Raw genomic sequence first — 57,671 nt, forward strand, 5'->3', positions numbered from 1 at the left:
TCATTGTTCAAGCCAGTGCCGGCGCCCGTAGTTATGCAGGTTCTGCGTTTTTACGTCATCTGATTATTGCTGCGATTGAAGAGTGGCCGCATATTCCTGTAGTAATGCATCAAGATCATGGTATGTCACCTGCTATTTGCCAGCGCTCAATTCAGCAGGGCTTTTCATCAGTGATGATGGATGGCTCGCTTGGTGAAGATGGCAAAACGCCAATGGACTATGACTACAATGCTAGCGTAACCCGCGAAGTGGTCAAAATGGCACACGCGTGCGGTGTCTCTGTAGAAGGTGAAATTGGTTGCTTAGGTAGCCTTGAGACAGGAATGGCAGGCGAAGAAGACGGCTCAGGCGCAGAAGGCGTATTGGATCATGAGCAGCTATTGACCAGCGCTGATGAAGCTGAACAGTTTGTTAAAGATACCAATGTGGATGCGCTAGCGATTGCTATCGGTACCAGTCATGGTGCGTATAAATTCACCCGTCCACCCACAGGCGATATCTTATCCATTGAGCGCGTAAAAGAGATTCATGCTCGTATTCCGCACACCCATTTGGTTATGCATGGCTCGTCGTCAGTGCCGCAAGAGTGGCTAAAAGTTATCAATGAAAATGGCGGTAACATCGGTGAGACTTATGGTGTACCGGTTGAGCAAATCGTTGAAGCGATTAAGCATGGTGTACGTAAGGTAAATATCGATACTGATTTGCGTTTGGCATCAACGGGTGCAATCCGTAAATTCCTTGCAGAAAACCCAAGCGAATTTGATCCACGTAAATACTTTAAAGCTTCTATGGTTGCGATGTCAGATATCTGTACCAATCGCTTTGAAGCTTTTGGTTCTGCTGGTCAAGCACATAAGATTCGTCCAATCAGCCTTGAAGGTATGGTCGATTTTTATAAATAAGCGTTGCCAACAAGATATGCTCATTTAATCATAGCAGCGTGGCTTATTTTTAGCGCAGCTTCTATATTTAAGCTTTGTACTTATGTACTGTACGTCGGTTCTATAAAAGGTGATGAATGATGATTGGATTGGTTAGCGGACAGGTGCAGTATTTGATGGCGCCGACTGCCTGTGTCATGACCACCTCTGGCGTAGGCTACGATATAGAGCTGCCGCTACCGTCGTTTTGCCAGTTGCGTCTTAATGAGCAGGCGAGCATTTGGACGCATTTTCATGTGCGCGAAGATGCGCAGCTGCTTTATGGCTTTATCGATCGTAAAGAGCGCGATGTCTTTCGTCAATTGATTAAAATCAATGGTGTTGGGGCAAAAATGGCATTGGCTATGCTGTCTGCGATGTCAGCTGCTGAGCTAAAAATGCATGTCGAGCAAGAGTCGGAGGCGGCATTGACGCGGATTCCTGGTATCGGTAAAAAGACAGCGCAGCGTTTATTGATTGAGCTAAAAGACAAGCTAAAAAATATTGAGGTTGATAACAGTAATTTAGAGTTTGCGATTCAGCCTGTGCCCATTTCTGCTGAAGGCAGTATCATCGCTGAGGTGGAAGGCGCGTTAATTAGTTTGGGTTATAAAGAAAGAGAAGCGCAGCAAGCGATTAAAGCCGCTAAGAGTAATGGCGCTACCTTTGCAGATACGCAAAGCTTGCTAAAAGCCACCTTGCAACAGCTATCTGGCTTTTAAGTAATGTGAGCGCGTTATTCTATAGTATAAATAAGTCTTCAAAAGATAAGCGACATTCATTGTCGCTTATTTTCGTTTTAGGCTGTGTTTTTTTGACTCGCTGCTTTATGATGTTTTGCATGACTTATACGTAGCGTTTGGTTATGCTGTTTATTACCTAGTCTTTTAAAAATAATTATTTTAATAAAATGATAAAACCTATGATGCAAGATCGTTTGATTAATCCGTTAGAAGGGGCAGGTGATGCGCCTGACTCTAATATTCGACCAGCATTATTGGCTGAATATATCGGTCAGCCGGTGGTGCGTGAGCAGATGGAAGTGTTCATTAGCGCTGCCAGAGGCCGTAACGAGCCGTTGGATCATACCCTTATCTTTGGTCCACCGGGCTTAGGGAAGACAACCCTTGCCAATATCATTGCTCGTGAGATGGGGGGCAATCTGCGCTCAACGTCAGGGCCAGTGCTTGAGCGTCCAGGTGATTTAGCCGCCATGCTGACCAATTTAGAAGAAGGTGATGTACTCTTTATCGATGAAATCCATCGCTTGAGCTCTGTTATTGAAGAAATCCTTTATCCAGCGATGGAAGATTTCCAGCTCGATATCATGATTGGTGAAGGGCCGGCAGCGCGTTCTATCAAGCTTGATTTACCGCCGTTTACCTTAGTTGCGGCAACCACACGAGCAGGGCTGTTAACCTCGCCATTACGTGATCGTTTTGGGATTGTGCAGCGCTTAGAGTTTTATAATATTGCTGATTTGACGACGATTGTTAGCCGTGCCGCGCGTTTGATGCGGGTACCGATGAGTGAAGATGGTGCGGTAGAAATTGCTCGCCGTGCGCGTGGTACGCCAAGGATTGCCAATCGATTATTACGCCGTGTGCGTGATTATGCGCAAGTGAGAGGCGACGGTAGTATCAATGGCGCGATAGCGGGCAGTGCGCTCGATATGCTGGCCGTAGATAGACGTGGGCTTGATCATTTAGACAGACGTTATATCGAAATATTGCAAGAGCGTTTTGATGGTGGTCCAGCAGGGGTTGAAGCAGTAGCAGCAGCCATGGCTGAGGATCGCGGTACGCTTGAAGATGTGATTGAGCCGTATTTGATTCAGCAAGGCTATGTACTGCGTACCGCTCGTGGTCGGGTATTGACGCAAATGGCGATTGATCAGATGTTATAGAATAGTCAATTCAAAACGCACGAGGTATATCTTTAATAGCATTGTGCAGGTATAAATTTTTCTCGCTTGCTGTGTGCTTTGCACTCCAGAGGCTTTGAAAAATTCATATCTGCAGCCTCGCATTTGCTTCAAAATAAATGAACCATATTAAAACCAAAAATGCGTCTGCGTCTAATTTTTTAATTAAACACAGACGCATTTTTTTTGCTTTGATTTTAATAAGCTTATTAAATAGTGGGTAAAGCTTCAGGCCATATTTTACCGGGATTTAAAATGTTTTTGGGGTCAAGCGCTGACTTAATTGCTTGCATCAACACTAAGGCATTACCGTGCTCTTGTTGCATATATTTCTGCTTACCTTGTCCAATACCGTGCTCACCGGTACAGGTGCCATCCATCTCAATAGCACGGCTGGCAAGGCGGCTGATGATACCATCGGCGGTGGCGACTTCTTCAGGGTTGTTGGTATCGACCAATAATAAAACATGAAAATTACCATCGCCCACGTGACCGACGATAGGTCCAATCATGCCAGACGCTTCGATATCTTTTGCTGTCTCACTGACGCATTCTGCCAAGCGTGAAATGGGCACGCAGGCGTCAGTCGATAAGGCGCTTGCCTCAGGTCGTAGTGCACAGCTAGCATGATAGGCGTTATGCCGTGCTTGCCACAGACGTTTACGTTCGGCTTCGTTGGTATCCCAAGCAAAGTCCGTACCGCCGAATTCTTCGATGATATCGGTAAAGATTTGCGCTTGTTCAGCGACGCTGGCTTCTGTGCCATGGAACTCTACAAATAGCGTAGGTGTCTCAGTTAAATCAAGATTAGCGTATTGATTACAGGCTTTTATTTGCATCGCATCGAGCAGCTCAATACGGGCAATGGGCAAGCACATTTGAATGGTCAACATCACCGCCTGACAAGCATCTTCAATCGTTGGGAAGTGGCAGATACCACTGCCAATACATTCGCTAATACCAAATAACTTGAGCGTGACTTCGGTGACGATACCAAGCGTACCTTCTGAACCGATCATCAATCGCGTCAAATCATAACCAGCAGCAGACTTTTTAGCACGGGTGCCAGTGCGGACAATATCTCCACTTGCGGTAACGACTTCAAGGGCGAGTACCACATCTTTCATGGTGCCATAGCGGACAGCATTAGTGCCTGAGGCGCGAGTAGCGACCATACCGCCAATACTGGCATTGGCACCGGGGTCTATCGGAAAGAACAAGCCGGTATCACGTAAATAATGGTTAAGTTGCTCACGTGTGACGCCAGGTTGTACGGTAACGGTCAGGTCTTCATTATTAACCTGTAATATCGTATCCATCGCATGCATATCAATACATAGCCCGCCATAAGGCGCATTTAATTGACCTTCTAAGGATGAGCCAATACCAAAGGCAATCACTGGCATCTGATACTGATTGCAAATCTCAACCGCAGCAGCAACCTCGTGTTTATCTTGTACCGTCAATACCGCGTCGGGTGGCTGATTGGCAAGCCACGTCATGGTATGACCATGCTGCTCACGTATTGTGGTATTGGTGCTCAGTTGTTTGCCAAAGCGTGTTTGCAAAGCGGCAATAGCATCACTATGATTTGGTTTGACTGAATCATGAGACTGAGAAGGTGATGTAGATGATATGGTCGACATAGGTAAATTCTCCATATAAGACGTATTTTAACTGACAAAACAAGCTGTCAGATAAGATAAAAAGTTAAGCTCTAATTCATTTTGATTGCCGTTAAAGGACAATGAAAAGGAATTAGAGCTTATTAGATTAAAATTTAACTTTTATAACTATTAACGGGTCTTTTTTGTCGTTAAAAAATCAGCAATCTAAGCTAGAACCCGCCAAATAACGACAATCATAGCCAATAAATAAAAGATAGGCGCAAACCAACCGATTTGTGTGGCGATGGCAATAAACACGGCAAAACCTGACAACGCTAGCCAATCACGGCGACGATCATTAAGCATATCAGCGCGAATTTGTTGTATCTCTCGTAGCTGGCTGTCTTGTCTTGACCCTTGTGAGGCAAGGCTTTGTAGTCCTTGGTCTAGCAACTTAGGAATGTCAGTCGTTGATAATAGAATCTCGGGCAACTGCTGACGCAGATGTTGCAGATTACGCATCGGATCGAGCTGCTCTTTAATCCAGCCGCTTAAAATGGGCTTAGCAAGTGACCAGATATCAAGATCAGGATATAAATCACGACCAAGTCCTTCGACATGCACCAAAGTTTTGAGTAGCAGCATCAATTGCGGCGGAATACTCATATGATGGCGACGCGCGATATCTAAAATCTGCATCAACACACCAGCAAAGTCGATATCGTTAATAGATTTTTGTAGCATTGGACCGACAGTGCGTTTCATATCGCGCATCAAGGCATGCTTATCGGTATTGGGCGGTATCCACCCCGCTCGGCTGACGATATCAACCATCGCCGTAAAGTTGTTATTCATTACCGCCAAAAGCATGCGCGCGACAATAAGCTGGTCGTCTTTAGATAGCGTACCCATAATGGCGCAATCAAGGCCGATATAGCGCGGCTCATGACCCAAGTCAATCGCTGCCATATCTGCAGTGAGCGTTTTAACCGGCGGCGTTTCTACAAAGACATTACCCGGATGCATATCGGCATGAAAGAAATTATCGCGAAATACTTGGGTGAAAAATATCGTTAAGCCTTTTTCTGCCAGTGCTGCACGGTCATAACCAAGCTTATCAAACACCTCAACCTGCGAGATAGGAACGCCTTGGATACGCTCCATAACCATGACGTTTTTGGCCGCATCATAAACTTCAGGCACATACATCAGTGCTGAACCCAAGAAGTTATTACGCATCTGGGTGGTATTGTCTGCCTCTAAGGTCAAATCCAATTCATTAAGCATCACTTGGCGATAGTCTTCGACAATATCAACGATATGGATGGCACGCGCCGCTTCGATACGCGCCGATGCCCAATTGGCAAGCTCACGTAATAGTTCAAAGTCAGCAACGATAGTGGTGCGAATATCAGGGCGAACCACCTTTACCACTACCTCACGTCCATCGTGCAGAGCCGCCGTATGTACTTGGGCGATAGAGGCTGCTGCTAACGGCTTAACGTCAAAGCGGGCAAATAGTGTTGCGATAGATTGACCCAAACCATGTTTAGGGTCTTGGATTTGGGCAATGGCAACGTCCGAGTCGAAAGGCTTGACCTTATCTTGCAGCTGCACCAATTGCTCAATAATCTCAGGCGGCACCAAATCGCGGCGCGTCGAGAGCAATTGTCCCAGTTTCAAAAATAACGTACCCATATCTTCAAGCGCATACTTTATGGCATTGGGCTGATGTTTTTTACCCCAAGCAGCTGGATGCAAGCGAATTAAACGCGCTAAAGGTTGCAGCTGCGGCGCTTCTTCGACAGACAGATGGGTATCAATGCGATAAGCGGCGGCAATACGCCAAAGTTCAAATAAACGGGCGCGATGGGATAGTAGCATGGGATATAGGTACTCTAAAAATTCGAAAATAGGCTAGATATTGTATTTTTCATAACAGTAGATGTTTATAGAGAGCATTTAAACAATCTTAGCATCTACGTATTATTATCTATTATTGCTTAAACGTGCTTGCTCATCTTTGATAGCAGCAAGCTTAGCTTCTTCTCGCTCAATATCAGCACGCAGCTTTAATAACTGCTGCTTTAAATCATTCACTTCGGCAGCTTCCATCGGGTCAGGAGCAACATTACCGGCTACATCATTTGCCCAGTCGCTGACATCATTAAAGGCGCGTTTGGCACTATGACGCCAGCTGCCTTTTAGCTGCGAGATGAGAAGATGCAGTTGGCTGGCCATCGGTTTACCAATAAAGGGCTCAAGCTGTCCTGCGACATCAGGGTCAAAACCTGCGACCAGTTGTTTAAGTTGCATCAGCACTTTGTAATCACCGGCGATAGGCAAGTTGCCCTCTGTGCCGCGCATCAGGTTGAGCAGCTGCGCAGGATTATCAACGGTAATGATGCAGTCTGGACGACTATGGCCAAGACGCGCACGCTCTAGACTGGCCTTTTGGCGCTCATTCATATTGCCGCTTGGCTCAAAGACACTCTCAGTCATGACCGGCTCAAAGCGCAAACGCTCATCGGTAAATAAGACGTCCAAATTCACTTCAGGCGTGCCCATATTTAGACGCAGCACTTTGCCCGCAAGCGGTGCCAGACCAGCTTTGGTAATCTCATCGCTGGCAATGGCGATATTAATCAGCTTTTCGGCACCCGCCAAAAGTAATACAGTCAGCATAAGGCTCTCGCATGTTTGGTTGAGCGCCATAAGCGTGGCGCATATTTCAAGATTGGCTGTTATGACGATCATTAAACGCCTGCCTAATAGCAGACGTTTTTACATTATGAATAAGCTTGTATAGCCAGCTTTTATCACTAGATATTAAGCATAAATAACGTGTTTATGCTTTAAAGCCGCGATGGACCGCGACGATACCAGCAGTCAAGTTATGATAATCGCAATTTTCAAAGCCTGCTTGTTGCATCATCTGCTTAAGTGTCTGCTGATCAGGATGCATACGAATCGATTCTGCCAAGTATTGATAGCTTTCAGCATCATTGGCAATCAGCTTGCCCATAATTGGCAAAGCAGTAAATGAATACAAATCATAAGCTTTTGACAAAGGCTCAAAGACAGGTTTTGAGAATTCTAAAATCAATAAGCGACCGCCTGGCTTTAGCACGCGGTACATAGATTTTAGGGCAGCATCTTTATCTGTGACATTACGCAGACCAAAGCTAATCGTGATTAAATCAAAGCTTTCATCATCGAATGGTGCCAATGTTTCAGCGTTTGCTAAGACAAAATCAACATTATTACAGCCGGCATTAATCAAGCGCTCACGACCGACTTCTAGCATCGCCGCATTGATGTCTGATAACACCACATGACCATTGCGACCGACTTCACGACTGAATACTTTAGCCAAATCGCCCGTACCGCCAGCGATATCAAGCACATGCTGACCGGCACGTACACCTGATAAGCTAATCGCATAACGCTTCCATAAACGATGAATACCAAATGACATTAAGTCATTCATAATGTCGTATTTTTTGGCAACTGAGGTGAATACATCAGCAACGCGCGCTTGCTTTTCAGCTTTATTGACCGTTTTATAACCAAAATGCGTTTGCTCATTACCATCAGTATCAGGCGTATGTGGGTTATTTATATCATCACGCTGGTTAAATAGGGTTTGTTTGGCAGTTTGTGCTTGCGCAGAAGTAGGGTTTGCGCTGTTGTTTAATGTGGCGTTAACGTTAGCGTTGGTGGTATGGTTTGGCATAGTCGTTTGTTGACCTTGTGGGGTTCCGGTTGGTAAGTCTTGCACTTGGGTGAAGTCATTATTATTGTTGTTATCGACTGCGGCATTTTCATTAAGCGTCGTATTAGAAACATGGTTTTGACGCGCTTTTACTTGCGCGGTGATATTTTGATTGTTGGCGATACTGTCTTTGACCAATTTATCTTGCAGGTGACCATGAGAAGTCGCATCAGTTGCAGCACTGTTATTTGAGTTGTCAGTCATACGATTATCCTATTATTCGTTTTTATGATGGCGTATTTTAGCGCTGTTTAAGCCTCATTTGAGCATTGTTGACTCATTATCTAAGTATAGTTATAGTTAGATCAGTAACAGCGCCGTGAGCCACGTGCATTATTTGACCCTATCATACACCAAACGTTGCTGGCTTACCGCCATTATCCGTGTTGTGAACTTCGTCAATAATCTCAAGCTCACGCTCACAAAATGGTTCGATAAAGCTGCTAACACTTTTTAGCGGTTTCATGGCCTTAAAGCCTGCATCAATAAAGTCGTAAAGCGGTTGGAAGTTATAGCGATACGCGGCGCCTTTCGCCATTGCAAAGGCTTTTTTGAGCATAAAGGAGTTCAGATCTTTATCGGTACGATAGCAAACTTCTTTTAGGTTGTTAATTTGCACGCGGCGCTCATCTGCCTCATCAACAGCGCGGTAGGCGGCAAGCATATTCTCTTCATTAACCGCTAAATCTTGAGCAACCAACCACTCGGCCAAATGCAAATCAAGTTCAATCGCCAAGATAGACGCTTGAATGCCCATGCTACCGGCTTCTAAAGAAGACTCTTTGGCGAGGCGCTCAAGTTTTTTGGCTTTAGGAAGGATGCGTCCTAATTGCTCTGCCAATACTTTAAATTCATCACCACCGTACAGCTGGGTTAAGAAATAATCTGCCATTAATTGGTTTTTTGGTTGTTCAAATAGCGCGCTGTGCGTACGCTTAATACGCGCCTGTTGCCATGCTTGCACTTCTTTAAGTTTCGTGTTTAAGGCAGCATCTTCATGGTGTGGTAGCGCCCAAAAACGGTTTAAGTGCTGTTGTAAATTGGCTAAAGCAGTCATGGCAGGTAATCCTATAAAAAGTAAAAATAACAATCAATCAAGTTGATGGTAAAAGGGGTAGAAGGGGTAAGAGGGTACTAAATTTTATACTTATAGGCAGCTATTAAAGCATGCTCGCAAGATTTTGTTCACCTTAAAAGAAAATACCGCAGAATACAAATGCCAAACTGTTACATAGCAGGGTTATTTACTGAATTTACGCAATGCTATGATTAACTGTATAAATAAGACCTGTATAAAAAATTATCTAATAATAAAGCGAGCATGGGCATGAGCAAAAAAAATGATACGACTGAGGACCAAGCGCCACAAACTGTGAGTGACCAATTTAGTAAGCAAGTCATCGAGCAGCGCTTAACACCCAATCCGTTAAATCTCTTTTCTATGGACAAAGATACGCTGCGATTGGCATTGGTCACCGCACAGTTTGCTCTGCGTGCCACGCGGCAGCAAACACCGCCAACTATTAATAAACCAACAGGATTATTGGTATTGGTCAACGGTATGGAGCAAGCAGGCAAGGGCACAGCCGTCACCCAACTACGGCAATGGGTGGACCCGCGTTTACTGAAAGTCGAGGCAACCATTGGTGATTGTCCCTTAGAGCATCAGCCGATTTGGCAGGCGCATACTAAGGCGCTGCCGCGTCATGGCGATGTCATGGTTTATTTTGGCAACTGGTATGCTGATTTGCTCTATAACGTCATGCGTATGGCAACGCTAGATAATGAAGGTAAAGAACATAAAAAAAGTGATGAGAAGAATAATGAGCAGCTGAAAAATAAAGCCTTGCCTATTGGCCAATGGCAAGACTATTTAAAACAAGCGCTGACTAAGTTACAAGCCTTTGAACAAGACCTTGCTGCTAATCAAACCAAGCTGCTCAAATGCTGGTTTCATGTCGATATCGAAACCTTGCAGGCGCGGCTAAATGACGACAAGGCTGATCCAGAATTTTTATATCAAATTGATTGGAAAAACAAAAAGGTCGTCGAAACTTTTAATGAGGTGGCAACGGCGCTATTACGCCAGCAGGGAGATTGGATTATTATCGATGGTGATGACAAATCACAAGCAGCCATGCATTTTTGTCATCAAGTGTTGCAAGCGATGCAAACAGCGTTAGCAAGCAGTCGCATAGAGGAAAGCGAACATCTAGAAAATGTTAAAAAATTCGAGCCAGTAAAAATACCTAAAGCTTTGATAAATATCGATGATACCGAGATAGATAAGCCTGAGTATCATGAAGCGCTTGCCGATAAACAAGCGCGCCTTGCTGAGTTTCTACGTGCGCGTAAGGGTCGGCATGTGGTCTTTGCCTTTGAAGGTATGGATGCGGCTGGCAAGGGTGGCGCTATTAAAAGACTGGTTGCGCCGCTCGACCCACGCGAGTATCAGATTTATAATATTGGCGCGCCGATGCTGTATGAATTGCAGCACCCTTATCTATGGCGATTTTGGACCAAACTGCCCAATGAGCAGATCGATCGTATCAGCCGTATCGCTATCTTTGACCGTACATGGTATGGACGCGTATTGGTCGAGCGTATTGAGGGTTTTGCGACGGATGCAGAATGGCAGCGCGCTTATGATGAAATCAATCGCTTTGAGGCGGATTTGGTAGCGGCTGGCACGATAGTTATCAAATACTGGCTTGCCATCGATAAGAAAGAGCAGCTTAAGCGTTTTGAGGCGCGCGAAGAGATCCCACATAAGCAGTTTAAATTGACCGATGATGATTGGCGCAATCGTGATAACTGGGCAGATTATGTGCAATCGGCAGCTGATATGCTGGCACGTACCGACACAAAGGATGCCCCTTGGTGTGTTATCGCAACCAATGAAAAGCGGCAAGCGCGCCTAGATGTATTAGACCATGCCATTGAGCAGCTATTTTTAGCACTGTCTGATAACTGATTAAAAAGTTTGAGAATTGATTATATTTTGGCTCAGCCAAATTATAAAATATAACAACAATTTTTCACTAAATTGATAGGTTTTATCGCGCTTACATTCACAGTTACAAATCTCGCAATATCATCATGCATTCTGTGTCTATATTTAATATAATAGGCACATTATAAATTCTGCTTTCTACAAAATAGCTCAGCAGTCGGATACTGTATTTGTCATATAAATGCTTTAATCATTACTCATATATTTGTCATAACCAACGCTATCACTATAAAAACCTAAGCCGCAAGCTGCTGTAATCGGACGATTTGGCAATACTACTTGCGGCTTTATGGCATTTTGTGTGATGGTTTTTTTACCTGATATTTTTATCACAAGCAAACTAAGCTAGATATTAATGCTAGGTATGAGTAGAAAATAATGGTAAACAGACGAAATCGTCTGGGTAATGGATCAATAAGGTATTGCAGGCTAGTTGTTTAGACCAATTTTCAAAGCAGTGGTTTAAAAAGTACTTCAATAAACAAGTTCAAAAAACAGTATTTCAAAAACACGTTGCGTACACGCTATCATAATATTGGGTGGTGAAAACAACACCATTCATAGCGCCGCAATGTCATCAATCACATATAATTTCAATCAGCTTACGCAGGACGTATCAACGTATGGGTATTAGCAGCAGTTCTACAGGACCAACCAAAGCAGTCGGTTCTATGAGAATCAATCTATTTTTTGCCATTTTACTGATTGCGATGACCGCTTACTTTTTATGGTGGGGTCTAGATTACACTATGCATCAGCAGACGACGCTATTTATCGTAGCGACGGCTTTTGGTGTGTTTATGGCATTCAATATCGGTGGTAATGACGTCGCGAACTCCTTTGGTACCTCAGTGGGTGCGGGGACGTTGACCATTCCGCAAGCCTTGGGTATCGCAGCGATATTTGAGGTGTCGGGCGCGGTATTGGCAGGCGGTGAGGTGACGGATACCATCCGTAGCGGCATTGTCGACCTAGATGGTCTATCGGTCACGCCCAACCAGTTTATTTATGTCATGCTCTCAGCGCTTATCGCTGCTGCATTTTGGTTGTTATTTGCGACCAAAAAAGGTCTGCCAGTGTCAACCACTCACGCCATTATCGGCGGCGTGGTTGGTAGCTCCATTGTATTAGGTATCTCGTTAGGTGGCACCGAAATGGCGTTATCTACGGTAAATTGGGGCACGATTGGAACGATTGCTATCTCTTGGGTCATATCACCATTACTCGGCGGCGTCTTCTCCTACCTGTTATATGGCCAAATTAAGAAAAATATCATTGAGTATAATGATAGAACAGAAGCACACATTGCGACGCTAAAAGGCGATAAAAAGACCTTAAAGCAAAATCACAAAGAGTATCTGGATGGTCTGACCGAATCAGAACAACTGGCTTATACCTCAGCGATGTTACGTGATCAGGAAATCTATAAAGATGATGATTGCGACGTTGAAGATTTAGAAACCGATTATTACAAACAGCTTTATGAAATTGAAAACGAGCGCAGCAACCTCGATACGCTAAAAGCATTGAAGCAATGGGTACCTATTATTGCGGCTGCTGGCGGCGCGGTCATGGCCTCTTTGGTTATATTTAAAGGCTTAAAGAATGTCAATAATGGCATGACGACGCTGCAAGGCTTTTTAATCATGGGCATGATTGCAGCGCTGGTTTGGCTTGCGACCTATATCTATACCAAGAGTATCCGCGGTAAGCATAAGGAAGATTTGACCAAAGCGACATTTATTATGTTTAGCTGGATGCAAGTCTTTACCGCATCAGCCTTTGCCTTTAGTCACGGCTCAAACGATATCGCCAACGCCGTCGGTCCTTTTGCCGCGATTATGGACGTTATCCGTACCAATAGCATTGCTACTGAAGCGGCAGTACCACCTGCAGTTATGCTAACCTTTGGTGTGGCGCTAATCGTTGGTCTTTGGTTTATCGGTAAAGAAGTCATTCAAACCGTCGGTACCAATCTGGCAAAAATGCATCCCGCTTCTGGCTTCTCAGCGGAATTGGCTGCTGCTGCTGTGGTAATGGGCGCGTCGACCATGGGGCTACCGGTATCGAGTACGCATACCTTAGTTGGTGCGGTACTTGGCATCGGTATCGTCAATAGAGACACCAACTGGGCACTGATGAAGCCTATTGGTTTGGCATGGATAATTACCCTTCCTGCCGCCGCTTCAATGTCAGCTATCAGCTATATTTTCTTAAGTAATATTTTTTAAGACAAAGTTTTTTAAATGACACTTTTAAAGCCATATTTTTAAAGGCATGTTTTTAGAGTATTGTTCTTAAAGTAGCGTTATTAAGGTAGCTTTTTAAATTAAAGCCGTATGAGTTTTTAACAAGCTTTTAACGGTGAGACTTTACTACTTTATTTAACAGCATAAAAAACGCTTATCAGCATCATGCCGATAAGCGTTTTTTTATATTAAAATGAGAGTTAATTTAATAAAACTAAGTTCTATTCGGTGCCAAACTGTTTACGTTTTTTGGCAAAGAAGCGCTCTAAGCGATCCATGGCATCTTCTAAATCGTGCAGATTGGGCAAAAATACCAAGCGGAAATGGTCGGGTGCATCCCAGTTAAAGCCGGTACCTTGTACCAGTAAGACGTTTTCTTCCACCAATAAATCCATCATAAACGCCATATCATCTTCGATAGGGTAGACGGCAGGATCCATCTTTGGAAAGCAATAAAACGCCCCTTGCGGCATGGTGCAAGAAATCCCTTTAATGGCGTTTAAGCGTGAGACCGCCATTTCACGCTGCTTATAGAGACGGCCTTTTTTAGAGGTCAAATCCTTCATGCTTTGGTAACCGCCCATCGCGGTTTGAATGGCATATTGCCCTTGGACGTTTGAACATAGGCGCATAGACGCCAGCATATCCAAACCTTCAATAAAGTCAGCAGCGTGGTGTTTTTTACCAGAAACCATCATCCAACCAGCGCGGAAACCTGCGATACGATGCGACTTTGATAGACCGTTGTAAGACAGCACAAGCACATCATCGGTCAAGGTGCTCATCGGTGTATGTTCCATATCATCATAGAGAATACGGTCATAAATCTCATCGGCCATGATGATTAAATCGTGCTCTTTTGCGACCTCGATAATCTGCAGCAGCAATTCATCGCTATACAGTGCACCCGTTGGGTTATTGGGATTAATAACCACGATGCCTTTGGTTTTAGAAGTGATTTTAGATTTGATGTCCTCGATATCAGGATGCCAATTGTCGTCTTCATTACAGCGATAATGCACGGCTGTACCGCCTGCTAAGTTGGCGGCTGCCGTCCAAAGCGGGTAATCAGGCATTGGCACCAGGACTTCATCGCCATCATTCATGAGCGCTTGCATGGTCATAACAATCAGCTCAGAGACGCCATTACCCAAATACACATCACGCACATCGACAGCAGATAGCAGGCCTTTTGATTGATAATATTGCAAGACCGCTTTACGGGCCGCAAAAATCCCTTGTGAGTCTGAATATCCCGTCGCTTCTGGCAGATTCATCGCCACGTCACGCAAAATCTCATGCGGTGCTTCAAGCCCGAACGGGGCAGGGTTACCAATATTAAGCTTTAAAATACGCTTACCTTCGGCTTCCATTTTATTAGCCGTTTGCAGCAGAGGACCGCGAATATCGTAACAAACGTTTTGTAATTTATCGGATTTTTTTATTGTGTTCATAGAGTGACCACTCATAGGGTTGTTTTGTGAATGTGGTGCTGCTTGATTTGTCATTGGTTGAGCGTTGCTAACTTGCTTGCTAGAGGCTGCATTTTTATTATGAGCATTTATGCTTTGAGTTAAATCTGCGTTGCTAGTAATGTTGCTATCGATGTCTATATCGCTATTAGCTGCACTTTGCAGCTCACCACGCAATAGATAGCCTTCGCTACAGCCTAAGATACGCGCTAAGGTCGGCAGCTTCGATGATACGATGCCATTGGTGCCGCGCTCCCAGTTAGAAATAGCACCGCGACTGACCTTTGCGCCTGCTGCGGTCATCGCTTGCGCCAATTGCTCGGCAGTCATGCCTTTATCGCGGCGCAGTTGTACCAATCGTTCGGCTTGCGTGCCTTTGTTCGCCTGCAACTCTTTGCTATCAGCCATCGTTATTTACACCTTTTATTAACCAATCAATGCGTTTGTAATGGAATATGACAATAGAATACTTAGCCATAAACCAGTACTAATGCAAGATATTATTGCAAAGTAACTGCTAATGCAAGTATCAAGGTGAATATCCATAAAATTAATTTTAAAGTTATAAGGCAATGCAAGAATAACTTGCATTTAAGGTTGGATGATTAGCTTTTAGACTTTTTTAAACAAATTTGGTGCTAAATGGTGAGTGAAATAAGAAGTTATTAAACCAGTAATAATGAATTGAGAGTAAGTAAATAAGTAATCTGCTCATGCAATAAAATTACAACTTTACTCATTTAGGCGGCAAGATAATTTGTTATATTTTACTTCTCTATCTAAATAATTTTCCCAAGACCTTAAGCTCTCAGCTGGCAAGTTGCGCACCTTTATAATAACTACCTTGAATAGTCAGCTGGCAAGCAGCAGATAAAGGCTATCATTTTCATAAAAACGAACGATAACGTTTTGCGAGAAAATGACAAACAACAAACGAGATAGCCACTCATTTCATCCAAATATTCCATAAGGATAAACGATGCAAGACAATCAATTAAGCAAAGAAGAAATCAGCCAGTTGACCGAAGCGGACTGGAAAGAGCGCCTGAGTGCCGATGAGTATCATGTGATGCGTGAGAAGGGTACAGAGCGTCCATTTACTGGCGTTTATAACGACGTCAATGATAAAGGTATCTACCGCTGTAAAGGCTGCGGTGCAAGCTTGTTTGAGTCGGACAGTAAGTTTGATGCCGGTTGCGGCTGGCCAAGCTTCGATCAAGGTATCGATAATGGCGCCATTGATGAACACGTCGACGACTCGCTAGGCATGCGCCGTACGGAAGTCACGTGCAGCAATTGCGGCGCGCATTTGGGTCACGTATTCCCTGATGGACCTCGTGAGACCACTGGCATGCGCTATTGCATCAACTCGTTATCTATCGATTTGGATAAAACTGAAGAATAAATGTCAATATAGCTCGTAGTTTGGCTAAAATTAGTATTTTAGCCAAAGTTAGACTGATAAGAAGGAAGTACGTGGTGCTTCCTTTTTTCTTATAAGCCTGCAAATTTCTTATCAACCTGAAGACAATAAAACAATCAATTTAAGGATGAATGATGAGCACTATTTACGATTTTACCGCTGAACGTATGGACGGCACCTCGCAAGCCTTTACTGATTATAAAGGTAAGGTGCTATTAATCGTCAATACCGCCAGTAAATGTGGCTTTACCCCGCAATTTGAAGGGTTAGAGGCGTTGTATCAACAATATAAAAACCAAGGCTTGGTCGTGATTGGTTTCCCTTGTAACCAGTTCGGCGCTCAAGACCCCGGCACTAACGATGAGATTGGTGCGTTTTGCCAAAAGAACTATGGTGTCAGCTTTCCGATGATGGCTAAGGTTGATGTCAATGGCGATGAGGCCCATCCGATTTTTGCATGGCTAAAAAATCAAAAGGGCGGGCTGCTGACAGACGGTATCAAATGGAACTTTACTAAGTTCTTAATTGGTATAGATGGGCAAGTCATTGACCGTTATGCGCCAACCACCAAGCCTGAAGCGCTTAAGTCCGATATTGAGCAAGCGCTAGCAGGGAAATAGCCGATAAGCTGAAAAAATCATTGGTTTTGTATAAAATATAAAACCAATGAAAACAGAGGCTTGCCCGTAAAATTGATAAATTCAGCAAAAATAGTTAAGAAAAGGGCAAATACTGTTTGACAGCCATGTGTAAATCTATATAATACACACCCACAGCAAGGGGCTTTATTGATAAAGCAAGTTGCTGTCGGAAACGCTCATTAAGACGTTTCAAAATTAACCATAGCGTGACAACTATAGTTAATAAAAGCTTTAGAAAATCTTATTTAAATGATTTTCTTTTGCGAAGCTAAAAAGCACTGCTTTTTGATATGCTTCTCAGGGTGATTAGCTCAGTTGGTAGAGCGTCTGCCTTACACGCAGAATGTCGGCGGTTCGAATCCGTCATCACCCACCACTCTTTTAGCGAGTGCGTCCTATTGATAAGGACAAGATGCTAAAAACGACCTAAGCAGCGGTAGTTCAGTTGGTTAGAATACCGGCCTGTCACGCCGGGGGTCGCGGGTTCGAGTCCCGTCCGCTGCGCCATATTTAAAACTTAGTTTTAATACAAAAGTTTCAACCTCAAGTATTAGTTTGCTTGAGGTTTTTTTGTGTCTGATGATTTTTTATGTACTTTTCATTAAAAGCCCACTCATTATTTTGTTAATCCTGTTTATTATTGATGATTAATCGAATAAGAAATATCGCCTGTTTTCCATGTTAAGTTTTATACTGGCTTTAAGGTAGCAGACAGCACAGCTCACTCTGCTTTTGTGGCTGTGCCAATATGCAAATTTTAGATAAATAATATAATAGGGATAAAATAAAATATGGACTATAACCACCTACCTAGAGAGCCATTAGGCTTCTTCCCAACCCCGCTAATTGAGCTGAAACGACTAAGTAACGCCTTGGGCGGTCCTAAAATTTATATGAAAAGAGATGACAATACGGGACTGGCATTGGGTGGCAACAAAACCCGCAAGCTTGAATTTATCCTCGGTGATGCGCTTGCGAAAGGTGCTGATACGATTATCACCGCAGGCGCGATACAGTCAAACCATTGTCGTCAGACGGCAGCGGCGGCGGCAAGCTTAGGGCTGGAATGCCATTTAGTCTTGGGCGGCGAAGAGCCAGCGCTGGCAAGTGGCAATCTGTTGCTAGATAAGCTATTCGGTTGTCATATCCATTGGGCAGGCAATCATCGCAAAGGCGAAGATATTCCTCGCATCGTTGAGCAATTAACCAACCAAGGCAAAAACGTCTACGTGGTGCCGTACGGTGGCTCAAGTGAGCGAGGTGCGTTAGCCTTTGTAGAGGCGTTTAAAGAGCTAGAGTCGCAGCGTCAAAGCATGGGCATCTCCTTGACGCATATCGTGTTTGCGTCGAGCTCTGGCGGCACGCAGGCAGGTTTGATGCTTGGCAACAAAATCTTTAACTCACCTTATCGAATCGTGGGCATCAATATTGATAAAGGCGAAACCGATAAAGTCTCTTTCGATCAATATACACTGGCGCTTGCTAATAGCACGGCAAAATTAATCGGTGCGGACTGTGAATTTACCGCGTCAGATTTGATTCTTAACTCAGATTATGTTGGTGAAGGTTATGGCGTGGTGGGTGCATTAGAAAATGAAGCGATTGCCATGACTGCCCAAACGGAGGGAATATTGGTAGATCCTGTTTATACCGGTCGCGCGATGGGCGGGCTCATAGATATGATTCGTACGGGGAAAATCAAAGAAACCCATAGTGTTTTATTTTGGCATACTGGCGGTGCGCCAGCTTTATTTGCTTATGCAACCGAGTTGGATTTGGCGAAAAAGACCAGTAATGCAGAAGTTTGATTTTTGACATGAGAAATTTGATTCGTTATTAATTGATGAGTTGAGTTAATTGATTAATTAAATGGCTATGGGCGTTGATTAAGCCGGCTAACACTAGCAATCAGCGCCACCATAATAATACCCATAATGATAAGAATCCCCGACATCATGTGTGCCGCCTCATAATTTAGCGCTTCTACTTGCTCGTAGATAGCGATAGAGACAACCTTTGTCTCACCTGAGATGCTGCCGCCTATCATAAGCACGACGCCAAACTCGCCAATCGTATGAGCAAAGCTGATTAAACTGCCCAAAATAATTCCAATACGCGCCTGTGGTAGGGCGACCCTTATAAAACGTCTAAGACGGCTGGGTTCTAATAAATGCGCGACTTCCATGACGCTTGCTGGAATACGTAAAAACTGGGCGTAAACTGGCTGAATATAAAAGGGTAAGGAGTAGATAATGGAGCCGATAACCAGTCCTTCAAAGGTAAAAACCAAGGGGCTGATGTTGTGCTCGATAAGCCATTTACCAATACCAACGCTGGGGCTTAGCAGTAATAATAAATAAAAACCAATCACGGTAGGCGGTAAGACCAGTGGCATGGCAATGATGCCCATCAGTAAAACTTTAAGACGAGATACCGTTTGCCCACGGCTGGGTTTGGCAAGCCAATAGGCCACAGGAGTAGCGAACAGCAGTAAGCATAAGGTGGTGATAGCAGCAAGCTTGATACTTACCCAAACGGGGCTTAGCATGTCTACTATCAGAGATTGAGCAATCATAGCGTCACTTATCAACTGGCTTAGTCCATGCTAACCGTTTCATTTATCCTAACCGTCTACTTAATCACTTTATTTGCAAGTGTATCGATAAACGCATGTATTTAATTTATTAATCAATTCGTCAATCCACAAAGCCTTATCGGTCAACCACAAGATAGCCGGCTTTAGAAAAATACTGCTGTCCAGCAGGCGCGCGCAGATAGTTGGAAAAATCTGTCGCGGCAGTAGCATCACTAAGCACTATTCCATCTTGCAAAATAGCTGCGTAAGACTCTGGCGCTAACGTATAAAACTGCTCAGGCGTGGCTTTAATCGCCGTTAGCTGTGATTGGGCGACAAAGCCATAATCGACATTGCCAGTATGGGCATATTGAAATGCTTGCCCGATATTTTCAGCTTGTATAATACGATTTTGCTCAGTGAGCGTGTTAAAGATCTTTTGCGCTTGTAGATACGCTTGTGCTGACTGGCCATAAGGGGCAAGTTCTGGATTGGCAATGGTGATTTTGCTATCAGAACCCATCGTCAATAATTCGTTTAAGGTAGCAGTATTTAGCCCTTGTAAAGATTTAGTCGTGCTATACAGCGCCAGTTGACCTTGGGTATAGGTAAACGGCTGATAAGTTGTTTTGTCAGCAGACTTTAAATTATCTAATTTCTCTTTGGCAAGTTTGGCAGGGAATTCTTGATTGGCAGATAAAAATATATCGTACGGTGCGCCAGAAATAATTTGCGCATATAGCTTACCTGAAGAGGCGTAAGTCACCTCAATCTCTTGCGCAGGCAAGTTTTTATCCGTTTTATAGCCGGCGATAATCTCAGGCAATACATCAGATAAGTTGGCAGCAGCAGCGATACGCAGCGTTTGATTGTGCTCAGTGGTGTTGTCGGCATCTGATTGGATAGGCTGAGTGGTTTGCTCTTTGCTACAAGCAGTTAGCATTAATGCTAAGCAAGCTGAGGTTATGGTTATTATTTTAGTCATTATTATGGAACCTTCCTGTTATTGCTCGCCATTATTGCTCACTGTTATTGCTAAAGGTTAGCTATCGCCTTGAGCAGTTATTTGAAGCGCATTTTTAACCGTTATTGCTAAGCCACTTAGAGGAATCATCTTGGTAATATTCTTGCTTCCAAACTGGAATATCGGCTTTGATGGTATCCAATATCCAGCGGCAAGCATCAAAAGCAGGGTAGCGATGCGCTGAGACGACGCCAACCCAAACGGCGACATCACCAATCTCTAGCGCACCGATACGATGGATGGCAATCGCATGGGTAATCTCAAAGCGCTTTTTGGCCTCTTTAATAATGGCGCGACCTTGATTGATGGCGAGGTCTTCGTAGCCATAATAGGTCAAACGATTGACGCTACTGGCATTATTATGATTGCGAACGCGGCCCTCAAAGCATACAAACGCGCCGCAGCTGTCATCATCAAGTGTGCTTTTAAGCCGACTTTCATCAATATCGGTATCTAACAGCGCAAAACCATCACGTTCAGCGATGAGATACGCTTCATCGATGCTACGCTTGATGCTCATCGACTGCCCATGTACATTGTCTGTCATTTTTTCTGCCTATTATTTAACAATATTGTATAAGGAGATTTTTAACTTTGAAGCATCGCGTAAAGTCACGGCGCTCATAAAAAGTAGATTGATAAAGAAGGATAAGTGAGTAGGTTAATAAAAAGCTATTTTAAATTAACCACCAGCCACTGGGGTGATAAAAACCACGCTATCGCCGTCATAAATCTCATCGGTCCACTTAGCAAAGTAATCATTTACCGCCACGCGTAGCTCCGACTGCGGGCGACTAAAGCGATGCTTTTGGCGCAGCTGCTCATACAATTCGGTCAATGATGTTGACTGTGGCACCTTGATTTTTTCTTCATGGCAATTGGCTTCATCGGCTAAGCTAGCAAAATATAAGACGTTAATATTCATCAAGGCATCTATCTCTGAATTTGTATTGCTTTCTACTAAAGTGCTCATAGAAATCTCCATTATTTATTCGTTACTAAGCTTTTTGTAGATGGTATTCATAAAGCCAATTTAAGCATGTTGATAATCGGACTTACCGCCGGTTTTTTTCATGAGATGAATATTATCAATCACAATGTCATGCGAGATGGCTTTGGTCATATCATAAATGGTCAAGCAGGCGACGCTAACGGCGGTTAATGCTTCCATTTCTACCCCAGTTTTATGAGTAACTTTAACCGTGGCGGTCACGGCAATGCTATGATTTGCATCATCGTATGCAAAGCTTAAGCTGATTTTATCTAAGGGCAGAGGATGGCAAAGTGGAATCAGGTCATGGGTGCGTTTGGCTGCCATAATGCCAGCGATATGAGCAGTTTGGGTGATGCTGCCTTTTTTGGTCATACCGTCCGCGGCTTTGATTTGCGTATAAATGTCTGCAGGAAAAACCACTTGTCCGCTTGCATGTGCTTCTCTGGTGCTAGCCGTTTTACCACTCACATCAACCATGGTGATATCACCGTCGCTGTCTAAATGGGATAAGCCAGATTGCTTGCTTGCTTGCTTGCTTGGCTGCTTGGTTGCTTGATTACTGTTTTTTTGACTATCGCTATTCATTCTTTATTTCTCTTAAATGGCAGGTTTTTCTTAAAGTTGCTTTCTTTAACTAAACCTTTAACTAAACCTTTAAATAAACCTTTTTATAAGTTGTTTAAGGCTAAACAAGCACGGGAAAAATCTTTAGGCGTATTGAAATTGGTTAAATTCTGCCACTTTTTCACGAAAGCTACAGGCTGCACAATCGGCTTAATAAACTTCATTACTTGCCGCTGCTCATCGTCAATATAACGCTTTAAATCAGGCTCCATATCCAAGCGGTATAGACCTAACAATGGATATAAATGACTGTCATCGGTCAGGCAAATAACAGATTTGTCTGCAGCTTGCGTCATATAAGGTTGCAGTTTTTGCCATAAATCTGTGACAGGAATCAAGCTATCGCAGCTAATGACCAGCAGCCAAGATTGCTGCCAGCTTGCGTCTTTTGTTAATTGGTTTGAACTTGCCAAACTCTTTAATGATTGCAGTGCTGATTCAATCGCTACCAACGCGCCGCCGGTTTCAATCGATTTGTCATCTTTATTAAAAAGATTTTTGCCAGATATATTTTTGCTAGAAAAAGTGTTAGCAGATAGATAATCCCTAATATGAAAAATTGATGACTTCGAACTCTTAATCAAATTTGGATTGATGCTAAAGCCACGTCCATTATCGGCAATCATAATAGGTAGATTGCTCATCATCGCGGCACTTAATTCAAGCGCCTGTCTGACATGATAATCAAGCAAACGCTCACCTGTTGGTAAGATAAGCTCAGCTTTTGGCGACCCCATACGTTTGGATGCGCCGCCTGCCAAAATAACGATACCTGCTAAATGATTGTATTCATCTGCTTGGGTTAAGCTATCTGCAACATCGACCACGTATCAATCGTGACCTGGATTGGTACGCATAAAGTGCGGCACAAAATTACAAGGACGCGTACGGCTATCGAGCTGCTCTTGTAAGATACCTTCCCAAGCAGTGCGGCAAGCACCTGATGAACCGGGTAAGCAAAAAATACCCGTACCATTTGCCATGCCAGCTACGGCGCGAGATTGGATAGTCGACATACCGATATCATCTTTTGAGATTAAGCGGAACATTTCACCAAAACCATCGACCGATTTATCAAATAAGACGCCAACCGCCTCTGGCATACTGTCGCGAATATAAAAGCCGGTACCACCAGTGGTGATAATAGCGTGCACATTTGGGTCGGCAATCCAGTTACTGATGACGGCTCTAATTTTATAAATATCATCAATAATCAGCTGACGATCGGCAAGTTGGTGTCCTGCTGCGGTCAGTTGGTCAACCAAATATTGCCCTGAGGTATCTTCTGCAATAGTGCGACTGTCAGAAACCGTTAAAATAGCGATATTAAGCGGGGTAAAGGGGGCTTGCAGCTTACTCATGGATGTTCCTTAATAAATACGCTTGTTGTGAAAATAAAAGTTTTTATTATTAATAAATCAACCGCCAATCATCGACAAGTTATTCATCATGCCACTGTTTGATTCATGAAGATGATGATGCTCAGGTTTAATCGGCATAAAGCTATGCAGGGTATTAACCAGCCCTGCCACGTCATCTTTTTCGAGATACTGACGAATATCGTAGTTACCTTGGTCGAATAGACACAGATGTACCTTGCCTTGACTACTTACCCGCAAACGATTGCAGCTATCACAAAAATGGGCAGCATAAGGAGCAATTAGTCCGATACGCCCTTGATAATCTGGATGGCTATATTCTATCGCTGGACCGTCGTTGCTACCACGTATATGGGTTTGCCAGCCGTGTTTGCTTAAATAATTGGTAATGATATCGGACTGTGCATGCTGGGCAAAAAACAAATCGCTGTTGTCACTGGTCTGCATAAATTCAATAAAGCGATAAGTAACAGCTCTATCTTTGACATAGTCGATGGCATTCATCAGATTTTCAAAGGCAGTTTCTGCCATTAAAATACTGTTTATTTTTAGCTTAATATCTGTGGTTGCCAGTAAGGTATCCATATCAGCCAGCAATTGTGGCAACATATCAAAGCCAGTCATCTTATGGAAGGTCGCGGCATCAAAGCTGTCCATACTGATATTCAGCTGATTCAGTCCAGCCGCTTGCCAGCTAGCTAAGTGCTTACCAAGCTTATAACCATTACTGGTCATGGCAACCGTTTTAATGCCTTCGGTGTTTTTGATGGTTTTAATAATGTCGACCACGTCACGGCGTATAGAGGGTTCACCGCCAGTAATTCTGACTTTTTTAGTACCGACTTGGGCAAAGCCGCGGACTAAGGTAGCAATTTCAGTAACACTGAGCTCATTTTGTGGTGGTTTACCTTGATAGCCATCTGGCAGGCAGTATTCACAGCGGAAATTACAGAAATCAGTAATCGATAGACGCAAATAGGTGAGACGTCGTGCGAAACCATCGGTTAATGGTTGAGAGAGCGTGGCCGGAGAATACGTCGACGTGATAGCAGTTTTCGATGAGTCACCATCAAAAATAGCGGGTGCAGCGGCAGGCGAATACAATTGCGCATTACCTACGGTAGGGGCAAGATGGTTCATAGATGATTACCATTAATATTAAGTATAGTGTGTACTTTTAGGCGTTGCCTCAGGTTGTGAGTGGGAAAATCCATTTAAATACGATTATGACAGCTTGCTAGCAAATAACCATTCACCATAAGTGAGCTGAAAACTACCACCAAAGTAGTAGATGCTCATTGGTTATGATTTTTAAAATCAAGATACGCCCTAAGCAGTTTCTCATGATTCATGGCTAATCAACAGTATAAAGAGTTATTAACTGTGTAACTCTTTATACCGTTGATTAGCCATGCAACTTTTTAACTATACCGTTATTAATGATTCAATTATTTAGCTGTTGTTTAGCTATTATTCAGCTATGCAACCAAGGGAAGGGCTGCACTTTTACGGTTTCACCGGCAGCTATATTGCCAGAATCTTGCGCCAAGACAATAAAACAATTGGCGTGGCTAAGCTGTTTGATACGGTGCGATTGTTGCTTGCTAAAGCTCTCAACATGAAATTCGCCAACGTCATTCTGCGATACAATTCCTCTTTGGAAATCCATCCGTCCGGCTGATTTTTTAATATCATTTTTAAGCGTTGCGGTTAGGCTGAGCGGCATGGGGCGCTCTTGTGGCGCAGCGCCTGCCATCTGCCATAAGGCTGGAATGACAAATTGTAAGCTACCAACGACGGTTGATAGCGGATTGCCGGGTAAGCCAAAATATAATACCGGCTTGGCAAGATTTTGTGTCAGCTCGCCAAAGACAAACGGTTTACCGGGTTTCATGGCGACTTTATAATGATTAATTTGCCCTAGCTGCTCAATGACGGTGGTTAAAAAGTCATAATCGCCGACCGATACGCCAGCCGTAGAGATAAGGACGTCGCACTCTTGCATCGCTTGGGTTACAGCAGTGGTGGTTTTATCTAAATCATCAGCAATGATGCCATAATCACGAATAGTGACGGGCAAATCAGCGAGTAAGCTCTTCAAAGTAGGGGTGTTGGAGTTATAGATTTGCGCCAAACTGGTCAGCTCATTGCCAATTGCAACCAGTTCATCACCCGTTGCCAGTACCCCAACGATTAAAGGCTGATATACCTTCACTTTATCAAAACCTAAATTAGCCAGTAGGCTGATATCAGCAGGATTTAAGCGCTTACCTGTTAATAAAACCGCTTCGCCAGTTTCAATCTCTTCGCCTTGCTTGCGGATATTGTCATCAGGTTTAGCGTCTTGACTGAGGGTAATGGCATAAGGCTGTGATTTATCAATGCTGTCTTTTATGGCGGCAAAGTTGGTGTTTTCTTGCATAATGACCGTATCACAGCTATCAGGAACGACCGCACCAGTAAAAATGCGCACCCCTTGTCCTGCTGTGATGTCACCATTATAAGGGCTGCCCGCTTGTGATTCACCGACGATATCAATCGTGCCGTCTGCTGAGAGTATGCTGTCTTTAGCAATCGCATAACCATCCATCGCCGATAGATTTTGCCTTGGTATCGCAAAGGGCGAGACAATATCTTCTGCCAATATATGATTACGGCTGTCTAATAAATCGTAACTTGCGACGTCTCTTTTATGTAGCGGATAGTCGTTGGTATTATAAGTTTCTATGCGCTGCTGTATTTCAGAGATTAGCTCTGCAACCGTAATCATAAATATCTACTCATTTTATTAATATTGAACTGTGTTATTGATATTGAACGACACATAGCATAAGAGGTGGCTTATATCTTAAGAACCTTTATACCATAACAGCTATTTTATAACATAAGAATTAAGTGACCGACAGCGCATTGCTTAGCCGCGGAAGATATTCTCTTGCTCAAGCGTCATCTCGATACCTTCGATATCCGCCTCATTCGCTAAGGTAAACAAATAATCGCATAATGCTTGGTGAAAAGCTTGCTGGCTCAGCTTATTGTGGATAGCAGGGCTGACTTGCTCATAAGTCATCTGAATGCCAGATTCTTTATTTAGCACCTCAACGATATGAAAACCGTAACGGCTCTCGATAGGGCTTGGGGCAAGTCCTTTATCTAGCTTAAATAACGTGCTTTCAAATTCTGGTACGGTTTGTCCTTTGCTAATAATACCCAATTCGCCGCCTTGCTCTTTTGAAGGGCAAGCCGAATGCTGGCGTGCTAATTGGATAAACTCGGCATCAGGATTGGCGTTATTTTTGATTTGTTCGATAAACTCGTACGCGGTCTTTTTAAGCTTTAAGCGCTCATCGCCATCTTCAGGCGGGCAGGCTAATAAAATATGGCGTACGGTCATGATAGGATCGGTCTTAAAATCAGTAATATTCTGGCTATAATAGCGCTCACAGGTTGCCATATCTGGCATCGTTGCTTGAACGTTTTTGTCTATTAAAGTAGAAATCGCTTGCTCTTCATCGTTTTCCCATGCCGTCTCACCAAGACTTGGCTCATCTAACACAGCCAGTCTGAGTAATTCGCGCACCACTAACGCTTGCGTCGCTAAAAATACCGCATCTTCTTTGTTCTCCGCTGGATGATATTGCAGCTCTTGGGCGATATTGGTTCTATCTATCATCACACCATTGACCGTCACTGAAGGCAGCTCATCACGGCTAGAGGCAATCAGGTTCTTATGATTGCTGCGTTCTTCCGCCATCGCTTTTTCGATAAATTCTTGGTCAGAATGTGGTTTTTGCAAGTCGGATAGGGTTGGCATGACCCGCAGAATATCATCCCCATTACCAGTTGCTATATGATTGGCAGCAGTAGAGGCATGAGCGTTTTGGTTGCTGGTATGATCGGCTGGATTGTAGGTACTAACAGTCATGGCTTTTGCTCCATTAAGGGTTCTGATAAAAGGAATCGGATGATAAATATCGTTAAATACGATTAAAGTTTTACGTCAAAAATTAAATAAAAAAATAGAGCCGCCTTTAAATTGTTTACGCACTGATGAAGCGTTTAAAGGCGGCTCTATGGCTGTTGCTAATTGACTTTATATTATCTCTAACCAAGTATTGAGCGCATTTTCTATCTTACTCAATGCTTAAATACTTAGTTAGACTGATAATATTAAGCCAACTCTAGGCTCATCTTCGGACCAAAGGGTTCGTAATGAACGCTATCAACGCCATGGTCGAGGGTCATTAAACCGTCGATGATGCTTTCCATAAACATCATAGAACCACAAACATAAATATCGGCAGGCTTCGGTAAAGTAGCAAGCCATGCTTCGTCTAGAATTTGCCCTGACTCAAAGTAGAAGATATGCTTTTCTACATTCTCAGCGGCGGCAAGCAACTCATTAACCTTGCTGTCAAAGGCATGATGTTCCTTATTCTGACAAGCATAAACCCAAATAATAGGGCGTAGTGGATTGGCCGCTACTTGCGCCTCTAACATCGATAAAATTGGCGTGACGCCAACACCGGCGCTGACGAGTACCAATGGGATTTCGTTTTGTTGTACTAGCTCTTGGTTAAGCTCAAAATCACCGGCAGGGGCAGATAGTAAAATCGTATCGCCAACGTCTAAGTGGTCATGTAAGTAGTTCGACACTAAGCCATTATGCTCATTACGGTTGTCGCGTCTGACGGCAAACTGAATGCCTTTATCGCTATTCGCTGAATATAAAGAATAATGACGTAGAGCTATATGCTTACTGTCTTTTGGGTCAGTTTTAACCGTGATGTATTGACCAGCAGACAATTTGAGTTTGCTTAAATCAATATCAGCATTTACAGGAACGACGGTAAAGGCGGCAATGTCAGTCGCGGCTTCTGCTTTTTCGGTGATTTTAAACGGCGCAAAACCTGACCACATTTCTTGCTCGTACATGCCATGTTCGATTTGGATAAATACTGAAGCGATTTCATCATAAGCTTCTGTCCAAGCATTGATGATGTCATCGTTCGCAGCGTCACCCAGTACTTCTTTAATCGCGCCCAATAAATGATGACCAACAATCGGGTAGTGCCCTGGCAAAATTTGCAAAGCGCGATGCTTATGGCTGATTTGGGTAACTTGCGGCAATAATGTCGCCAATTTTTCCAAATGCTTGGCTGCGGCCAAAACAGTCATGGCAAGTGCGGTTTGCTGACGGCCTAATTTTTGGTTGGTCTCGTTAAAAATATCCAGTAGTTCAGGATGTTCGTTAAACATGTTTTTATAAAATACGGTAGTAATCGCGGTTCCATGTTCTTCGAGTACAGGAACGGTTGCTTTCACGATTTCTAGGGTTTTTGGTGACGCCATGGTGGATCCTTTAGTGATATTTCACATTGATAAGTTTTGGGATTGAAGCTCAAATTATGAATCTGACAGCTGTCATTAAGAAAACCGTCATTAAACTGTTAAAAAAGCGCTGGGATTAAGCCTTTAACCGTCTAATAATTGAGTGGTTTCTATAAGATTCATTAAAAATGAATCTTATAGTATCGTAACTTCATCCAAACATCAATGCTGTATCGCTATTGTGGCTATTTCTATTGGCAACGTTTCTATTGTGAACGTTTCTCTCTGACAATCTGATAACGGCGACCGAAATACCAGATTGGCGCGCTGATAATATGGATAAGCCGTGTAAATGGGAATATCGCAATCAGGGTGATGCCGAGCGCCATATGCAGCTGATAAATAAGGTCAGTTTGCTCAATACGTGCTGCTGCCTGCCAAGGTCTTAAGACGGTGATATCCTGTGCCCAGCCTGCCAAATTCATCATGGTGTAGCCATCTAAATGCTTTACTGAGGTAAAGATGGAAATAAGACCTAAGTTAAGCTGAATAAATAACAGCACCAGTACCAATTTGTCCGAGAACGATGAGGTGTTTGAGATACGGTCATCGGTAAAGCGTCGCCACATCAACATGACTAAGCCAAACCAACAAAACACCCCCGCGATACCACCGACGACCACTGCTAAAATCTGCTTATGACCCGCGCTGATAAAACGGTCATAAAGAAAATGTGGCGTCAACATCCCAAATAAATGCCCGAGCAATACCACGATAATACCGACGTGGAAGAGGTTGCTGGCAAGGCGCATGTTTTTGGTTCTGAGCATCTGGGTCGAACCTGCCTTCCATGAATACTGAGATAAATCAAAACGTACCCAAGTACCAATGATAGCGATGGTCAAGGCTACGTACGGATAAACACCAAAAAGGAAAATTTGCAGCCAATTGAGGTTGGCTAAAGACTGTACACTAGGATCTGCGATATTCATGTCCTTTCTCCTTATTAGGGTTTAACCGGTTGGTTGGTTTTAAAGTCTACCCAGTGCACAGGAGCATCGACCGCATTTGCAGCAGAGGCATTTTTTATCCCCGCTTTTGCCGCAAGGTTTTGGGTACTCGTCTGTGACGGGCAGCGCTCTTCTTGTTGCGCATCCAAAAACGTCACCACTTCTTCTTCCCATTCTTTATCTAAGGCTTCAAAGCTGTCATCGCGCTTTTCTTTGCTGATTTTTTCTTGATACTCTTCAACAATCTCAAGCGGCTTACCTGCGATTTGCAATAGCGCATTAAAGCAGCCTTTATACAGGCTACCGCGATCCTCTAATCGGGCAGCAAGCAAAGCGATGATATGGCTGACATCAGCGATATCCATACGAATTTGAATATCGTCTTCGATAATGGTTGCTTGATAGGCTAAAAATTCAAGATATAAAGGCAGATAGTCAGGCAGCTCTTTGATGCTAATCTCAAAGCCAGCTTCTTGATACTGACCCATCAAATCGACCATCGCTTGACCACGGTCGCGCGATTCGCCATGTACATGCTCAAACAACCACAATGATAAAGAACGACCGCGCTCAAACAGACCGTCATAACGCGCCTGCGCCTCAAGAGAGCCGGTATCGATTAAATCCTCGATCAAGTCGATGATTTGCGTGCGTACTTCTGGGCTAATCAGCGTTGATTTGGCGACAATTTCGGTGCAATCGGCAAGCGTATCGCCTAAAAACAGCTCATTGCTTGGATAGTCGATAAGTAAGCTTAAGACCTTGAGTAGCTTCAAATCAGAGTTACCGATAGTTGGTGACTCCATCGATGAAGTAATAGGTTCATGCACCGAAGTATTATTATTAAATTGAGTAGTTTGCATCTTATGACTCCCACTTTTGGACAGTATCGATGAAATCGCGGCGATTGGCTTTACGTTGACCAAACATACTGTTGTCAGAATGTCCTGAACAGCCCTCGCCAAAGGTAAAGCCGCAACCATTACGCTCAGCAAAGGCATCACTTAAGGCTTCTTCACGATGGGCGGTTGGAATCACAAAGCGGTCTTCGTAATTGGCAATAGCTAAGTAGCGATACATCTCCTCAACTTGCAGCTTGGTCAAACCAACATCATCTAAAATGCTTTGTACTTCTTGTTTTTCGACCAGTTGCATACGCTTATAGCTACGCATAGCCAGTAGACGCTTTAATGCCAAACGTACAGGCTCTTCATCACCTGCGGTAAGCATATTGGCAAGATAGCGCAGTGGAATACGTAAGCTGTCGACATCTGGAATCAAACCATCCATACCGACTTTACCCGCTTCAGCAGCGTTTTGAATCGGTGATAACGGCGGCACATACCACACCATAGGCAGCGTGCGGTACTCAGGGTGTAGCGGTAGCGCAAGTTTCCAATCCATCGCCAGCTTATAAACTGGTGAGCGCTGTGCTGAATCAATAACCGATTGCGGGACGCCGTCTTTTAACGCTTGAGCGATAACGGCAGGGTCATTAGGATCTAAGAATACGTCCAACTGCGCTTGATAAAGGTCTTGCTCGTTAGGCGTGCTTGCCGCTTCAGCGATTTTGTCTGCGTCATAAAGCAAGACGCCTAGATAGCGGATACGACCAACACAGGTTTCTGAACAAACTGTTGGCAAGCCTGCTTCAATACGCGGATAACAGAAGATACATTTTTCAGATTTGCCCGATTTCCAGTTGTAATAAATCTTTTTATAAGGGCAGCCTGAGATACACATGCGCCAGCCGCGACATTTTTCTTGGTCAATCAAGACAATGCCATCTTCTTCACGCTTATAAATCGCGCCACTTGGGCATGACGCCACGCACGTAGGATTCAAGCAATGCTCGCACAGACGCGGCAAATACATCATAAAGGTGTTTTCGTATTCGCCATAAATCTCCGCTTGAATGTTGTCGAAGTTCTTATCTTTGCGACGTTTTTCAAACTCGGAACCTAAGATTTCTTCCCAGTTAGGACCCCATTCAATCTTTTGCATACGTTTGCCGGTGATGGCTGAGCGCGGGCGAGCAATAGGCTGATGGTTGCTGATAGGGGCGGTATGTAGATGCTGATAATCGAAATCAAACGGCTCGTAATAATCATCAATCTCTGGCAAGTCAGGGTTGGCAAAGATATTGGCCAATACTCTGAATTTACCACCGATGCGCGGATTGATGGTGCCGTTGGCATTACGTATCCAGCCGCCTTTCCATTTGGTTTGGTTTTCCCACTCTTTGGGGTAGCCGATACCGGGTTTTGACTCAACGTTGTTAAACCACGCATATTCCATACCTTCACGGCTGGTCCAGACGTTTTTACAGGTGACTGAGCAGGTGTGACAACCGATACATTTATCAAGGTTAAGCACCATGCCGACTTGCGAACGAATTTTCATGGATCTGTGCTCCAAATATTAGTAGAAAAAGCAGCCTTTATTCTTCAATCATGTCGTTTCAAAAGATGTCGTCTTAAAAAATGTCTTTTAAAACGACAGATTTTCAATAGAAGAAAACGCTTTAATCCTCAATGGTGGTTGGTAATGGGCGCGGTAATTCGTTATCGGGTTTGTCCTCGAGCCAATCGATTTTTGACATTTTACGAATCACGACAAACTCATCACGGTTACAACCAACGGTGCCATAATAGTTAAAGCCATAAGACTGCTGGGCATAGCTACCAATCATGTGGGTCGGCTTCAAAATCGTCCGAGTGACTGAGTTATGGATACCGCCGCGCGTGCCTGTTTGCTCAGAACCGGGAATATTGACCAGTTTTTCTTGGGCGTGATACATCATGGTCATGCCTTCTTTGACCCGCTGGCTAACGATGGCACGAGCGGTGATAGCACCATTGGCATTGAACAGCTCAATCCAATCGTTATCGACGATACCGGCTTTTTGGGCATCGACTTCTGACATCCAAACACAAGGGCCGCCACGGCTTAGGGTTAGCATGAGCAAGTTTTCAGAGTAGGTACTGTGGATACCCCACTTTTGATGCGGTGTTAAGAAGTTCAGTACAATCTCTTTATTACCATTTGGTTTAGCGTCTTTGAGCAGCTCAGTGGTCTTGGTATCAATCGGTGGACGATACTGCTGCATTTGCTCGCCAAACGCTTGCATCCAAGGATGGTCTTGATAAAACTGCTGACGACCAGTAATCGTGCGCCAAGGAATCAGCTCATGAACGTTGGTATAACCGGCGTTATAACTGACTTCATCTGACTCAATACCTGACCATGTTGGGCTTGAGATGATTTTGCGTGGTTGGGCGACGATATCTTTAAAGCGGATTTTTTCATGTTCGCTAGATTTGGCAAGGTGGGTATGGTCGCGACCGGTGAACTCAGAGAGTGCAGCCCAGCCTTTTACCGCCACATGACCATTGGTTTCAGGCGCGAGCATCAAAATCATCTCAGAAGCGTTAATCGCCGTATTAAGACGCGGTCTGCCTTCAGAGATACCCGTTTCAGTGACGCGGTGATTTAAATCGCCAAGCTGTTTGACTTCAGTTTTCATATCCCAATTCAGACCTTTGGAGCCATTGCCTAATTTTTCTAGGGCAGGGCCAAGCGAGGTAAATTTGGCATAAGTATTCGGATAGTCACGCTCAATCACTTTAATCATCGGGCAGTTTTTACCTGGTACAGGTTTTTCACCAGCGGTTTTCCAATCAGTGCCACCAAATGGCTGTGCCAACTCACCTGGCGTGTCGTGTTGCATCGGCAAAGTGACAACGTCGGTTTCAACGCCTAAGTGACCTTTTGAGACTTCAGAGAAGCTCTTGGCAATGCCTTTATAAATTTCCCAATCAGTTTTAGATTCCCATGCAGGGTCAGTCGCTGCGGTTAATGGGTGAATGAATGGATGCATGTCGGAGGTATTCATGTCATCTTTTTCGTACCACGTTGCTGTTGGTAGTACGATGTCAGAATACAAACAGGTAGATGACATACGGAAGTCTAGGGTGACAACCAAATCTAATTTGCCAGTAGGGCCTTTCTCTACCCAATCGACTTCTTTTGGTTGCAGGTGACCCTCTGCATTTTCCTTATTGAGCAAGCCGTTTTTGGTGCCCAAGAAATAATGCAGCATATATTCATGGCCTTTACCTGATGAGCCCAATAAGTTTGAGCGCCAGATAAACATATTGCGCGGGAAGTTGTCAGGATTATCAGGGGATTCACAAGCAAAGCGTAAGCTGCCGTCTTGTAGAGAATCGACCACATATTCTTCCACATCTTTGCCACTTTCTTTGGCTTTGGCGGCGATGGTCAATGGGTTACGATTGAGTTGCGGCGCTGAAGGTAACCAGCCTGCGCGTTCTGCTTGAATGTTGTAATCAAGCATATGCTCAGGGAAAAACTTTTTATCGACGAGAGGCGAGAGGATTTCATGGGCAGAGATGGTCTCATGACGCCACTGTGAGCTGTGATTGTAAAAGAAGCTCGTGCCATTCATATGACGCGGCGGACGATGCCAATCAAGCGCAAATGCCAATGGCAACCAGCCGGTTTGAGGGCGTAGTTTTTCTTGCCCAACATAATGCGCCCAGCCGCCACCAGATTTACCGATACAGCCACACAGCATGAGCATGTTAATCACGCCGCGATAGTTCATATCGAGGTGATACCAGTGATTCATACCTGCGCCGATGATAATCATCGATTTACCATGAGTTTTATGGGCGTTTTCAGCGAATTCACGCGCGACTTGGATGACGCGCTCACGGCTCAGACCGGTGATGACTTCTTGCCAAGCAGGCGTGCCCGGTACGGTGGCATCGTTATAATCGTCGGTGACGTGCTCGCCGCCAACGCCATTATCAACCCCAAGGTTGGCAACGGTTAAATCAAAGACAGTGGCTACGATAGCGGTGCTGCCATCGGCCAAAGTAATGGTTTTACAGGGGACGGTTTTTTGCTGTATTGCTTCGCCCGGTACCGAGGTGAAATGCGGATGATCTACATGACCAAAGTAATCAAAGCCGACTTTGCAGGTTTCATTGCTGTCTTTTAAAGTCAATGTTAGATCAATCTCTGCGCCTGTGGTGCCATTTTTTTGCTCAAGATTCCATTTACCTTTTTCGCCCCAACGATAACCGATAGAGCCAAGCGGAGAAACCAGCTCGCCATCACTATTTAGACCGATGGTTTTCCATTCAGGGTTGTTTTCTTGACCTAAATTATCGATTAAGTCAGAAGCGCGTAGATAGCGACCAGCATGGCGTGCGCCTTCTTCACCTTCTAGCATGACTAAGACAGGTAGGTCGGTATAGCGCTTGGCGTAATCTAAGAAATAGTCACTAGGCTGCTTAAGATAAAACTCTTTGATAATTACATGACAAAATGCTTGCGCGACTGCCGCATCAGTACCCTGTTTTGGATTTAACCATAAGTCAGTAAGTTTAGAAACTTCTGCATAGTCAGGGGTGATAGAAACGGTTTTGGTACCTTTATAACGTACTTCGGTAAAGAAATGCGCGTCTGGTGTACGCGTTTGCGGAACGTTTGAGCCCCACGCAATAATATAGTCAGAGTTATACCAATCGGCTGATTCTGGCACGTCAGTTTGCTCGCCCCAAACCATCGGCGACGCTGGCGGCAGATCACAATACCAGTCATAAAACGATAAGCAAACACCACCAATTAATGATAAATAACGACTACCAGCAGCATAACTGACCATCGACATCGCAGGAATTGGAGAGAAACCGACGATACGGTCAGGACCAAAGGTTTTGGCGGTATACACATTACTGGCAGCGATGATTTCATTGACCTCGCTCCACGTCGAGCGGATAAAGCCGCCCAAACCGCGCTTAGATTTATACTGTTCTGCTTTGATAGGGTCTTGGACAATACTGCCCCACGCATCGACTGGATCAGGATATTGCGCTTTGGCTTCACGCCACAGTTTAAGTAGTGGTTTACGCACTTTAGGGTATTTCACACGGTTCGCTGAGTACATATACCAGCTATAGCTTGCGCCACGAGGACAGCCGCGCGGTTCGTGGTTTGGTAAGTCAGGACGGGTTTCTGGATAGTCGGTTTGCTGCGTCTCCCACGTCACCAAGCCGTTTTTGACGTAGATTTTCCACGAGCAAGAACCGGTACAGTTGACGCCATGCGTTGAGCGCACAACTTTGTCATACTGCCAACGGCTACGATACACATTTTCCCAGTCACGAGACTCATCGCGTGTCTCGCCATGCCCATCGGAGAATTCGCCCTGTTTACGTTTAAAAAAACGGAATTGGTCGAGTAAATGGCTCATTTCGCTATCCTCTGTTTTATTGCCTAAGGTGTATCTAGAGCTGAGTGCAGAATGCTTCTATCTTGATAGTGCTTGATATCGGTATGCAGCTAAGCCGTAAATATTATTTCGATAGCGTCATTTTAAGTAAGCCGTCACCCTCTTACTATCAGCTAACATGAGCAGGGCACTACCACCTTAGTAGTAGCGGCAAGTTATCAAATTTGCTTAAAAAAACTGTTAAGCGTCTAATTATTGAGCGTCTAACTGTTAAACGTCTAATCATTAAACGTCTAATCGTTAAACGTCTAATCGTTAAACGTCCATGAGCCCTGCTTATTTAGCAGCTGGAAATTACTTAGCAAAAATTTAAAACAAAAAAAGTGCTACTCACATTAGCAAGTAGCACTTCATAGGGTTGGTTATTGCTCATTCAAAAGACGGTTGTTAAAGGGTTGTTATAAAATATCTGCTTTAACAAGGAATCTCAGCATTAGCACGGCTGTAATACCACCAAGTCAATACGATACAGAGAATGTAAAAGACAATTAAGGCGATAAAGGTGCCATCAATACCCAGTCCTGAACCGAACATTTTTGGCACAAAGAACGCGCCATAAGCGGCGATTGCTGAGGTGAATCCAACCACCGCCGCTGACTCTTTACGTATCTCGATAAACAACTCTTCTGTCCCTGCTTTTTCAGGCTCAAGGCGTTCGTGAAAGGTTCTAAAAATAACTGGAATCATGGTAAAGGTCGAGCCGTTACCGATACCCGTGGTAATAAACAACACCATAAAAGAGACAAAGTAGCCGACAAAGCTGCCCTCATGGGTCTCGCTAGGTAGGAAGTACATCACCGCCAATACTGCCAATACCATCACGATATAGTTCCAAAAAGTGACTTTTGCGCCGCTGGTTTTATCAGATATCCAGCCACCTAGTGGACGAAATAGTGCGCCGACCAGAGGACCTAAAAAGGCAAATTTAAGCGCATCAATGGCAGGAAAGGAGTTCTTAATCAGCATCGGGAATGCGGCGGAAAAACCAATAAAGGAGCCAAAGGTTGCCATATAAAGAATACACATGATCCAGTTATGTTTGCGTTTAAAGATAACGGATTGGTCTTTAAACGAGGCTTTGGCGGTGGCAATGTCGTTCATGCCAAACCATGCCAATGCTGAGAACAGCAGGATAAAGGGTACCCAAATAAAGCCCGCGTTTTGTAGATAAAACAGTTTGCCGCTGGCAGAGACTTGTGGGTCGCCGCCTAAGCTACCGAACGCCGCTACCAATATAATCATCGGGACGACGAACTGCATCACTGACACGCCCAAATTACCCAAGCCAGCGTTTAACCCAAGCGCTGTACCTTGTTCCGCTTTTGGATAAAAGAACGAGATATTGGACATGGACGAGGCAAAGTTACCACCGCCAAAGCCGCAAAGCAGCGCAATAATGGAAAATATCATAAACGGCGTATCAGGATTTTGAACCGCAAAGCCCATCCATAATGCCGGAATTAATAGAGACAAGGTTGATATCGCTGTCCAACGCCGACCACCAAAAATTGGCACCATAAAAGAATAAAAAATCCGTAGCGTCGCCCCTGATAGACCGGGTAGCGCCGCTAACCAAAACAGCTGCCCACCATCAAAATCAAAACCAATCTCAGGTAAGCGCACGATGACCGCACTCCATACCATCCATACTGCAAACGCCAGTAGCAAGGATGGAATGGATATCCATAAATTTCGAGTGGCGACTTTTTTGCCGCCCCCTTTCCAGAACTCATCTATCTCAGGTCGCCAGTCAGTGATGAGCTTACCACCTTTGAAGTTGTAATCATTGCCCATACTATTCCTCACTTAATATCATTTATGCTTAGTTATAATGGATAGTTTTATAACCTTCAGCCGTTATAAAAATTACCGTATGCAGTCGCTTTGATTGTTGTTAATGACTGCTTATATTTGGGTTGGATTGATGCGGTAGATTGATGTCTGTGACCAATGCGCCCTTGATAACAGCAAATCATCACAATCAATGGTTTTATAGAAACGATAACTCACGGTACTGCGTTATCCCGATGATGAGTATTCATACATAGTGGTATACTGATGGCTAAAAGAGGTATGTTGCGGGCAGAATGATTACTAAAAGTTTGCTCTGAATGGAATGATATGGTTTTTATTTTTTGAAAAGTGTGGAGTTTTTAACCAGAACTGGTTTGAGATTGGTTATGCGCACTTGGCTGTTTTTAAGGCTGTTTTTAAGGCTGTTTTTAAGGCTTTTTTTAAGATGCTTTTAATACTTTTAGTAAGTTGTTAACGCTGATACTGAACGCCTCTTTTTTACTAATTTTGCTGGATAAATGCTATTCATGAAGTCTATTCAACGCCGCCAGTCTTTAACCCTTCATGCTTGGGGCGCTATTATTATCATCGCCATCTTATCCTTGATGTCAGCGTTGGGGAGTGGGGCGCTGGCTTGGGTAGCACGGTCTGATGCGGAAGCGATTAATACCGCAGGCTCGATACGCATGGCCACTTATCGCATTAGCTTTCAGATTGCGACTGGTTTTTCCGATGACCATCCTTTTAGCTCGAGTTTAAATATTAACCAAAGCGGCGTTAGCGACCAAGAAAATGAGACGTCTGTTAAACGAGATAAATTAGATTTTTCTAATAAAAACACCGCTGAAAAGACAGCTATCTTGATTAAGGATATGGAAAATCGGCTGGCAGAATTGCAGGTCTATCAGCTAACGAGTGCCAATAGACATACGCTTATCAATGAGCAGCTTAATAAGATAAAAGACCAATGGTATCAAGACTTAAAACCGACTTTATTGGCGCAGGATAAACAGGCGTTTTATGGCGTTTCTGCCAGTTATATCGAAGATGTGAACCGCTTTGTTGGTGAGCTGCAGTACCGAAACGAGCAGCGCCAGACATGGCAGCAAAACCTGCAAATCCTCTCGTTGATACTGACCATCATTATTGTACTGATTGGCATGCGCAGATTGCATCAATTGGTGCTCACGCCTATTTATCAATTGATAAAAGCCAATAACCAATTTAAAGACGGTCAGTTTAATACCAGAGTATCCATTGCAGGCTATAGAGAGTTTGAAGTGCTTGGCAATTCTTTTAATGATATGGCAAGTACGATTGAGACCTACCAGCGCTCGCTTGAGAGTGAGGTGCAGGTAAAAACCCAGCATTTGGTCAAAGCCAATCAAGTGCTGTCGCTGTTTTATGACTTCTCAAAATCGCTGACCACCAGCCAAGTGAGCTTATATCAGCTCGATGCCTTGATTGCAGATTTTAGTAAAACCTTGCCGCATTTAGAGTTTACCTTGTGCATACAGAATAAATATATCACCAGTAAAAATGCCATCGTTCTGCATGGCGAAAAAATGAAAGAGCTGTGCAAAAAGCTCAATTGTGATAACTGCGCAACGAAAAATGGCGAACATACCAAGTCTTATCCCATTGTTCATCAACAAGAAGAATTTGGCGAATTGCGCGTGCGACCTAAGTCGGCGCTAATGATGAATTACTCTTTTATCGCTGATGATGGCCTTAATGATGATGACAGTAATAAGACTGGTCATGGTATTGCGCCAGAACAGCGTATAAACATGACAGAGGCGGGGAGTGTTTTCCCATTTAGCAGTCCTGAATTGGATGCGCAAAATAACGAGCTCATCGTGGCGCTGACCAACTTAATCAGTACCGCCTTATCGCTGCGTAAGCAAAAACAGCAAGAGCATCAGCTGATTTTATTTGAAGAGCGCTCGACGATTGCGAGAGAGCTGCATGACTCCTTGGCGCAGTCGTTGTCTTATCTAAAAATCCAAGTCAGCGTACTTGAAAGACACCTTAAAAACGCTGGCAGCGAGCCCGTCAAAGCACCGGTAGCGCAAAATATCGAGCAGATAAAAATGGGGCTAGGCTCCGCTTATCAGCAGTTAAGAGATTTATTGGTGACCTTTCGCTTGACCATCGATAATGATAATTTCGACGAAGCCTTGCACGATGCTGCCAGTGAGTTTGCCTTAAAAGGCGGTTTTAATATAACGGTACACAACCATATTATGACGCTTAATTTGAGCGCCACTGAGCAGATAGATTTGATTCAGATTGCTAGAGAAGCGCTGTCAAATATTAGCCGCCATGCAAAAGCACAAAACGTCGCAATTCATTTGGAATACGAGGACGGTGATAAATATATCGTCATGAGTATCATCGATGATGGCGTTGGCATATCTGGCGGTGTCGATCAAACCCAGCATCACGGCTTGATGATTATGAAAGAGCGCGCCCATAATATCGGCGGCGAACTTATCGTGACTGATAACGAGCCACGCGGCACTATCGTTACGGTCAGATTTGAGCCCAATTTCTTTGATGAAGAAAGTAATAAAGATGCTTATTTATAGCCTAGTAAAATCGTGGTTTTAAGCGATTGAATGGTCTTTTATGAAGTTGTTGATTGGCATTTTTTTGGCGGATTTTTCTAACCAGTTTCATTTTTAAATATGATTTCCGCTAAGCAGTTTTTAAGCACTGTAATACTGAATTATTAAATTTAAATCATTAAATTCTTGTACCATTTTTTTATTTGTGAGTATGTTATGAGCACCAAAGTTTATACCAGCACCTCGCCCGCTCGCCTATTATTGGTCGATGACCATCCGATGCTACGCCGCGGCATATCCGAGTTATTAAGTCTTGAAGACGATGTCAAAGTCGTTGGCGAAACCAGTAATGGTCAAGAGGCATTAGCCTTTTTAGAAAATAATGACGTCGATTTGGTGATACTTGACCACAAAATGCCGGTGCTCACCGGTATCGAAACCTTGAGAGAAATCAAAGCCAGAAATATCAATACCAAGACCGTCCTGTTCACCGTTTCTGATAGCGGTGAAGACGTACAAGAGGCGTTAAAATTGGGCGTCGATGGTTATCTGCTAAAAGATATGGAGCCTGAGCTGATTATTATTGATATCAGAAAAATACTCCGCGGTGAGTTGGTCATCAGTCCCAATCTAGCCTCGATACTTGCCCAAACGTTGCGCACTCCAAGCATTCAAGATATCGCCAGTAATCTGACCAGTAGAGAGCTACAAGTTATTCAGATGATTGCTGAAGGGATGAGTAATAAGATGATTGCCAATAATTTGGATATTGCCGAATCAACGGTAAAGGTACACGTCAAGCATATCCTCAATAAAACTGGTCTGCGGACACGGGTAGAAGCGGCGGTATGGACGGTTAACCATTTATCTAAGTAATCATTTATTTAAAACTAAAAACCCACCTAACAATATGCTAGGTGGGTTTTTAGTTTTGGATATTACAATCTGAGAGTATGATTGTTATGTCTTAGGTTTTGATATAAATACTAACGGCTAATATCAGCTTTTAGTACTTACTCCTAGTATTTACTTTCTGCCGCAATTTGACGATCAACGGATGACATTTTATATTCATCACCAAAGGCGTCTTCTGGTTCTGCCAACCAAAAATAACAGACAACCCATGCAATCAGCGCACCGACTGCAATGATATAAAAGAATTGATTGGGCTCTACAAAAGTATAAATAAATAAGTAGAATACCGCGCCAACGTTACCATAAGCGCCTGCCATGCCTGATATTTGACCGGTCAAACGACGCTTAATCGAAGGAATAATTCCAAAGGTCGCGCCTTCTGCCCCTTGTACAAACACCGAGCATAGAATGGTAAAGACCACGGCGATAAATAGCGGCCATTCGGCATTAAGCATACCCATCAGCGCAAAACCAATACCAATACCGAACATATAAATCAGCATCACCAAACGACGATTACCGACTTTATCAGAGATATAACCGCCAAGTGGCCGCGCCCATAAGTTAACAAAGGCAAAGGTAGAGGCAATCAAACCAGCCGCCGTCGGGTCAAGTTTCCACGTCGCAGCAAAGAACATCGGTAGCATAGAAACCACCGCTAGCTCTGCGCCAAAGTTAGCAAAATAGCTGACATTCAGCGCGGCCACCGATTTAAACGGGTATTTATCGTCTTCTGGAATACCGGCTTTAAGCATAGGCACATTGACACTGATGGCTTTATAAATCTGATAAATGACCATCAATACAATCACGCTATAAGCAATAATAGCGCCCGTCGCACTTAAAAATCCCATCGCTTGGGTGCGATACACCAGCAATCCCAATACGCCGTATAAAGGAACGATAAATAAGCAATATAACCACAAGTCTTTCCAAGTCGACACTTCTAACGCGCCAGCTTTACGGGATTTTTTATGCGTACCAACTTCTGGTCCATCGGTGATTAAAAACCAATAAGCCACGCCGTATAGCGCCATTAATAGACCAGATAATGCGATTGCCCAGCGCCAGCCATCATCGCCGCCAAAGAATTGTAAGGCAACGGTTGGAATGGTAATCGCCGCTGCCGCTGAACCAAAATTTCCCCAGCCAGCATAAAAGCCTTCGGCAAAGCCAATATCTTTGGGTTTAAACCATAACGCCGTCATATGGATACCGACGACGAAGCCTGCACCGACGATAGACATAAATAAGCGCGAGACGAATAGTTGCATGGCAGAGTCGCCAAACGCGAAAAACCACGTCGGTATCGCCATCACTACCATGAGTATAGAAAACACGCGCCGCGGACCAAAGCGGTCCAATGCCATGCCAACGATGACGCGCCCCGGAATCGTCAACGCGACGTTGGCAATTAAAAATAATTTGATGTGATCAGGGGTTAAATAGCTTTCCGTCTGTAGCATCGAGGTTGCCAGCGGCGCCATATTAAACCAGACATAAAAGGTCAGAAAAAAAGCAATCCACGTATAGTGAAGCGCCCTTATCTCACGGCGTTCAACCTCGAGTAATTCTTTTGCATGCATGATAATGTCCCCATTATAAATTCTGATGCCGGTAATGGGCACAAGATAGCAATAAAGGGGGCGTCATAACTATTGAGCGAAAGCAGTATAGGGTCTACTTTCTATACTACTTAATGGGGAGTAGGTAGGCATTTTTGGGCATTATATTTTTATTAATAATCAAACTCATACAAGGCTGGTAAAGCCTTTTAAAAAGTGCTATTTTATATTAATGATAATTATTCTCAATTGAATATTAACCTTTAAGGCAGATTGAGATAAAAATCTACAGCAAGCAAACTAGCCAAGGAGTTATCATGAGTGCCACTACTAATACTACTAATACTAAAAACACCACTAGCACCACCAATCCCAATCCCGTCATTCCAAGCCATTGGAAAATAAAACGTTCAACCCATTTCTTTACCAAAGATAAAGTGCCTAACGCCTTGTTAACCCATCACAATACGGCGGAAGGCGTCTACGGACAAATTTGTGTCATGCAAGGTACGGTGACCTTTTATGGCTTTGCTGATGAAGCGGCCACTGAACCAGAAAAGACAGTGGTTATTAACGCTGGACAGTTTGCGGTCAGCCCGCCTCAATATTGGCACCGCGTAGAATTAAGTGACGATGCCCAGTTTAATATCAACTTTTGGACAGAAGGTGATAGCGGTAATAAATCACTGTTTAATAGCTCTAAAATCCATAGTAAACCTATCGAGAAGTTATTTGATAAACCAGAGGAATCTTAATAATCTAGGGTAGCTATACAGTGATTGTGCTATGACAAGCGCTTTTGTCATGGCACAATCATGCTAAATGTTGCTAAGATGATTATTTACCTATTCATCTATTTATTTACCTATCTATCTATGGGAACTAAGCATGTCAGCTTCTAGCAATCAGCCTGTCAATAAAAACACGAGCAGCGATACCCATACTGAATCGCAAAATTACCGAGTAATGATTGAATCGCTTGCGGCTACCAAGACATGGTTATTTGTTCCTGCAACGCGAATAGACCGGGTAGCAAAAGCCTTTGCTAGCGGGGCTGATGCGGTGATTGTTGACTTAGAAGATGCGGTTGCGCAAGTAGATAAAGCCCAAGCTCGCGTAGCACTAAAAGCATATTATGATGCTGAGCATGACGCTAAAAGCTATCGCCCGATTTGGCTACGTATTAATCAAGCGAGCAGTGCAGAATTTGTTAAAGACTTGGCGCTATGTCAGCAGCTGCCTAAGTTGGCAGGTGTATTACTGGCAAAAGCGGAGCAGCCAGCAGATATCGAAAGGGTGTATCAAGAAGCGGGGCTGCCCGTGATTGCCTTGATAGAAAATGCCATGGGCTTGTACCGTATTGAAGCTATGGCAAAAGCTTCAGGGCTGCTTGCATTTAGCTATGGTTTTTTAGATTTATGCAATGATTTACAGGTGCAAGTGGGTACAGCATCAGCGGATATTATTGCCAATCAAATTCGTTATCAGCTTATCCTGACCTCAAAAGTCCATCAACTGCTTGCGCCGATTGACAGTGTGTATGCAGATTTTAATGATAATAAAGGGCTGCATCATCGTGTGCAGCTATGGTCGCAGATGGGCATGTCCGGCATGCTTTGTATTCATCCTAAGCAAGTTGACGTCGTCAAGCAGTCACTGCAACCAACGGTTAGTGAGCTTGAATTTGCGCAGCGCGTGGTCACAGAATATGAGCGCAGTGGGCAGGCAGTCTTTAAAGTTGATGGTAATATGGTTGATGCGCCGGTGATTGAGCGTAGTTATCAGGTGTTATCAAGCGCTAAATAATTAGCACGATATTGGTTTTTGAGTAATTTAACCACGTACCAGATAGTTCAATGCTATCTGGTTTTTTTATGCTTGTTCATTATGTACAATCCCTTAACCGGCTTTGATATTCGCCCCAGTATTTTGAAGATTTATAGCGAGGTTAATGGGTTTTTTATAAAGAGTGAACAGCGCAGTTTATTATACTTATAAGAATAAATAGAAATAACTCTTAACATTCATATTAAATGAATGTTATTATGTTTCCAGTTTGATGCTAGATGTAAATACTCATCAAATACTTTTAGCCATCGAAGCGATAAAGTCTATCAATGGGTCAGTGAGGTAATCTTAAATTTAAGCTATTAACCTTTATTCTTACCTAAATATCAAAACTAAGACTAGGGCAGTAGGCTTAAGATTTGCAGAACTATTAATCACAGCTATCAATAGACTTATCGCAACGGGCAACATTATTTCTTTCATTTTTGGAATCATGACGCTTATAAAAGTTCATTTTAAATGAATGTTTAAGTGTTCAGATTATTTATCTAGCCAGTAGGAGCAAGATATGGGCGAGTACAAGAAGTATTGGTGGGGCTTAATCGCCGTCCTCGTGGTTACCTTTACCTTTTTAGGTTGGGGCGGCGTGGAAGTGTATCGTACCGCACCTCCTATCCCTGATCAGTATATTGACAGTAATGGGAAGGTTTTAATCACTGAAGAAGATATTTTGGATGGTCAATCTGCTTGGCAGCGTACCGGTGGCCAGCAGCTTGGCTCAGTGCTCGGGCACGGTGCATATCAAGCGCCTGACTGGACCGCAGATTGGTTACATAGAGAGCTTGTCGCTTGGTTAGATATCAGGGCACAAGAGTTATATGGGCATGATTTTGCCGCCACCACAGACGATCAAAAAGCGGTGCTCAATGCGCAGTTGAAAAAAGAATACCGTGGCAGCAATACCAATGATAAAAATCAAGTGGTGTTGTCAGATACGCGTATCGCCGCCATCAATGAAGTCGCGCCTTATTATATTGGCTTGTATGGTAATGAGCCGTCCTTGCAAAAGTCGCGTGAAAACTTTGCCATGAAAAACAATACCTTGGCAGATATTGAAGACAGACAAAAACTGACCAACTTTTTCTTTTGGACCACGTGGATGGCGTCTACCGAACGTCCGGGTACCAATGCGACTTATACTAATAACTGGCCGCATGAGCCGCTGATTGATAACGTCCCAACCTCAGAAAATATCATGTGGTCTATCGCCAGTGTGGTGTTCTTAATTGCTGGGGTTGGTTTCCTTATTTGGGGTTGGTCATTTTTACGTAAAGAAGAGGACGTTAAGGAAATCACACCAAACGCTGACCCATTAACCAAAATAGCGTTAACGCCGTCGCAAAAAGCCTTGGCGAAATACGGTGTTTTAGTCATGGGGTTGTTTGTTTTTCAGGTATTTATCGGCGGTTTCGTCGCGCATTATACCGTTGAAGGACAAGAGTTTTACGGTATTGCCGTCGCCGATTACTTCCCGTATTCGCTGGTGCGTACGTGGCATATTCAGGCCGCTTTGTTTTGGATTGCCACCGCTTTCTTGATGGCAGGCTTGTACTTAACACCGCTTATCAATGGCGGTAAAGATCCTAAGTATCAAAAATTGGGCGTTGATATACTTTGGGTGGCGTTAATTATCGTCGTCGTTGGCTCATTTATTAGCCAATACTTTGCCATTGCTGGCATTATGCCTGCGAAATACAACTTCTGGTTTGGTCATCAAGGCTATGAATTTATTGACCTTGGTCGCTTCTGGCAGATTTTAAAATGGGTCGGCATATTGTTCTGGTTGGTATTAATGACCCGCGGTTGCTTACCAGCATTTAAAAAACCGGGCGATAAAAACTTACTCGCGATATTCTTTGCATCAGTTGTTTGCGTCGGTTTATTCTATGGTGCTGGCTTGTTCTACGGCGAGCGTACACATTTAACCATCATGGAATACTGGCGCTGGTGGGTGGTACATTTATGGGTAGAAGGCTTCTTTGAAGTATTTGCCACCGTATCATTGGCTTTCATTTTCTATAACTTAGGCTTGGTTAATAAAAAAATCGCCACAGGTTCTGCCATCGCTTCTGCGGCGCTATTTATGCTCGGCGGTGTACCCGGTACCTTCCACCATTTATACTTCTCAGGCACAACCACGCCAGTCATGGCAATCGGCGCCTCATTTAGTGCCTTAGAAGTGGTACCTTTAGTGGTACTAGGTTATGAAGGGTATGAGCATTGGTCTATGCAGCGTCAAGCGCCATGGATGGATAAGCTCAAATGGCCTATCATGTGTTTCGTTGCCGTCGCGTTTTGGAATATGTTGGGTGCAGGCGTGTTTGGCTTTATGATTAACCCACCTGTGTCACTGTTTTATTTACAAGGGTTAAATACCACAGCCGTTCACTCACATGCCGCTCTATTTGGGGTCTATGGATTCTTAGCAATCGGCTTTGTCTTACTGGTCATGCGTTATATTCGTCCAGACTATGTGTTTAGTGAAAACCTTATCAAAACCGGTTTTTGGGCGCTAAATGCAGGCTTGGTATTGATGATTGTCACCAGTTTATTACCGATTGGTATTTTCCAAGCGCACGCATCAATGACCGAAGGTCTCTGGTACGCTCGTAGTGAAGGCTTCTTACAACAAGATTTCTTGCAGACACTGCGTTGGATTCGTACCTTTGGTGACGTGGTCTTGATCACTGGTGCCGTTTGTGTGGCATTGCAGGTGGTTAAGTTTGCCTTTGCAAAACCATCACATTCAAACTACCAACCTGAAAACCCAGTGAACGATTAATAAGTTAATGATTAATAAGCTAGCGTAACCATAAAAAGCCCTGAAAATTCAGGGCTTTTTATTGACTGGTTAAAAGTCTTTTCTGATGATATCGCCTTAGAAGTCGAATCTATGGGTCCGTTGGGCGGTAGTGTTTATTCCAATAGTGCGATTTATTATCTGCTGTTAAATAAGAATAAGAATATTATCACTGAACATGAGATATTGCTATATGCGCCCTTTAGCGAGCATATCGTTGATTATGAAGTAAAAGGTAAACAAATTCATTATAGTGCCGTGCCTAACTTTCGCTCATATCCTGAGGCATATGAGGATGGCGAGCTACTAGAGCCTGCGCTTGAGTTTACGCTAAATTGGGAGAAGGGTAGTCCTGTTAGTAGTGTTTATCGGGATAATTGCCGACTATCTCGTATCAAAGATAAGAGCTTATTAGACCTTAATCTTGGTGGAACCAGTCAGAAAGATATCGATATACATGACTATACTCAGGTGATAACTGAATCCATTCAGATAAATGGCTTAAGTATTCAAGCGACCTTATCAGGGTGTGACTTAAGTAGCGTTTCATACTATGTTAAGCCACAAGAAGGAAAGTCTTTACCTGTGTTTTCAGAGGTGCTAAAGACTCTAATACCTGTGGCGCATCATACTAAGCAGCTAAAGACACTGCAATCGTTAGAAAAACGCTCGTCGCTAAAATTTGCTGAGGAAATATCTCTATATGGTGGCTGGCAAGCTATCGTGCACGTTGATAGAGAGGATAAAACACCACACATACTCATTGTAATTGAACAAACTGAATAGATTAATATCTTAGAAGGACAGTATATAAAAGAATTTATTGATTGATATCTTGTGATTGTTGAATAACAAAGATAAAACCCAGCTAAGAAATCTCTTAGCTGGGTTTATTTGTAGACAGTGATTACGCTTTCAAGCCGTAATTAGAGGTCTTTTAGACATTCTTACCATGTTGTTTTTGCTGAATATCTTTTGCCAAGTTATAGCATTCATTGATATGGTCGGTAGCGATTTTTTTGAAAATCATATAACCCATGGTTGCCGCAACCATTTGTCCGCCAAGTGGAATAAATTTGGTCACTTGCTTGGCTGCGATACGACCACCAAAGCCTTGGACGGTTTTTTTGACGATACCACGTGTCGCCATTAAGCCTGCAAAGTCAACGGTACGGTCTTTTAGCGCCGCCCAATGAATGGCACGTGACTCTAAATCAATGGCAGACTGACGACCTTCAATCAGACCAAAACGTTCGCTAATCTCAGGTAACAGCATGGTTAGCATGCTAGCATCAACTGCCACGTCAAAAAATGGTACTGGAACGATGGCAACACCCGCTGACAGCTTGGCGCGTTTTTTGACCAATTTTTCGCAGTCTTTTTTAACTTTTTCAAGATCTAAATTTGGATCGATGGTATTAGGCAGTTTTTCAGCAAGTGGAGTGGTTTTCATAAAGCGTCCTCAAGGTAGTGAAAAGAAAAATGTTTAAAAATTAGTGAATGATATAAATAAGCAAAAATTGCAAAAATGATAAGTATCTTATGATTTTCTAATAAGTCATCTTAGATGTTTACCATTTTATGGATTTATACTCCCCATACAATCATTGCTTTGTAGCAAAATGCAGAAAATTACAGTCACTCTGCACCGTTTTTGTAAATAAGTAACGGCTTAGCAAGCAGGGATTTAGCAATGCGCCATATATAACCCTTGTTTGGCATAGAGTAAATTTAATACACAAAAAATACAGCGGCGCTTAAATATGTTTTTTGCAGCCTCTGTCTGCGTAAGCACAGCAAGCAAGAAAAGCGTATTCAAGCCGCGCTTAATAATTTAGTAGATTCATTTTATTTAAAGTTGACTGTAAAATACATGGAATATAAATTACGCCATCAGACCCACCAACGCAATCGTTAAACCTAGACGATAGTGCTAAAAATTCCCATTGTGGCTATCTGCCAAAGCCAGTAGAATACCAACATGCTAAATTTAACCCCCCGTTATACCAGCACTCGCATCGACGAGTTGCCCGCCGCGTTGCAACCACTTGCCGCCCAATCATTTACCCTTGCTAGGCTGTATGTTGGTCGCGGTATCACTGCGCCTGATGAGCTTGAAACAGGACTGTCTGGTTTACTGCCAGCCGAAATGCTGCATGGCGTCACGGAAGCGGTGCGTCTATTAGATATTGCTATCGATGAAAGGCAGCGTATTTTAATTGTCGGTGATTTTGATTGCGATGGAGCAACCAGTACCGCATTGATGATGCGTGCGCTGACAAAGATGGGCGCAGTCGTTGATTTTTTAGTACCTGACCGTTTTAAATATGGCTATGGTCTGACGCCAGAGATTGTCGAGTTAGGTATCAAGACTTATAAGCCCGACATGATTGTGACGGTGGATAATGGTATCTCAAGCCACGACGGTGTGGCGCGGGCGCAAGCTGATGGTATCACGGTCATTATTACTGACCATCACCTGACCACTAAAGAGACACCGCCTGCCGAAGCGGTGGTCAATCCCAATCAGCTCGGCTGTCACTTTAGCAGTAAGGCATTGGTCGGCGTTGGCGTGGCGTTTTATGTGCTTGGACGCTTGGCAAAATTACGCCGCGAAGCAGGCAAGTCTAGCGTACAAGTGAGCCAGTATTTAGATTTGGTCGCGCTTGGGACGATTGCCGATGTGGGCGTACTCGATAAAAACAACCGTATACTGGTGCATCATGGGTTAAACGCCATTCGTCAAGGGCGCTGCTCGCTTGGTATATTGGCATTGCTTGAACAAGCAGGTCGTGACCCTAAGCAATTACAGGCGCAGGACTTTGGTTTTGTTTTAGGTCCGCGTATCAATGCTGCTGGGCGTATGGATAATATGCGCATCGGTATCGAGTGCTTATTGACCGATGACTGGAGCACTGCACAGCGTTTAGCACAAGAGCTTGAACAGCTTAACCGTACGCGCCGTCATGTCGAAGGCGAGATGCGCGCGCAAGCAGATAGCATTGTGCAAGCGTTAGCTGCTACTGATTCTAATGCTGATGTGAATACTGCTGATGTTAATAATGATGCTGACGAGAGCGATGAAAATCTTATCCAGCCTAAAACTGAGAAACAGGCGGCTGATAATAAAAACCGCAGCATTATTTTATATCAAGACGATTGGCATCAAGGGGTTATCGGTATTGTCGCTGGACGTTTAAAAGAAAGCCATTATCTGCCCAGTATTGTCTTTGCACCAGCAGACACAGAGCGCACGGGTGATGATGATGCCATCAAAGGCTCGGCGCGCTCTATCGCAGGCGTGCATATTCGTGATGCGATTGAGCAAGTAGCCGAACGTTATCCTGATTTAATCAGCCACTTTGGTGGTCATGCCATGGCAGCAGGTTTAACCATCAAACGTCGTAATTTTGATGGCTTTGTGACTGCATTTAACGAAGTGATGGCGCAGATGGATGATGAGGTATTTGCTGAGCAGAAATTTACCGATGGACCATTGCAAGCGGGTGACTTTAGCTTATGGTTTGCAGAGCATCTAGCGAATGCCAGTATATGGGGTCATGGCTTTGCGCCGCCGATATTTGACGGCGTGTTTGAAGTATTAAGCTTTAAGATATTAAAAGACAAACATCTTAAGTTGTCGCTACGTTATCCAGATGTGCAATATCCGATTGAGGCAATCCAATTCAATTTTGATAGTAGTGCTTGGGATTACCGCGCCGAAAAAGTGCATTTATTATTCCAGCTAGACATTAATGAGTGGAACGGCAAACAAAGCTTACAGTTGATGGTTAAAGATTTGGCGCTGGTAAAAGAAACAGTAGAGGAAAGCTAGTAGTTGCTAGGCTTGAATACTTTAATATTTCCATTCAATGGCTGGAAATTGCCAGTCATAACGAATGGCAAGCATGCGCAAGGTAAAAATCGTCGCCATTGCCGAGATATCAGCAATCCAAGCGGTCACGCCAAGATTGTGCAGCGCAAAGTAGAGGATACCGCCCGTTAAAGCGGCGGTAATATAAATCTCTTGCTGTAGCACCAGCGGAATCTCATTACAAATCATATCGCGGATGATGCCGCCGACAATAATGGTAATCACCCCGAGTAATAATGCCACCGGCACATTGGCGCCCATACTATCAGCAACCTTGATACCGATTAAGGTAAAGGCTGATAGCCCAATGGTATCAGAGAGCTTGAGAAATTTATCAACGCGCCTAGAGTTGGGATGAAAGAATATCTGCATTACTAGCGAAGAGATAGTAATAACCGTCAAATAACTCATGTCTACCATCCAAAACAGCGGATGACGATCCAAAATCACATCGCGCACCGTACCGCCGCCGATGGCAGTCACAATCGATACCAGTAAGCAGCCGAATACATCGAAATTCTTATGCTTGGCTAATATCGTGCCTGAAATACTACAAGCGACAATCCCAATCATATCAAACAGATAAATCAGCGAGCGCGGGTCAAAAGTAGTAATCAATTCAGAATCTAAAGCGATGGTGAGCATGCGTTTTTCTCATTAAAGCACTGATATTAAAGCAGTGCTATTTTTTCGGCCATGATGATAAGTGGCTAAACGACTAATTCGTTAATCGACCAAGCGAATAGAAGGCAGGTGCCAATCGAATTGAAGCGCCAACATACGCACGGCAAAGATGATAAATAACATCATAAACTCATTGGTAACCGCGTCAACGCCCCAATAATCAAGCGCTAAATAAGTCAAAGACCCTGCAATACTGGCAGTGATATAAATTTCGCGCTGTAGTAGCAAAGGTATCTCATTACAGATAATATCACGTAATAAGCCACCAATAATCGCCGTCCAAACCCCCATCATAACCGCAATAACCGGCGACACATCTTGCGCCAAAGCCACTTTAAAACCAATCACACTAAAAGCCGCCAGCCCAATCGCATCAAAGAACTTAAGCGCTTTATCAATCTTATGATATAAATGAAAGAAAATTTGTAGAATAAGCGAGGTGGCGGTAATGACGATGACATAGTTAAGGTCAGTCATCCAAAATAGCGGATGGCGATCCAGCGCCATATCACGCAATGTGCCGCCGCCAATGGCATTGACCATAGAAACCAAAATACAGCCAGCAATATCAAAGCCTTTATGCTGCGCCAGCAAAGTGCCCGCAATGGCACAAGCAATGACGCCCACCATATCCAATAAATACAGCAGAATATCAGGAAAAATAAAGTTACTTATCATGATTTATTTGAGCCTCAACCATCTTTTGCAAACAATATAAGCCCTAGCATAATTAGTCCAATACCGACCAATCCCAATGCTGAGGGTAGCGTGTTATTCAACAATAGTATACCGCCAATTAAAGCAAAGATTACCTCGCTGGCTTGGGTCGAGTCAACGCCTGCCACTTCACTTGAGGTTACCGCTTGTTCACGCGCATAAAGAAATATGCTCGTCGCTGCCACTCCAGCCAACAGTGCGACTAGCAAGGTGTTAAAAATTTGTGTGGTTGCGGGTGGCTCGGGATGTATAAGTACGCCTAAAGCCACCCAGAACGGCAAGCTACCGAGGGTCATGAGCCAGATTTTGTTAAAGGCATTTTGTAGGAGTGTCGTCTCGATAGCCGGAATACGGGCAATGAGGTTTTGTAAGGTAGAGGCGGGTTTAGCTTCGATGGTAGGATTTGTATTTAACGTCATGCTATTATCAGCTGCACTATTTAGGGCAGCAGATAAATCGTAAGCTTCTGAGATAAGTGCTTGGTTAGCATCGACGTTATGATTTTTATTGTTATGAAGCTTACTATCGCCTTCTCGCGCTGGTTGCAGCTTCTCGCTGTGTTTACGAGAATTGTGTTTGCGCGAGTTGTGAGAGACTTGCCACACCAGCTGATTGCCGATAGGGTAACTGAAGGCGGCGATTAGTGCAGGTAGGGCACCATAAAGTAGCATTTCTGCCATCGGCGCGCTATCAATATCGGCGAGGGCAGAGGCGCGTAAGCCTTCGCTGACATTGACCAATACCACTCCGATAAAGACCAAAAAGGCATAAATGATAAATTTCTTGTCAAACCTTTGTCCAAATGCCATTAATACAATAAGGCTTGTCACCACGGTAAACATAAAGGTAGCGGCAACGACCCAGCCTGCGACGTGGTCGCCCGCATAGCAAATGCCCGTATAAAATAACCCAAAGCCAATACTGCCGGTAAGGCACCAAAAACCCCAATGCTGACGAAAAATAGTCGCAAGCTCTTTGATGCGAGCAAAGCCATGTTGCAGGATAATAATAGCGGTAATAATCAGCCACATAAAAATATAGCGTAGGCTTGCTGACCAAAACCAATGACCACCGGCATTACTCATCAGCTCATTTAAAATAAATGTCGAGCTAAAGAACGCCCCCGCCAATAAGCCCAATAAAATCAGTTTGACCATTCATGCGTCCTTGCAGTTGGCTCGTTAGCTATTTAGAGTGTATTTATCTTTTATCTTTTATCTTTTATCTTTTATCTTTTATCTTTAGGTTGCTAATTTATCTTATCTACTTGGACTATCAATTTGCATGACTTATGCAGATATTAGACGGTTATTTACCTTTGGCATCGGCCCAAATAATCTTATGTAATTGCAATTGAAAACGTACCGGTAAGGCGTCTGCCAGCATCCATTCAGCCAGCTCACGTGCCAGTACGGGCACCTCAGGGCTGCTCATTAATTCGCTATCGGCTACATCGTCTGCAACATTAAACATCGGTGAAAACCAAACCGTACCGACCAATTTATCGAGCTGATGCTCAAGCAGTTTTTCTTTCGCCCACTCATAATCAGCGCGGTTCATAATGACAAATTTGATTTGGTCGTGCGCCGTAAGATAGTCAAGATTTGACCAAAGGTTTTTATCGACTTCACCTGAGCTTGGCGTTTTCAGGTCCATCACTTTGCTGACCGCGGGCGGCACATTTTCTACCGTCAGCGCCCCTGCTGTTTCAAGAGAAATCTCATAACCCTCATTTAACAAACGCTGCATTAATTCAATGGCATTTGGCTGCGCTAATGGCTCGCCACCAGTCAAGCAGATACGCTTACACGGATAGCTTTTTATGGTCGTGATAATGGCTTCTAGCGACTGACGTTCGCCGCCACTAAAGGCGTATTCGGTATCACAATAGACGCAGCGCAGCGGGCAGCCGGTCAAGCGCACAAATATCGTCGGCAATCCTGAGGTCAGCGCTTCACCTTGCAGCGAATAAAAAATTTCGGTCAAACGTAACCCTGCTTCAGGGTCGGTGACAGGAATCAATGATGTGCGTAAAGATAACTCACTCATAATATTTCAAATACAGTTAGAGATTGATAATGCCGTGAGCATTTATCAAATAAAAAGGGTTTAATAATCTGTCTAACGCTAGGGGTTTCAGTGTCCAAACGAGATGCAGATTATAACGTAATGTCTTACATTAAGCTTGCCATTAAACTTGCCATTAAACTTGCCATTAAGCTGCTATTAAGCTGCCATAAAGCATTAAAAAAGATGCTGGAGTCAGCCCCAGCATCTTTTATGATAAAAACAATTAACGTAATAAATAAAGCATTAGGCTAAACGTAATAGCTCATTGACTGAGGTTTTAGCACGGGTTTGCGCATCGACTTTTTTCACAATAATCGCAGCATATAAGCTGTGAGTGCCGTCTTCTGATGGCAAGCTACCGGGTACGACGACTGAGCCTGCTGGTACACGGCCGCGATGAATCTCGCCCGTTTCACGGTCATAAATGCGCGTTGATTGACCGATAAACACACCCATAGAAATCACTGAGCCTTCTTCTACAATCACGCCTTCAACGATTTCAGAGCGCGCACCGATGAAGCAATTGTCTTCGATAATCGTTGGATTTGCTTGTAGAGGTTCTAAGACACCGCCGATACCAACGCCGCCTGATAGATGCACATTTTTACCGATTTGGGCACACGAACCAACCGTAGCCCACGTATCTACCATCGCACCTTGGTCGACATAAGCGCCAATATTAACGTACGACGGCATCAATACGGCACCCGCTGCGATGTATGAGCCTTTACGAGCAACCGCTGGTGGTACCACGCGTACGCCGGCTTCTTTAAACTGCGCTTCTGTCCAGTTGGCAAACTTCGTTGGCACCTTATCATAAAACTGCACGTGTTCGCCCGCAGCTTGGACATAGTTATCATTTAAACGAAATGATAATAAAACCGCTTTTTTAGCCCACTGATTGACCACCCATTCGCCATCTTTTTTCTCTGCCACACGCAAGCTACCGTTGTCTAATTGCTCAAGCACTTCATTGATGGCATCGCGTACGTCTTTTGGCATGGTTGCTGGGCTATATTCGTTACGATTTTCAAAGGCTTGTTCAATGGTTTGTTGCAATGACATAAATATTCCTAAAATTGATGGAAGGTAAATAAAAACGAATAAAAAGAGCGGTGCTAATAAAGTGAATAAAAGCGTTTTAACTAAAAAACGGGCTTGCTATATTGTCGCTAATTTAGCGACTTTTAGCAAATAACTTAAGCGCCAGTAGCAGTGCTGTTATTGATGCTTAATGCTGCTATTAATTAGGAGTATGGCTCGTTATCCATTCTAAGATGTCTTGATAAACCAATGCTTTATTCTGCTCATGAAGTGGCTCATGGCGCATGTGCGGATAAAGCTGAAGCTCGACATCACTAAAGTTCTGTTTTTCTAAACGGCTGGCAATTTTGCGGATGCCTTTGCCCATATCGCCAATAGGATCGTTCTCACCACTGACCAATAACATAGCAAAGCCTTTGGCAATCGTTGTCGCCCAGTTTTTATTGAGACCAGCGTCCATTAAGGTGAACAAGGTCAAAAAGCCATTATTGGTAAAGTCAAAACCCGTCAATGGATCGGCTTCGTACGCTTCGATAGCCGCAGGATCTTCATTTAGCCACGCAAATTCCGAAGTAGAAATACGATTATCAAGCTTACTATTGAGCACTTTATTCATTACGTTGGCAAAGACAGTATTTGGCTTTCTAGGAGCGGCTTTTGCTAAGATTTTATTAATCGGCAGCAGTACTTTGGTCAATGGATTGGCATCAGCAGTGCCCATTAGAATTGCACCAGTAAAGTTCTGTGCATGATGCTTGAGGACGTTACGCACAATAAACGAGCCCATCGAGTGACCCATGACAAAATGCGGTACGTTAGGATGGCGCGCCTTTAGGCTATCTGCCATGATAATAACGTCTTTTAACAATGACTGTACCGGATGCTCTTCAGCAAAAAAACCCAAATCATCGGCCGATTTAACGGTCTGCCCATGACCAAGCTGATCATAAGTGGCAACCGCAATGCCATTATCCGCTAAAAACTGCGCAAACTCTGCATAGCGGCCACTGTGCTCCGCCATCCCATGCACAATCAGCAAGGTGGCAGTAATCGCCGTACTAGCATCGCTTGGCTCAAAAAAAGTATGGTGTAAATAATGAGTGTTATCAGAAGAAGTAATTTGTTCAGTGTGACTCATAAAAATCCAGTCCTTGAATGGTGAAGGGTTAACATACAGACAGTATATATAGGTATAAATATTTTATTATAAAAATAAATAATGGGGACGAACACTCTAATCGCCAAGCGTTACAGGGTCAAATTGTTTGCTCGTTTGAGGTTATCGTACAATAGTCTGGGTATAAATGCTTTTGTTTTATGTTTTTAAGCATGTGTTTCAATACGGACAAATTACAGAATACAACTAACCTTTCTCACCATCAAACTGCCAAATAACCTCACTCCAATGATTATTAGGATAATCTGGCATGATATCGCCTTGTTTAAAATAAGCTTGGCTGTCCGCTTTTGCTAAAGTAAACCAGTAGCCTGATTTAGGGCAGGG

47 protein-coding genes and 2 tRNA genes (2 of these 49 running past the window's edge) are annotated in these 57,671 nt (G+C 43.7%); 17 read left to right on the forward strand and 32 right to left on the reverse strand.

What is annotated here, in order from left to right; all coding sequences use genetic code 11:
* The 3 genes from fba to ruvB all read left to right on the forward strand — a co-directional run.
* A protein-coding gene (gene fba, locus ACP7AA_RS09325) for a class II fructose-bisphosphate aldolase (RefSeq protein WP_426223385.1) crosses the window boundary here: on the forward strand, positions 1-905 show its 3' portion. Its footprint begins 133 nt before the window's first position; the window shows 905 of its 1,038 coding nt (coding positions 134-1,038); its start codon lies off the left edge, out of view; the stop codon is at positions 903-905.
* 119 nt (positions 906-1,024) lie between these two features.
* On the forward strand, positions 1,025-1,645 hold the full coding sequence (gene ruvA, locus ACP7AA_RS09330; protein ID WP_426223412.1) for a Holliday junction branch migration protein RuvA: 621 nt from the start codon (positions 1,025-1,027) through the stop codon (positions 1,643-1,645).
* A gap of 203 nt (positions 1,646-1,848) precedes the next feature.
* Positions 1,849-2,829, forward strand: a complete 981-nt coding sequence (gene ruvB / locus ACP7AA_RS09335) for a Holliday junction branch migration DNA helicase RuvB (protein WP_201563046.1) — start codon at positions 1,849-1,851, stop codon at positions 2,827-2,829.
* Between the two features lie 227 nt (positions 2,830-3,056).
* On the opposite strand, the gene ACP7AA_RS09340 is transcribed toward ruvB, so the two are convergent.
* The 5 genes from ACP7AA_RS09340 to ACP7AA_RS09360 all read right to left on the reverse strand — a co-directional run bounded on the left by ACP7AA_RS09340 (position 3,057) and on the right by ACP7AA_RS09360 (position 9,286).
* Positions 3,057-4,493 carry an FAD-binding oxidoreductase gene (locus tag ACP7AA_RS09340; RefSeq protein ID WP_426223386.1) on the reverse strand — a complete coding sequence of 479 codons (1,437 nt, stop codon included), beginning with the start codon at positions 4,491-4,493 and terminating at the stop codon, positions 3,057-3,059.
* A 186-nt stretch (positions 4,494-4,679) separates the two neighbouring features.
* Positions 4,680-6,338, reverse strand: coding sequence for an ABC1 kinase family protein (locus tag ACP7AA_RS09345; protein ID WP_426223387.1), 1,659 nt, complete (start codon positions 6,336-6,338; stop codon positions 4,680-4,682).
* A 105-nt stretch (positions 6,339-6,443) separates the two neighbouring features.
* Positions 6,444-7,139: a ubiquinone biosynthesis accessory factor UbiJ gene (locus ACP7AA_RS09350; protein ID WP_201562929.1), complete on the reverse strand. Its 696-nt coding sequence runs from the start codon at positions 7,137-7,139 to the stop codon at positions 6,444-6,446.
* 163 nt (positions 7,140-7,302) lie between these two features.
* Entirely contained in the window at positions 7,303-8,433 is a 1,131-nt protein-coding gene (gene ubiE / locus ACP7AA_RS09355; RefSeq protein ID WP_426223388.1) for a bifunctional demethylmenaquinone methyltransferase/2-methoxy-6-polyprenyl-1,4-benzoquinol methylase UbiE, read from the reverse strand.
* A 142-nt stretch (positions 8,434-8,575) separates the two neighbouring features.
* On the reverse strand, positions 8,576-9,286 hold the full coding sequence (locus tag ACP7AA_RS09360; RefSeq protein ID WP_271134175.1) for an FFLEELY motif protein: 711 nt from the start codon (positions 9,284-9,286) through the stop codon (positions 8,576-8,578).
* A gap of 270 nt (positions 9,287-9,556) precedes the next feature.
* Between ACP7AA_RS09360 and ACP7AA_RS09365 the strand changes: the two genes are divergently transcribed.
* The gene (locus ACP7AA_RS09365) at positions 9,557-11,203 is read left to right on the forward strand and encodes an ATPase (RefSeq protein ID WP_426223389.1); all 1,647 of its coding nucleotides are present in this window, start codon (positions 9,557-9,559) and stop codon (positions 11,201-11,203) included.
* Between the two features lie 225 nt (positions 11,204-11,428).
* Here ACP7AA_RS09365 and ACP7AA_RS09370 read toward each other — a convergent pair whose 3' ends face one another.
* Positions 11,429-11,575 carry a hypothetical protein gene (locus tag ACP7AA_RS09370; protein ID WP_426223390.1) on the reverse strand — a complete coding sequence of 49 codons (147 nt, stop codon included), beginning with the start codon at positions 11,573-11,575 and terminating at the stop codon, positions 11,429-11,431.
* A 290-nt stretch (positions 11,576-11,865) separates the two neighbouring features.
* Here ACP7AA_RS09370 and ACP7AA_RS09375 point away from each other — a divergent pair, with 290 nt between their 5' ends.
* Positions 11,866-13,473, forward strand: a complete 1,608-nt coding sequence (locus ACP7AA_RS09375) for an inorganic phosphate transporter (protein WP_201562921.1) — start codon at positions 11,866-11,868, stop codon at positions 13,471-13,473.
* Between the two features lie 239 nt (positions 13,474-13,712).
* On the opposite strand, the gene ACP7AA_RS09380 is transcribed toward ACP7AA_RS09375, so the two are convergent.
* On the reverse strand, positions 13,713-15,371 hold the full coding sequence (locus ACP7AA_RS09380) for an aminotransferase class I/II-fold pyridoxal phosphate-dependent enzyme (RefSeq protein WP_426223391.1): 1,659 nt from the start codon (positions 15,369-15,371) through the stop codon (positions 13,713-13,715).
* Between the two features lie 571 nt (positions 15,372-15,942).
* Between ACP7AA_RS09380 and msrB the strand changes: the two genes are divergently transcribed.
* From msrB to ACP7AA_RS09405, 5 genes are all read left to right on the forward strand, one after another.
* A complete protein-coding gene (gene msrB, locus ACP7AA_RS09385; RefSeq protein WP_201562918.1) occupies positions 15,943-16,368 on the forward strand; it encodes a peptide-methionine (R)-S-oxide reductase MsrB in 426 nt (141 codons plus the stop codon).
* A gap of 152 nt (positions 16,369-16,520) precedes the next feature.
* Positions 16,521-17,006 carry a glutathione peroxidase gene (locus ACP7AA_RS09390; RefSeq protein ID WP_298906541.1) on the forward strand — a complete coding sequence of 162 codons (486 nt, stop codon included), beginning with the start codon at positions 16,521-16,523 and terminating at the stop codon, positions 17,004-17,006.
* A 321-nt stretch (positions 17,007-17,327) separates the two neighbouring features.
* Positions 17,328-17,403, forward strand: a tRNA-Val gene (locus ACP7AA_RS09395).
* Between the two features lie 54 nt (positions 17,404-17,457).
* Positions 17,458-17,534 (forward strand) — tRNA-Asp (locus tag ACP7AA_RS09400).
* 284 nt (positions 17,535-17,818) lie between these two features.
* The gene (locus tag ACP7AA_RS09405; protein WP_426223392.1) at positions 17,819-18,835 is read left to right on the forward strand and encodes a D-cysteine desulfhydrase family protein; all 1,017 of its coding nucleotides are present in this window, start codon (positions 17,819-17,821) and stop codon (positions 18,833-18,835) included.
* Between the two features lie 65 nt (positions 18,836-18,900).
* On the opposite strand, the gene modB is transcribed toward ACP7AA_RS09405, so the two are convergent.
* The 16 genes from modB to ACP7AA_RS09485 all read right to left on the reverse strand — a co-directional run bounded on the left by modB (position 18,901) and on the right by ACP7AA_RS09485 (position 38,080).
* Entirely contained in the window at positions 18,901-19,602 is a 702-nt protein-coding gene (gene modB / locus ACP7AA_RS09410) for a molybdate ABC transporter permease subunit (RefSeq protein ID WP_201562850.1), read from the reverse strand.
* Between the two features lie 136 nt (positions 19,603-19,738).
* Complete coding sequence (gene modA / locus ACP7AA_RS09415; protein ID WP_426223393.1) at positions 19,739-20,587, reverse strand: molybdate ABC transporter substrate-binding protein; 849 nt, start codon at positions 20,585-20,587, stop codon at positions 19,739-19,741.
* Between the two features lie 94 nt (positions 20,588-20,681).
* Entirely contained in the window at positions 20,682-21,173 is a 492-nt protein-coding gene (locus tag ACP7AA_RS09420) for a molybdenum cofactor biosynthesis protein MoaE (protein WP_201628832.1), read from the reverse strand.
* A gap of 135 nt (positions 21,174-21,308) precedes the next feature.
* Positions 21,309-21,599: a MoaD/ThiS family protein gene (locus tag ACP7AA_RS09425; RefSeq protein WP_055125092.1), complete on the reverse strand. Its 291-nt coding sequence runs from the start codon at positions 21,597-21,599 to the stop codon at positions 21,309-21,311.
* 60 nt (positions 21,600-21,659) lie between these two features.
* Positions 21,660-22,205, reverse strand: a complete 546-nt coding sequence (moaC, locus tag ACP7AA_RS09430; RefSeq protein ID WP_426223394.1) for a cyclic pyranopterin monophosphate synthase MoaC — start codon at positions 22,203-22,205, stop codon at positions 21,660-21,662.
* A gap of 83 nt (positions 22,206-22,288) precedes the next feature.
* The gene (gene mobA, locus ACP7AA_RS09435; protein ID WP_426223395.1) at positions 22,289-23,071 is read right to left on the reverse strand and encodes a molybdenum cofactor guanylyltransferase; all 783 of its coding nucleotides are present in this window, start codon (positions 23,069-23,071) and stop codon (positions 22,289-22,291) included.
* Positions 23,072-23,074: 3 nt separating this feature from the next.
* Positions 23,075-23,605, reverse strand: a complete 531-nt coding sequence (gene moaB / locus ACP7AA_RS09440; protein WP_087814488.1) for a molybdenum cofactor biosynthesis protein B — start codon at positions 23,603-23,605, stop codon at positions 23,075-23,077.
* Between the two features lie 57 nt (positions 23,606-23,662).
* Entirely contained in the window at positions 23,663-24,763 is a 1,101-nt protein-coding gene (gene moaA, locus ACP7AA_RS09445; RefSeq protein WP_426223396.1) for a GTP 3',8-cyclase MoaA, read from the reverse strand.
* Positions 24,764-25,097: 334 nt separating this feature from the next.
* Positions 25,098-26,393 carry a gephyrin-like molybdotransferase Glp gene (glp, locus tag ACP7AA_RS09450; RefSeq protein ID WP_426223397.1) on the reverse strand — a complete coding sequence of 432 codons (1,296 nt, stop codon included), beginning with the start codon at positions 26,391-26,393 and terminating at the stop codon, positions 25,098-25,100.
* 144 nt (positions 26,394-26,537) lie between these two features.
* Positions 26,538-27,548: a peptidylprolyl isomerase gene (locus ACP7AA_RS09455; protein ID WP_296173530.1), complete on the reverse strand. Its 1,011-nt coding sequence runs from the start codon at positions 27,546-27,548 to the stop codon at positions 26,538-26,540.
* A gap of 245 nt (positions 27,549-27,793) precedes the next feature.
* Positions 27,794-28,975, reverse strand: a complete 1,182-nt coding sequence (locus ACP7AA_RS09460; protein WP_426223398.1) for a globin domain-containing protein — start codon at positions 28,973-28,975, stop codon at positions 27,794-27,796.
* A 245-nt stretch (positions 28,976-29,220) separates the two neighbouring features.
* Positions 29,221-29,946 (reverse strand): respiratory nitrate reductase subunit gamma, encoded by a 726-nt coding sequence (narI, locus tag ACP7AA_RS09465; protein ID WP_201624904.1) that lies wholly within the window; start codon positions 29,944-29,946, stop codon positions 29,221-29,223.
* A 14-nt stretch (positions 29,947-29,960) separates the two neighbouring features.
* Positions 29,961-30,770, reverse strand: a complete 810-nt coding sequence (gene narJ / locus ACP7AA_RS09470) for a nitrate reductase molybdenum cofactor assembly chaperone (protein WP_426223413.1) — start codon at positions 30,768-30,770, stop codon at positions 29,961-29,963.
* Positions 30,771-30,828: 58 nt separating this feature from the next.
* Complete coding sequence (gene narH / locus ACP7AA_RS09475) at positions 30,829-32,367, reverse strand: nitrate reductase subunit beta (protein ID WP_144297179.1); 1,539 nt, start codon at positions 32,365-32,367, stop codon at positions 30,829-30,831.
* Positions 32,368-32,488: 121 nt separating this feature from the next.
* Complete coding sequence (locus ACP7AA_RS09480; protein ID WP_426223399.1) at positions 32,489-36,247, reverse strand: nitrate reductase subunit alpha; 3,759 nt, start codon at positions 36,245-36,247, stop codon at positions 32,489-32,491.
* A 453-nt stretch (positions 36,248-36,700) separates the two neighbouring features.
* The gene (locus ACP7AA_RS09485; RefSeq protein WP_426223400.1) at positions 36,701-38,080 is read right to left on the reverse strand and encodes a NarK family nitrate/nitrite MFS transporter; all 1,380 of its coding nucleotides are present in this window, start codon (positions 38,078-38,080) and stop codon (positions 36,701-36,703) included.
* A 527-nt stretch (positions 38,081-38,607) separates the two neighbouring features.
* Here ACP7AA_RS09485 and ACP7AA_RS09490 point away from each other — a divergent pair.
* Both ACP7AA_RS09490 and narL read left to right on the forward strand, forming a co-directional pair.
* A complete protein-coding gene (locus ACP7AA_RS09490) occupies positions 38,608-40,671 on the forward strand; it encodes a histidine kinase (RefSeq protein WP_426223401.1) in 2,064 nt (687 codons plus the stop codon).
* 195 nt (positions 40,672-40,866) lie between these two features.
* Entirely contained in the window at positions 40,867-41,526 is a 660-nt protein-coding gene (gene narL, locus ACP7AA_RS09495) for a two-component system response regulator NarL (RefSeq protein ID WP_201562822.1), read from the forward strand.
* Between the two features lie 143 nt (positions 41,527-41,669).
* Here the strand turns inward: narL and ACP7AA_RS09500 are convergent, their stop codons facing one another.
* The gene (locus tag ACP7AA_RS09500) at positions 41,670-43,151 is read right to left on the reverse strand and encodes an MFS transporter (protein WP_281490128.1); all 1,482 of its coding nucleotides are present in this window, start codon (positions 43,149-43,151) and stop codon (positions 41,670-41,672) included.
* 296 nt (positions 43,152-43,447) lie between these two features.
* Between ACP7AA_RS09500 and ACP7AA_RS09505 the strand changes: the two genes are divergently transcribed.
* The 4 genes from ACP7AA_RS09505 (at position 43,448) to ACP7AA_RS09520 (ending at position 48,564) form a co-directional block, all read left to right on the forward strand.
* A complete protein-coding gene (locus tag ACP7AA_RS09505; RefSeq protein ID WP_201624897.1) occupies positions 43,448-43,885 on the forward strand; it encodes a DUF1971 domain-containing protein in 438 nt (145 codons plus the stop codon).
* Positions 43,886-44,018: 133 nt separating this feature from the next.
* On the forward strand, positions 44,019-44,936 hold the full coding sequence (locus ACP7AA_RS09510) for an HpcH/HpaI aldolase/citrate lyase family protein (RefSeq protein ID WP_426223402.1): 918 nt from the start codon (positions 44,019-44,021) through the stop codon (positions 44,934-44,936).
* Between the two features lie 550 nt (positions 44,937-45,486).
* Positions 45,487-47,760 (forward strand): nitric-oxide reductase large subunit, encoded by a 2,274-nt coding sequence (locus tag ACP7AA_RS09515; protein WP_426223403.1) that lies wholly within the window; start codon positions 45,487-45,489, stop codon positions 47,758-47,760.
* A gap of 111 nt (positions 47,761-47,871) precedes the next feature.
* Entirely contained in the window at positions 47,872-48,564 is a 693-nt protein-coding gene (locus ACP7AA_RS09520) for a hypothetical protein (RefSeq protein WP_426223404.1), read from the forward strand.
* Positions 48,565-48,715: 151 nt separating this feature from the next.
* Here ACP7AA_RS09520 and ACP7AA_RS09525 read toward each other — a convergent pair whose 3' ends face one another.
* Positions 48,716-49,231 carry a hypothetical protein gene (locus ACP7AA_RS09525; RefSeq protein WP_201562808.1) on the reverse strand — a complete coding sequence of 172 codons (516 nt, stop codon included), beginning with the start codon at positions 49,229-49,231 and terminating at the stop codon, positions 48,716-48,718.
* A gap of 528 nt (positions 49,232-49,759) precedes the next feature.
* Here ACP7AA_RS09525 and recJ point away from each other — a divergent pair.
* Positions 49,760-51,613, forward strand: coding sequence for a single-stranded-DNA-specific exonuclease RecJ (gene recJ, locus ACP7AA_RS09530; RefSeq protein WP_426223405.1), 1,854 nt, complete (start codon positions 49,760-49,762; stop codon positions 51,611-51,613).
* A 21-nt stretch (positions 51,614-51,634) separates the two neighbouring features.
* Here recJ and ACP7AA_RS09535 read toward each other — a convergent pair whose 3' ends face one another.
* The 7 genes from ACP7AA_RS09535 to ACP7AA_RS09565 all read right to left on the reverse strand — a co-directional run.
* Positions 51,635-52,297 carry a trimeric intracellular cation channel family protein gene (locus tag ACP7AA_RS09535; RefSeq protein ID WP_372829399.1) on the reverse strand — a complete coding sequence of 221 codons (663 nt, stop codon included), beginning with the start codon at positions 52,295-52,297 and terminating at the stop codon, positions 51,635-51,637.
* 81 nt (positions 52,298-52,378) lie between these two features.
* Positions 52,379-53,014, reverse strand: coding sequence for a trimeric intracellular cation channel family protein (locus ACP7AA_RS09540; protein ID WP_426223406.1), 636 nt, complete (start codon positions 53,012-53,014; stop codon positions 52,379-52,381).
* Between the two features lie 14 nt (positions 53,015-53,028).
* Positions 53,029-54,210: a multidrug resistance efflux transporter family protein gene (locus ACP7AA_RS09545; RefSeq protein WP_426223407.1), complete on the reverse strand. Its 1,182-nt coding sequence runs from the start codon at positions 54,208-54,210 to the stop codon at positions 53,029-53,031.
* Positions 54,211-54,361: 151 nt separating this feature from the next.
* Complete coding sequence (queE, locus tag ACP7AA_RS09550) at positions 54,362-55,102, reverse strand: 7-carboxy-7-deazaguanine synthase QueE (RefSeq protein WP_426223408.1); 741 nt, start codon at positions 55,100-55,102, stop codon at positions 54,362-54,364.
* Positions 55,103-55,366: 264 nt separating this feature from the next.
* Positions 55,367-56,188 carry a 2,3,4,5-tetrahydropyridine-2,6-dicarboxylate N-succinyltransferase gene (gene dapD / locus ACP7AA_RS09555; RefSeq protein ID WP_183618859.1) on the reverse strand — a complete coding sequence of 274 codons (822 nt, stop codon included), beginning with the start codon at positions 56,186-56,188 and terminating at the stop codon, positions 55,367-55,369.
* Between the two features lie 178 nt (positions 56,189-56,366).
* Positions 56,367-57,305, reverse strand: a complete 939-nt coding sequence (locus ACP7AA_RS09560) for an alpha/beta fold hydrolase (protein WP_426223409.1) — start codon at positions 57,303-57,305, stop codon at positions 56,367-56,369.
* A gap of 225 nt (positions 57,306-57,530) precedes the next feature.
* Positions 57,531-57,671, reverse strand: the end of a protein-coding gene (locus ACP7AA_RS09565; RefSeq protein ID WP_426223410.1) for a hypothetical protein. It continues 186 nt past the right edge of the window; 141 of the gene's 327 nt are visible here — the last part of the coding sequence; its start codon lies beyond the right edge, outside the window; it ends in the stop codon at positions 57,531-57,533.

The organism is Psychrobacter sp. DWR1-2-3, from assembly GCF_049896465.1.
In the GTDB taxonomy this organism is placed as follows: Bacteria; Pseudomonadota; Gammaproteobacteria; order Pseudomonadales; family Moraxellaceae; genus Psychrobacter; species Psychrobacter maritimus.

Bases quoted from the DNA above. Each gene is read 5' to 3' on its own strand.
- ACP7AA_RS09460 (WP_426223398.1), bottom strand. From the start codon at position 28,975: ATGGCGTCACCAAAAACCCTAGAAATCGTGAAAGCAACCGTTCCTGTA.
- ACP7AA_RS09365 (WP_426223389.1), top strand. From the start codon at position 9,557: ATGAGCAAAAAAAATGATACGACTGAGGACCAAGCGCCACAAACTGTG.
- moaB (WP_087814488.1), bottom strand. From the start codon at position 23,605: ATGAGTAAGCTGCAAGCCCCCTTTACCCCGCTTAATATCGCTATTTTA.
- ACP7AA_RS09520 (WP_426223404.1), top strand. From the start codon at position 47,872: ATGGGTCCGTTGGGCGGTAGTGTTTATTCCAATAGTGCGATTTATTAT.
- dapD (WP_183618859.1), bottom strand. From the start codon at position 56,188: ATGTCATTGCAACAAACCATTGAACAAGCCTTTGAAAATCGTAACGAA.
- ACP7AA_RS09380 (WP_426223391.1), bottom strand. From the start codon at position 15,371: ATGGCTGATAGCAAAGAGTTGCAGGCGAACAAAGGCACGCAAGCCGAA.
- ACP7AA_RS09405 (WP_426223392.1), top strand. From the start codon at position 17,819: ATGGACTATAACCACCTACCTAGAGAGCCATTAGGCTTCTTCCCAACC.
- ACP7AA_RS09455 (WP_296173530.1), bottom strand. From the start codon at position 27,548: ATGACTGTTAGTACCTACAATCCAGCCGATCATACCAGCAACCAAAAC.
- ACP7AA_RS09505 (WP_201624897.1), top strand. From the start codon at position 43,448: ATGAGTGCCACTACTAATACTACTAATACTAAAAACACCACTAGCACC.
- ruvA (WP_426223412.1), top strand. From the start codon at position 1,025: ATGATTGGATTGGTTAGCGGACAGGTGCAGTATTTGATGGCGCCGACT.
- ACP7AA_RS09350 (WP_201562929.1), bottom strand. From the start codon at position 7,139: ATGCTGACTGTATTACTTTTGGCGGGTGCCGAAAAGCTGATTAATATC.
- ACP7AA_RS09515 (WP_426223403.1), top strand. From the start codon at position 45,487: ATGGGCGAGTACAAGAAGTATTGGTGGGGCTTAATCGCCGTCCTCGTG.
- ACP7AA_RS09525 (WP_201562808.1), bottom strand. From the start codon at position 49,231: ATGAAAACCACTCCACTTGCTGAAAAACTGCCTAATACCATCGATCCA.
- ACP7AA_RS09490 (WP_426223401.1), top strand. From the start codon at position 38,608: ATGAAGTCTATTCAACGCCGCCAGTCTTTAACCCTTCATGCTTGGGGC.
- modA (WP_426223393.1), bottom strand. From the start codon at position 20,587: ATGACTAAAATAATAACCATAACCTCAGCTTGCTTAGCATTAATGCTA.
- glp (WP_426223397.1), bottom strand. From the start codon at position 26,393: ATGATTACGGTTGCAGAGCTAATCTCTGAAATACAGCAGCGCATAGAA.
- moaC (WP_426223394.1), bottom strand. From the start codon at position 22,205: ATGAATAGCGATAGTCAAAAAAACAGTAATCAAGCAACCAAGCAGCCA.
- ACP7AA_RS09510 (WP_426223402.1), top strand. From the start codon at position 44,019: ATGTCAGCTTCTAGCAATCAGCCTGTCAATAAAAACACGAGCAGCGAT.
- narH (WP_144297179.1), bottom strand. From the start codon at position 32,367: ATGAAAATTCGTTCGCAAGTCGGCATGGTGCTTAACCTTGATAAATGT.
- msrB (WP_201562918.1), top strand. From the start codon at position 15,943: ATGCAAGACAATCAATTAAGCAAAGAAGAAATCAGCCAGTTGACCGAA.
- ACP7AA_RS09480 (WP_426223399.1), bottom strand. From the start codon at position 36,247: ATGAGCCATTTACTCGACCAATTCCGTTTTTTTAAACGTAAACAGGGC.
- narL (WP_201562822.1), top strand. From the start codon at position 40,867: ATGAGCACCAAAGTTTATACCAGCACCTCGCCCGCTCGCCTATTATTG.
- ACP7AA_RS09375 (WP_201562921.1), top strand. From the start codon at position 11,866: ATGGGTATTAGCAGCAGTTCTACAGGACCAACCAAAGCAGTCGGTTCT.
- ACP7AA_RS09425 (WP_055125092.1), bottom strand. From the start codon at position 21,599: ATGAGCACTTTAGTAGAAAGCAATACAAATTCAGAGATAGATGCCTTG.
- ACP7AA_RS09535 (WP_372829399.1), bottom strand. From the start codon at position 52,297: ATGCTCACCATCGCTTTAGATTCTGAATTGATTACTACTTTTGACCCG.
- ubiE (WP_426223388.1), bottom strand. From the start codon at position 8,433: ATGACTGACAACTCAAATAACAGTGCTGCAACTGATGCGACTTCTCAT.
- narJ (WP_426223413.1), bottom strand. From the start codon at position 30,770: ATGGAGTCACCAACTATCGGTAACTCTGATTTGAAGCTACTCAAGGTC.
- ACP7AA_RS09345 (WP_426223387.1), bottom strand. From the start codon at position 6,338: ATGCTACTATCCCATCGCGCCCGTTTATTTGAACTTTGGCGTATTGCC.
- ACP7AA_RS09390 (WP_298906541.1), top strand. From the start codon at position 16,521: ATGAGCACTATTTACGATTTTACCGCTGAACGTATGGACGGCACCTCG.
- ACP7AA_RS09420 (WP_201628832.1), bottom strand. From the start codon at position 21,173: ATGACAGACAATGTACATGGGCAGTCGATGAGCATCAAGCGTAGCATC.
- ACP7AA_RS09500 (WP_281490128.1), bottom strand. From the start codon at position 43,151: ATGCATGCAAAAGAATTACTCGAGGTTGAACGCCGTGAGATAAGGGCG.
- ACP7AA_RS09560 (WP_426223409.1), bottom strand. From the start codon at position 57,305: ATGAGTCACACTGAACAAATTACTTCTTCTGATAACACTCATTATTTA.
- moaA (WP_426223396.1), bottom strand. From the start codon at position 24,763: ATGAACCATCTTGCCCCTACCGTAGGTAATGCGCAATTGTATTCGCCT.
- ACP7AA_RS09485 (WP_426223400.1), bottom strand. From the start codon at position 38,080: ATGGGCAATGATTACAACTTCAAAGGTGGTAAGCTCATCACTGACTGG.
- ACP7AA_RS09545 (WP_426223407.1), bottom strand. From the start codon at position 54,210: ATGGTCAAACTGATTTTATTGGGCTTATTGGCGGGGGCGTTCTTTAGC.
- ACP7AA_RS09340 (WP_426223386.1), bottom strand. From the start codon at position 4,493: ATGTCGACCATATCATCTACATCACCTTCTCAGTCTCATGATTCAGTC.
- narI (WP_201624904.1), bottom strand. From the start codon at position 29,946: ATGAATATCGCAGATCCTAGTGTACAGTCTTTAGCCAACCTCAATTGG.
- ACP7AA_RS09360 (WP_271134175.1), bottom strand. From the start codon at position 9,286: ATGACTGCTTTAGCCAATTTACAACAGCACTTAAACCGTTTTTGGGCG.
- modB (WP_201562850.1), bottom strand. From the start codon at position 19,602: ATGATTGCTCAATCTCTGATAGTAGACATGCTAAGCCCCGTTTGGGTA.
- ruvB (WP_201563046.1), top strand. From the start codon at position 1,849: ATGCAAGATCGTTTGATTAATCCGTTAGAAGGGGCAGGTGATGCGCCT.
- queE (WP_426223408.1), bottom strand. From the start codon at position 55,102: ATGAGTGAGTTATCTTTACGCACATCATTGATTCCTGTCACCGACCCT.
- ACP7AA_RS09540 (WP_426223406.1), bottom strand. From the start codon at position 53,014: ATGATAAGTAACTTTATTTTTCCTGATATTCTGCTGTATTTATTGGAT.
- recJ (WP_426223405.1), top strand. From the start codon at position 49,760: ATGCTAAATTTAACCCCCCGTTATACCAGCACTCGCATCGACGAGTTG.